Genomic DNA, 55,912 nt, shown 5'->3' with positions numbered 1-55,912 from the left:
ACTGATATTCTGGTGCAGAATGTCGATCACCTGAAAGACCTTCAGCTTATCGACTTGAATGCCATTGTTGAGTTGCTTGGCATCACCGAGTCAGATGGTTTCGTTCGCATTGGTTCGCGGGCAAGTTGGACCGACTTGCAAAAATCGGACCTAGTCGCCCGCCATGCGCCGCTGTTGGCGCAGGCGGCCAAAGAGGTGGGTGCGGGGCAGATTCAAAATCGGGGCACTCTCGCCGGAAACATCGCCAACGCTTCGCCGGCAGCCGATGGCCTCCCTCCTTTGTACGTATATGACGCGCTGGTGGTCTGTGAAAGTGCTCAGGGTGTTCGCCAGATACCGATTGCCGAGTTCGTTTTGGGCCCAGGTCAAACGGCTTTGCAGCCCGGCGAGCTAATCACTGAGATATTGGTTCCGTCTTTTCACGCACGCCAGAACGAGCTCTATTTCTTTGAAAAGCGTGGCCCTCGCAAAGCTCAGACCATTTCGAAGGCGTCAGTGGCCTTTCATCAGTGGACCGGCAGCGACGGCGTAGAAAATGTTCGCATCGCGATTGGGGCGGTGGCCAAAACGGTCTTGCGCGTTCCCGAGGCCGAAAGCCTGCTGGCCCGAGGCGATGACCCCGAAGTGGCTGCTGATGCTGTCAGAAAAGCCGCCCAGCCTATTACCGACATTCGTTCGACTGCGGACTATCGTGAGTGGTTGGTCGGTAGTTTGCTGCTAAGGGGCTTGGCTGACCACGGCGTTTATAAGGCCAAGTAAGCCGGCTTGTGACAAAGGGCATTGACGCCACTGCGTCAATGCCCTTTGTCAATCATATGATACTGCGATCAGGCCACGCCTGAGTGCTTCATACGCGCTTGGCCCTTGATCTACCTATGGCGGACGTGGGCCAAACGTTTCCTGTGGGCGTGATCTCTTGAAACTCAAGCAATTGGCGTAGTGTGGACACAAACGCGTGTTCTTGCTGGGCTGTCATTGAGCTTTTCCAAAGGGCGTCTTGTTCCTCGCCGATGGCCAGGGTCACTTTCAATAGCTTCAGACCCTTGGCGGTAAGAGCCAAGTGGATCGAGCGGCGATCTTCAGGGTGGGGCGTTTTTTTGACGAGTCCTTTGGCCAGCAACCGCGTCGCGCCACGGCTGACCGCAGCCGCGTCAATGCCGATATATGCGGCCAAGTCTTTTGGGGTAGTGGCATCTTCATGATAGATGCTGATCATGATTTGCCATTGCGCAACGGTGACCCCCAGCTTCAGTAGGGAATTTTCGAACTTGCTCAGCACGGAAGCAGACAGGCGGTGCAGCCAGAATGCCAGATGATCGTGCAGACCGCTCTCGGGCGCTGTGGCGGCATCGGCGTTGAATGGCTGGTTGCCAGAGTCTGAAGCCGCTTTCTTCTTGAGTGTCATAGTCGTTGTGTAGTCTGTCTTTTTACCTGCATTGTAGGTGATTGGGCCTGTTGCATTGCTTGTAAGGCGGCAAGGCATCAAGCTCAAATGGCTGAAATGCATTTTCTTATCGCGGGCGGGAAAACCCTAATAGAAGCCAGGATTCTACCCGCGTAAAATTGCATGCCTAGACATTGATGTCTAGCCATGCATGTTAGAGCATCTATTTTATATGGCGTCATAGCGCTGCGAGAGAGGCAAAGAAATGATCCACCACGTACTACGTAAGATGAAGGCGCCAGCGCTGGCGTTAAGCGGTCTGGCTTTGGTCGGAACGGCTGCAGGCACCGCTTTGGCCAACGATAAAGAGGTTGTTGTTGGCTTTGCGGTAGCGCAATCTGGAATGTTCCAGCCTTACGATGCCGAGGGTATAGAGATGGCCAATCTTTATCTCGATGAACTGAACAAGCGTGGTGGGGTTCTGGGCCATAGGGTACGGTCGGTTATTGCGGACACCCGTTCCGATCGCGTCGAGGGTGCTAAGGCGGGCGCATCGGTAGTGTCTCAGGGGGCCAAGCTTGTTGTGGTTACCTGCGACTACGATTTTGGCGCACCGGCCGCCTTGCAGGCGAACCGAAACGAAATAATCGCTGTGTCGCTGTGTGCAGGCGACCCCAAAATGGGGCCTGCTGGCCTGGGGCCGTATGTGTTTAGTGCGGGCATGGCTGGCCAGTCCGAAGGCGTTAAAGCGGCCGACTGGGCGTTTACGCAGCGCGGCTTTAAAACCGCCTATATGCTTACCGACACGCATGTCCAATACAACAGCTCCGTGTGCGCCGGCTTTGAGTGGCAGTGGGAAAAGCTGGGCGGAAAAATGGCCGGCAAAGACACCTTCCGTAACGGCGATCCGTCTGTGGCTTCGCAGGTAACGCGTATGCGTAATGCCATTCGCGACGACAACGTCGATGTTGTCATGCTGTGTACATTATTGCCAGGCGGTGCAACGGCGCTGCGACAAATTCGTGCGGCCGATATCGAGACGCCCATTATCAGCGGCCAAGCCATGTCAGGTACGTTCTGGATGGACTCGGTCCCCAATCTAAGCGATTTCTACACTATCCAGCAGGCTGCGGTTAACGGTGACCCGCGCGAGTCGGTGCAGAAGGTTTCCAAACTGTACGCTGACACTCTGGGCAAAGAGATTACGCAGCCGTCAGTTTTCGGCATCTATGCTTGGCTCGACTTGTGGGTGAAAGCCGTCGAAACTGCCGGCACTTTTGATTCTGATGCTGTACTTAAAGTTATGAATGGCTACACGAACGAACCCACCTTTTTGGGCCCTTACAGCTTTACCCCCGAGCTGCACATTCAGGACGCACCTGAGCAGGTCATTGTCGAAATTCAAGACGGAAAACAGGCCCAGGTAATTTTGACGGAGCAGGGTGAATCTTTGCCCACTAACTTGCTCTATCGCATCTCTAATTAAACATGAACGTGCAGCAATTAGAGCCGGCTGTTTCGGTTAGTGCAAAACCCTCTACCCCTGCTTTGCTCCGGGTAGAGGGGGTAAGCGTACAGTTTGGGGCGCTTGCGGCAATTTCGGATATTAATCTGGGGATGTCCACTGGCGAGGTGTTGGGGTTGATCGGCCCTAACGGCGCCGGCAAAACAACTCTGGTCAACTGCATAAGTGGCTTCCTTAACCCGACCAAAGGCTCTATCAGTCTTAACGATAAACCGGTCGGAAAATGGTCTCCCGAGCAAGCGCGAAAGCTTGGTGTCGCCCGAACCTTTCAAGGTGGACGTTTGTTTGGCGCCCTAACCGTCCTCGAGAATGTCGAAGTCGCGGGGCTGGGGCTGGGAATGAGCCGAAGCCAGGCGCGCACCCAGGCTCAAGAGCTTCTCGGTTGGGTGGGGTTTCGCGGCGATTTGAATGGCAAGGCGGTCGACATTCCCTACGTCGATGAACGCAGGGTCGGAATGGCACGGGCCCTTATCGGCAAGCCTGATTTTCTGTTGCTCGATGAGCCTGCGGCGGGAATGTCGGACGACGAATGCGCCCATCTGGGCAGGCTAATCCAGGAAATCGCCAGTTCGATGTCCTGTGGGGTGCTGTTAATCGAGCACAACATGGGTTTGATCAAAGAGGTGTGCGACTGGACACTGGTCATGAGCAGTGGCTGCGAGCTGGCGGTGGGGCCACCTGAGCAAACACTTAGCGATAAAAAAGTAATCTCGGCTTATCTCGGAGAGGAAGAGTGACTGATTACCTGCTTCGAATTAGCAGCCTAAGCGTTAACTACGGCGCAACTCCGGCTCTACAAGACATTGATCTTGTCGTGCGGCAGGGAGAGGTCGCCTGTGTGGTGGGGCAAAACGGCGCGGGCAAGTCTTCTTTGCTTTCAGCCGTTGCGGGTGCCTTGCCCAACCAGGCTTGCCAGGGGCAGGTTGAGTATCAGGGCAAAAGCATTCTGGGCAGAAAGGCTGAAGACATTGCCCGCATGGGCATCAGTCTGGTGCCCGAAGGCCGTCACGTCTTTTCAGACATGACCGTTAAAGAGAACCTTTTGATCGGCACCTACATGCGGCGTGACCGCAGGAACGTCAAACAAGAGATCGAAACGGTGCTTGAGCTGTTCCCCCGCTTACGTGAGCGTCTTGCCTTCCCCGCAGGTTTGCTGTCGGGGGGCGAGCAACAAATGCTGGTCATAGGCCGAAGCGTGCTTACTAACACCAAGTTCATGCTGATCGACGAGCCTTCCTTGGGGCTGGCGCCGCTGGTTATTGATAACGTGTATCAAGCCTTGCTTGCGCTAAGAAACGAGCGAGGACTGACGCTGCTTATTAATGAGCAAAGCTCAAACCGGGTAATGAAGTACGCCGACACCATCCACGTATTGCGAGGAGGGCGAAAGCGCCTGACCACTACTGTGCAAGAAGTCGGCAATGGCGAAACACTGAAAGCAGCGTATTTTGGTTTGACAAAGACCGACGAAACTGCGGCCGAGGTGATGTGATGCAAACAGTATTGGATGCAGCGAGCTTGGGTAGTTTGTATGCGCTTGTGGCGTTGGGCCTCGGCTTGTTGATGGGCGTACTGCGGCTTATTAACTTTGCGCATGGCGACTTCATCACCATCGGGGCGTACTCGCTGGTATTGCCCACAACAGATGCGGTTACGCGCATGGTGTTCGTGGGCTGGAACTGGGCCGCGATTGCCCTGGTAGTTTGCGCAGTGGTGGTGATTGTGGCCATGGTTTCGGATGCGGTTCTTTTCAAGCCGCTTAGAACCGCCAGCGTTGGCACGCTGCTTATCGCTTCGTTTGCGCTTAGTTATTTCATTCAAAGCGGCATTATGATGATTTACGGTGCCCGGCCAAAGGGTGTTGATCTATGGCCGGCATTGAACCAAAGCATCGTCCTGGGCGATGTACGCATTTCGCTGGTGCAACTGACAACTATCGGCGTGACGGTGCTGTTGCTGGTGGCACTTAGCGTTTTGCTCAAGGGTACGCCTATCGGCTTGCAAATGCGGGCAGCAGCCACCGATTTCAAAATGGCACGCCTGCTTGGGGTCCGAGGTAACCGCGTTATTGGTGCTGCGTTTGCAATCAGCGGCGTGTTGGCGGGAGTGGTGTCGTTGCTGTTCATTGTCCAGACCGGTGCGCTTTCGCCAACGTTGGGCTTGCCCCTGGCCATCTTCGGCTTCATTGCCACGGTGGTCGGAGGAATGGGCAGCTTGGTTGGTGCGGTGGTGGGCGGATTTCTTATCGGTGTAACGATGACGTTATTTCAGACTTTCCTGCCCCCCGAGCTGCGCGATTTCAGAGACGCATTCACCTTTGGCCTGATCGTGCTGATTCTGGTATTTAGGCCTAATGGCCTGTTTCCCTCAAACGCACTGGCAGAACGGGTCTGACATGAACATGCTCAAGAAACTCAATGTCCCATCGATGGCGACGCCGATCAGCCTGATACTGGTCCTGGTGCTGATCGTGGCGCTTACCTATGCCTTGGGGGGCGAGCACCAGCACATTACCGTTACCGAAATGTTGGTACGCATGATCGCCGTCGTAGGTATTTATATCTTTGTCGGCAATTCGGGCTTGCTGTCGTTCGGGCACGTAGGCTTCATGTGTGTGGGCGCGTATACCGCAGCATGGGTAACTGTGGCGCCGCTATGGAAGCAAATGATGTTGTTCGCCTTGCCAGAAGTGCTGCGTACACAGGCTTATGGCTATGAGGTCAGTCTGATCCTGGCGGTACTTATATGCATGGTGCTGGCCTTGGTGTTGGGAGCCGTCATCATGCGCTTGTCGGGTATTGCATCGACCATCACCACGTTTGGTTTTTTGGTGGTGCTGAACAGTGTGTTCTCGAACTGGTCGTCTCTTACGGCGGGTACCAGTTCCATTATCGGCATACCTGTATTCGTCAACCCTTTCTGGGCTGTGCTTGTTGTCGCTGTATGCATTCTTATCGCCTGGCTCTATCAAAGCTCTAGGCACGGTTTAATGTTACGGGCCACCCGCGAAAGCGAGCCGGCGGCCAAGGCTTGTGGCATTTCCATCGTGAAAATGCGGTTGGTTTCATTTGTGCTTAGCGCCGGTATCTGTGGGTTGGCCGGAGCCATGTATGCCCATTTTGTGGGTTTTCTGTCGCCTGACGCTTTGTATCTGGACGCCACTTTTATTTTGCTGGCCATGCTCATTGTCGGGGGTATGCAAAGCCTGACGGGTGCGGTGTTGGGTGCGGTGGTCGTTTCCTTGCTTATCGAGTTGCTGCGATTAGCCGAAGACGGTGTCAGTATCAGTGGCCATCTTCTGGCTTTGCCCAGTGGTTCGCAGCAGTTGGGTCTGGCTGCTCTTTTAGGGCTGGTGCTGTTGTTCAGGCCCGATGGCTTGAGCAAAGGCAAAGAACTGACGGCTTGGCGCGGTCGGGTTGGGCGGTTTTCAAATCGGCGCTCCAAGGTTTTTGTGAATTGAAGATTTAGGTACTGATGCGTATTTCTACGCATCGCAGCCAATTAAATGACTAGGCATTTAAATAGTCGAGTCTGGAGAAAAATGATGATCAATTGGAATGATTTTCAGCAGCTCTGCAAGAGGGAACTGGCGCTGTGCAAGGTTAAGCCTGGAGAAACGGTGATCGTGTTGTCTCAAGGGAGCGACCGCATGGATTATGCCGATGCCTTCGTAACGGCAGCAATTGAGCTGGGAGCCCAAAGCTATAACTTGCGCCTAGGTAATACCGCGTCCGTCTTGAACGGCCCGGGCTTGTCCGAAGTGGGCATCAACCCATTGGCCAACAACCCTGGCGCGATGGAGGCCTTGAAACAGGCCGACTTGGTCGTAGATCTGGTCTTCATGCTTTGGTCCGAAGAGCAGCACGAGATTCAGCGTGCCGGTGCACGCGTGCTGACCTGCATCGAGCCCAAGGGGCTGTTGGCACAAATGTTCCCGACCGAAGACCAACGCCGCCGTGTCGAGTTCAGCTCCGGGTTGATTTCTCAGGCAAAAACCATGCGAATTACCAGCAAGGCCGGCACAGATGTGACCTACCAGTTGGGCGCATTTCCGGTTGTCGAACAATACGGTTATACCGACCAGAAAGGTCGCTGGGATGCCTGGCCGGGCGGCTTTGTATTTACGGCTGGCGCCGTTGATGGCGTGGATGGAACGGTGGTGATTGACGCAGGCGACATCATTGCTGGTCCCTTCCGTAGTTATGTTGACAGCAAGATCGAATTGACGATCGCGGGCGGTCAAATTACTCGGATTGACGGTGGTGTGGATGCTGAGCAAATGAAAGCCTACCTTGACGGTTTCAACGACCCGCGTGCGTATGCCATTTCGCATATTGGCTGGGGCATCAACGAGAACGTGTCCTGGACAAGCATGAAGTCGAATACGCACAGCTATGGCCAAGAGGCTCGAGCCTATTACGGAAATGTGCTGTTTGCCACTGGCCCCAACACCGAGTTGGGCGGCGTTAACGATACGCCTGCCCACATGGACATACCGCTACGTAACTGCACCCTGTATCTCGACGATCAGGCCATCTTGGTCGATGGCGAGTTTGTGCTGCCCGAACTGAAAGTTTCTCGCTGAAATAGCGAAAGGAGAAAGAAATGACTGTGTTAGAAAATATCGATACTTCGTCCTTCCCGCGTCTGGAAGACTTTGATCCTCTGTCTCCTGAGTTTATGAAGAACCCGGCTCCCTTGATTCGCAAGGCGCAGGCAGAAAAGCCGGTGTTCTATCACGAGCCCTTGAAGATGTGGGTTATTACCAAGCACGAAGACATTTGCAATGCAGCTCGCGATTACGAAACCTTTTCGTCGCGTGCGCTGGGTCTGGTACCCCCACCCGATGACTTGGCAGAGCGAGTGCCCGCCAACTTTGATAAAGAGTTTTTTATTGCGATTGACCCCCCGGAGCATACGGGGTCGCGCATGTCGGTGGCGCCGTTCTTTACGCAACGGGCGTCCGAAAAAATGGGCGATCCGACCAGGGAAATAGCCAATCGCCTGATCGATTCGTTCATCGACAAGGGCAAGTGCGATTTCATGAAGGACTATGCCTACCCCCTTTCGCTGGAAGTGATCACACGGATGGTCGGCTTGCCCCCCGAGCGAGCTGCGGATTATCGCCGCTGGACGGCGGATCTATTTAACGTGTTCACGCCCAAGTCGATGGTCAAGCCCATGAGCGATGAAGTTCGTCGCGCGTGCTGGGAGAGCGTGCTCGAGTGTTTCGATTTTTTTAACGCGCTGGTCAGTGATCGCGAGAAGAATCCGCGCGACGACGTTCTGTCCAAGATGTTGCAGGCCAAAGATAAAGAAGGTAACCCGCTGGTGAACCGCTCGCGCATTGTTCGCCACGTTCACGAGCTGATGGCAGCGGGTAATGACACCACGCCCAATCTCATGGCTCGCATGCTGCAATTCTTGGAAGAGTACCCCGATCAACGAGAGCTTTTGCGTAAGCAGCCCGAACTCATGGCTAATGCCGTAGAAGAAACGCTGCGCCTCCGCGGTACCTCTCCTGGGCTGTTCCGAATCACGACCCGTGATGTTGAAATCGGTGGCGCAACCATACCTGCCGGATCCAGTATCTGGCTGTTGTTTGCGGCAGGTGGCCTTGATGACGCCAAGTTCGAGAACCCAGAGGTGTTCGACATAACTCGTAGCAACGCCAAAGAACACTTGTCGTTCGGCCACGGTCGCCACATGTGCCTGGGCAATCCGCTGGCACGTCTCGAAGTTCATATTGGCATGGAAGAGATTCTGCGGCGTATTCCTGGCATCCGCATTGTCAAGGACCAGGAGCTTACGTACTTGCCCACCTTGACCGTTACCGCACTGGAGAGCTTGATGGTGGAGTGGGATCCGGCTGACACCCAGGCGTAAGGCATGCCTGCCATTCGCATAATTATTTATAGAAGTACATGCCATGACAACAGCAATACAGAACCTGATCGTGCATGAGGTTAGCAAGGCTGCCGAAGATGTGCTGGTTTACCAGCTAGCCGCTTCGGGCGGCGCTGACTTGGCTCCTTGGGAGCCAGGTGCACATATCGATATTCATACTCCGTCGGGGCTGATCCGTCAGTACTCGTTGTGCGGGCAGCCTAGCGACCGAAAGCAATATCAGATTGCAGTGCTCATTGAGCGCAACGGTCGCGGTGGATCGATTGAAATCCATGAAAAGCTCACCGTCGGCACAAGCGTCAAAGTGAGTATTCCTAGAAACCATTTTCCTTTGCGGCCGGCGCAAAAGTACATCTTTGTGGGCGGAGGCATTGGCATTACGCCGCTCTTGCCCATGATCGACGCAGCGCAGCAATCGGGCGCAGCATGGAGCCTGGTTTACGGCGGTCGAAATACGGCGTCCATGGCCTTTGCCGACGCACTGGGAAGATTGCACGGCGAAACCGTCACGCTGGTGCCTCAAGACGTCAAGGGCATGATCGATATCAAGCAGATTGTCGAGCAAGCGGAGTCAGACGTTGCAGTCTACGCCTGCGGGCCCGGTGCCATGTTAACTGAGCTCGAAACGCAATTCGAGCAGGCCGGTAAGCGGACACAACTTTTTATTGAACGATTTGGCGTGGACGAGCAGAAGAAGCTGATCGAATCGGCCGGAGAGTCGCAAGGCTTCCAGATAGAGCTGGCCCAAAGAGGGCTCACACTGGATGTTCCAGCGGACAAGACCCTCAAAGAGGTATTGCTGGGCGCCGGCATCGACGTGCCTTTTTCTTGCGAAGAGGGCTACTGCGGCAGCTGTGAAACCAAGGTGCTGGAAGGAGTGCCCGAGCATCATTGCAGTGTCCTGACCGACGAAGAAAAGGAGCAGGGCGAATACATGATGGTGTGTGTAGGGCGCAGCAAGTCTGCAAAACTGGTTTTGGATCTTTAACAATTATTAGGTGAAACATGCATCTGGAAAATCAAGTGGCGATAGTCACGGGTGGGGCACGTGGTATCGGCCTAGAAACCGCCAAGAAGTTCGCATCGCTGGGCGCGCATGCCGTAATCTGGGATCTTGATGAAGCGGGTGCCCGGAACAGCGTCGCCGCTATTGAACAGGCCGGTGGCAAGGCTAGTTCGTACGTGGTCGACCTGACTGACGATAAGGCTGTAAACCAAGCCACCGCCCAGGTGATGAACAACCTGGGCCGCATTGATATCTTGGTAAACAATGCGGGCTACTACCCCCATGCCACGCTGGAGGCCACTAGCGTCGATATGTGGCGCAAGATCATGGCCGTCAATCTGGACAGTGCGTTTTTTTGCTCCCAGGCCGTTTTCCCCCATATGAAAAAAGCTGGGTACGGGCGCGTAGTCAATTTCTCGTCTGCTGTTGTTTACGAGGGAATACCGGGCGTCAGTGCGTATGCCTCGACCAAGGCAGCCCTATTGGGTTTTACGAGGGTTCTGGCCACAGAAGGCGGCGAGTTTGGTATTACGGCCAACTGTGTCGCCCCCGGTCTGATTGAAACAGAAGGCGTGCTCGAAGCCATCGAAGACCTATTCGAGACGGTTATTCAGGTTCAGGCAATCAAGCGTCGTGGTAAGCCCGCTGACATTGCCGAAGCCATCGCCTTCCTGGCTGGCCCCGCAGCCGGCTTCATTACTGGGCAAAATCTAGGTATCAACGGCGGTAGTTCTTACCTATAAGGAGTGAGGTCATGCCTATTCTTAAGTTAAGTAGTGTCATGAGCCCCGATGCGCAAACCATCGAGCGTCTTATTTCGCGCCTCACCGAGGTGGTGGTCGAAGAAATGAAGGTGCCGTTGCAATCGGTCAATGTCATGTTCGAGCATGTCGAGGCCGAGCGCTGGGGGGTGGGTGGTGAAACCCTGAAGCAGATATTCGCGCGAAATTCGGAATCAAACAAATGACTACTGCAGAAAACCTGGCAAAAGAAGAAGCTTTTTTTCTCGAGCGTGGCTTTGGGCAGCCGCTAGGATTCGGCGATAAGCCGGCGCTGATTGTTGTTGACCTGACCAAGGGGTTTACTGACCCCGGCCGACCGCTCGGCTCCGACCTGTCTATCCCGATCGAGGCTACTAATCAGTTGCTGGATGTAGCTCACGAAAAAGGAGTACTGGTGTTGTTGGCCTATGTGCGTTACGACGACCCGAATATGCGCGATGCCGGGCTTTGGGCGATTAAGCAAAAAGGTTCGGCCAGCCTGATGGCTCAGGGCGACGGTCACGTGTACGACGAACGGTTGCGCATCAAAGACACCGATGGGCGTCTGCCCAAAAAATACGCGTCGTGCTTTTTTGGTACTGATATTGTTTCGCGTTTGGTTTCCTCCAACATAGACACCTTGATTATTACCGGTACCTCGACCAGCGGTTGCGTGCGCGCCACGGCAGTTGACGCCGTGCAATCTGGCTTTCGCCCTATGGTGGTGCGTGAAGCGGTTGGCGATCGATCGGTTGCGGCGCACGAGCAAAGTCTATTTGACCTGAACGCAAAGTATGGCGATGTCGTGTCGCTGCAAGACACGCTTAAGTATCTGCGCACTTTGCCCAACGCATAAACTAAGGAATCTATTCGTGAGTAAATTATGCTTATCTGTCGCCATGGGCGACTACGATCGCGTAAGGCCTTTGATGTCAGGCGCCGTGCAAATTGACGGGGTCGACCCCGTCTGTATGACGCTTTCCCCCGAGGAAACGTTCTTTCGTACCTTCCGCCATCAAGAGTTTGACATTGCGGAAATCTCGTTTTCAAGCTATCTAGTAAAACTTGCTCGTGGCGAAAGCGACTACGTTGGAGTGCCGGTATTCTTGTCTCGAACCTTCCGGCATACCTCTATTTACGTGCGCAAAGATCGCATTAAAAAGCCCGAAGACCTGAAAGGTTGCCGTATTGGCATTCCTGAGTATCAGCTTACCGCTTTGGTGTGGGCACGCGCGTTGTTGTGGGATCAGTACGGTGTGTGCCCCGAAGACGTTACCTGGGTATTGGGCGGCATTGAGAAGGCCGATCGCGAAGAAAAAATCACCCTTGATCTGGGCCCGAAAATTCGTCTTGAACAAGCCCCCAAAGGCGAAACTATTTCGTCATTGCTGGACAAAGGACTGATCGACGGCTACATTGCCCCGCGAGCCCCCGTTGGCGCAGCCTTAAGCAACCCCAACGTGGGTTGGCTGTTTGACGACCCGATCGCAGCGGCAAAGGCCTACTACGCTGAAACCAAGATCTTCCCCATTATGCATTTGGTGGGTATTCGTCGCTCGTTGGTTGAACAGCATGCCTGGTTGCCGGCTGCTGTGTTCAAGGCTTTCAACGCTTCGAAAGACGTAGCGCTTGCGGCGCTAACCGATATATCGGCACCAAAAATTACGCTGCCGTTTGTCGAAGAGCAAATACTGGCCGCCCGAAAACTGATGGGCGAAGACTTTTGGTCATATGGTGTCGAGCCTAACCGTCATGTGCTCGAGACCTTGACCCGCCATCATCATCGTCAGGGCTTGTCGCCGCGTCAGATTGAGGTCAGCGAGCTGTTCCATCCATCTACGTACGATAGTTTTAAGATCTAGTTAGCTTCTTGACCTGAGTAACACTGCCGTCAAACGGCCCCGCTACCCGCGCCCCTTTGACGGCTTCTGTCAAAGGGGCGTTCTACGTCAAGCCTTTCTACAGGCAGCGAGTTCGGTGAAAGTCTCGACGCCCCGAGACGCGCTAACATCATGGAATGAGCACCATACCTACCTATACCCCCGAACGCCCCAGCAAGACCGAGCAAATCCAGATCAGAAGCGGTGTGTCGTATCGACTGCGATACTGGCCGGCGCCAGAAGGCACCGAGCCGGGCGTTCCTCCGCTGCTCCTTGCCCACGGCTGGATGGACGTAGGGGCGTCTTTTCAGCGTTTCGTGGATAGTCTGGTCGCATCGCGTGAAGTCATTGCCCTTGACTGGCGGGGTTTCGGTGGCAGCAGCGCTTCGCGCCCCAGCGATAGCTACTGGTTCTACGATTATTACGCTGACCTCGATGCGGTCATCGACCATATTTCGCCGAACGCGCCGATTGACCTTTTGGGTCACAGCATGGGCGGCAATGTGGCGATGATCTATGCAGGAACATGCCCTCAGCGTATCCGGCGGCTGGTCAATGTCGAGGGCTTCGGCCTGGCGCGAACCTTGCCCGCCGACGCGCCGGCCCGGCTGGCTCGCTGGCTATCAGAGCTTAAGAAACCGGTTTCGATCCGAACGTTTGAAAGCGCTCAAGAGGTGGCCCGCCACCTGATGAAGCGCAGCCCCCACATGGAAGAACAGTTCGCGATGTGGCTTGCGGCGGAATGGGCCGAATGCAAAGGGGACGGTCAGGGGCTCAGGTGAATGAGCTTGTCTTGCGGAAAACTACGTTAAAATCCCTTGCCCCAAATGAAGGCACCGTCGGAGCTCCGCGCAGGTACCCACTCGTATTCACTTCGTGATCAGATGCTGTACAGATGGCGTAGGAGCCTGCATATCCGAATAGTGCTGATACCGATGTGAGACCTCGCCCAGATGGTTACGCATCGCTTCAAAAGCGGCTGATGGATCGGCTCGGCAAATCGCATCGACAATTTCGCGGTGGTGTGTGTTTGAGATCGCACGCACATCAGGGTCGACAGAGGGTCTACGAAATTGTCGCCACGCTGCAGTCTTCCGGATTCGATTAATAAGATCGAGCAATTCAGTAAGCAGACTGTTGCGCGTCGCTTCGGCAATGCTCATGTGCAAGACGTAATCCCAGTGCTCATAGTCATCAAGCCGATGCGCTTGTTCGCGCTTACGCAAGCATTCTCGCATCTGCTTTAAGTCCGACGGGCGAGCGGCAATAGCTGCTAGCTCGGCTGTGGCAGGCTCAAGGACATAGCGGACTTCCATCAGTTCGCGCGGGCTTAAACCGGAGACGCTGTCGATTGCCAGAGCTCCGCTTGATGCCAATGCTTGCAATTGAGGCGGCGCTGTTTCCGCGCCGCTATTCAAGAACGTGCCGCGCCCTACGTGCCGCACAACCGTCTTCTCATTTTCAAGAATCGTTAACGCCTTACGTAAAGTGCTGCGACCGGTTCCCAACTGCTCTGCCAAACGCCGTTCAGGTGGCAACTGGCGCCCTCCCTTAGCGTACATCTTCTGGATAAGCGCCCGTAAGGTCACCAAGCACTCAGCTACTGCAGGCTGATCGTTCAGAGGAGGGGCGAGAGGAACTAGGGGTTTGTACTTGTATGCCATAACCAATGAGAACCATTATTGCGATTGGTTGAACCAGTCAGTACATTGCCTCAGAACATACAAACCCGTCAACTCTTGTTATCGATTGTCATGATTATTGATTGCCATGGGCACATTAGCGCCCCTGCTGAATTATGGGCCTACAAAGCCTCCCTTCTTTCCCATCGCGGCTCGCACGGCCGAGGAAAAGTCGTTCTAAGCAACGACGAACTTTTAGAAGCTATGAACCAAGTGGAAATGGCTCCGGCCGGCCACTTGGATATGTTGGAGCGAGTAGGTATAGACGTTCAATTAATATCTCCGCGTCCTTTTCAGATGATGCATTCGCAGAAACCTGCGCGTCTGGTGCATTGGTTTTGCGAAGAAGTCAACACGGTTATCCATCGACAGATATCTCTTAAGCCGAATAAATTCTTCGCTGTTGCCGGCCTACCGCAAGCCGCAGGCGAACCCATAGACAACGTGTTGCCTGAGCTTGAACGTGTACACGCGTTGGGCTTCAAGGGTGTACTACTGAACCCGGATCCTTATGAGAACTCTGGAACCGAGGGCCCCGGGTTGGGCGATAGATACTGGTATCCCCTATACGAAAAGCTTTGTGAGCTAGATATGCCCGCTCATGTTCACGCTACCGGCTCTCACTCTGAGAGGTCACCATACAGCCTGCATTTCATCAACGAAGAGTCCATCGCTGTATACAACCTTGTTAATTCAGATGTGCTTAACGACTTCCCACAGTTAAAGATCGTCGTGTCGCACGGCGGTGGAGCAATTCCCTATCAATTAGGACGGTTCCAATCTGGCGGCATGAGGGCGGGCATCGACTTTCTGGAACGGATGCGCAAGCTGTATTACGACACAGTTCTTTATACGGCCGACGCCTTAGAACTATTGATAAAGACAGTAGGAGTAGATCGGTGCCTGTTCGGTTCGGAATGCCCCGGGGTTGGCTCAACAGTTAACCCGCAGACGGGCCGAACGTTCGACGACATCGGGCGGATCGTCCAAGGGTTTGATTGGTTGAATCCCGCGGAAAAGAAAATGATCTTTGAAGATAACGCCAAGAAGGTGTTCAACCTGGATATCGACTAACCACCGAAAAGCATCTGGAGATAAAAGAATGGCGCAAGTCGTACTTGGAATGGCGACATCCCATGGGCCAATGCTGTCGACGCCTGCCAGCGACTGGGGGCAGAGGATCCCCGCCGACATGGCAAATCAGGCACACAGCTATCGAGGCAACACCTACACTTTCGATGAGCTGATAGCGCTAAGAAAGGACGACGATATTGCGGGCCAAGTAACGCCCTCCGTTTGGGAGGCAAAGCACTCGCGTTGCCAGCTCGCGCTGCAGCAGTTGGCAGACACTTGGGAAAGCGCGCGCCCCGACGTTGCCATCATTTTTGGCAACGATCAGATGGAGCTGTTTAGCGACGAGAATATCCCCGCGTTTGCTGCGTATGTCGGCGAGACTATCTACAACAAAGAGTATGACGCCGGCAAAATGGCTAATCTGCCGATAGGAATACCAATTTCCGTTCCAGGCCATATCCCACCAGGTGGGGCTGAATATTCCGGTTGTCCTGATCTGGCATCACACATTGTCCAGTCTCTGGGCAAAGACGCTTTCGACGTATCGGTTCTAAGAGGCTTCCCGCAGCACCATGCCACAATACCCCACGCTTTCGGGTTTGTTTATCGGCAACTAATGCGTGATCGAGTCATACCGTCGGTTCCTCTGTTTATCAATACCTTCTATGCGCCTAATCAGCCAACGGCTTCTCGGTGTCGTCACTTCGGACAGGCAGTTTTGCACGCGGTGAAATCATGGCCTGAAGACCTGCGCATAGCTCTTATCGCGTCGGGTGGCCTTAGTCATTTCGTCATTGACGAGGCACTCGATAAGGTCGTATTAGATGCCCTAAAAAGTGGGCAAGTCGATGCGTTTGATGCCATTGATGAATCCTTTTATCAATCTGGCTCGTCGGAGATCAAGAACTGGATACCACTAGCCGCCGCAATGGCGGAATTGCAGTGGCCGGCGCGCATTGTCGACTACGTTCCCTGCTATAGATCTGATGCCGGCACAGGTAATGCCATGGGTTTTGTATGCTGGGTGCCGGAGGGAAGCGATGGCTGAGACCCGACTTCCCGTAATCGTCCTGACAGGTTTTCTAGGTAGCGGCAAAACAACTTTACTTAATAGGCTGTTGCGCAATCCAGCTTGGGAAAGGACAGCTGTTCTCGTCAACGAGTTCGGCGAAATCGGTCTGGATCAAGATTTTCTAGAAAACGTCGAAGATAAAACAGTACTTCTGGATAGCGGATGTATTTGTTGCAGCCTTGGGGATAGCTGGGTAGAGACGTTGGTGGGCATGTTGAATCGAGCTCGACGTGGAGCCATGCCATCATTCAAACGTGTAGTAATTGAAACAACAGGACTGGCTGATCCGAGCCCTCTGCTAGCGGCTTTGCAAAACGATGCACGGCTAAACACATCGTTTGCACCGGCAACGACTCTGGTAACGGTAGATTGCTTCTACGGCATGCAACAACTGGACGAGCACTTTGAGAGCGCACGGCAGCTGGCGCAGGCCGATTGCATAGTGATGACCAAGAAGAGCCTGGTTACGCCCGCCGATTTCGCTCTGTTGAAAAAAAGAATCCGGGTGCTCAATCCACATGCCCGGATTACTGAAGCCGACAACACTATCACGCCGCAAACATTAACTGTCGACGGCAGAACCGCTGACGAATGGATCCGGGCCAGCGAAGCCGCTTTCGCGGATCATTTAACCCACGACTATAACGAGGCAACTTCAAATGGCACAAAGACCGCCGTTGCCCACCCTCCCGATCGACGTGTCCGATCACACTCTTTCATAGTCGATGAGCCCCTCGATTGGGAACTGGTCAGTCACTGGCTCGGTACCCTCGCGTACTTTCACGGCAAGAAGATCTTGCGGATCAAAGGTGTGGTTTGGCTTCCAGAAGAGGGTCAGATGCTCGCAATTCATGGAGTTCAAGGACTCTTGCATGAGCCGACACAGTTAACAACTTGGAGAAGCGGCGATCGCCGCTCTAGGTTCGTTTTTATTACAAGCGATCTCGGTCGCGACGTTATAGAGAAGGCGCTAAGCCACGCCCGTCGCGACAAAGAAACGGAAGTAGTTCGTGATGGTTATGAGGTGCCTAGCAAAGGCATACAAGGAGTACAACATGCTTTCCAATGAAGATAACGAAATCCTATGCCGTGTTGGCCAGGGAACGCCAATGGGCGAACTGTTTCGCCGCTTCTGGTTGCCGGCACTATTGAGCTCGGAGTTGCCCGCACCAGACTGCGCCCCCCGAAGACTTCGGATACTTGGCGAGAACCTGGTTGCTTTCCGAGATAGTGAGGGAAAGGTCGGCATTATTTCTGCCTATTGTCCGCACAAGCTCGCACCATTGTATTTTGGTCGCAATGAAGAGAACGGCCTGCGCTGCGTGTACCACGGATGGAAGTTCGACACGATGGGCAAATGTATTGATATTCCGAACCTGCCCTCGAAGTCGAATGTGCAAGCCTTGAAAGACAAAGCTTCCATCACCGCGTATCCGGCACGTGAGGCAGGCGGCATGGTCTGGGTATATATGGGGCCGTCTGACTTGACTCCCGATATGCCGGGTTTTGAATGGTTGGATGTGGAGCCACAACAGAACCACGTGGCTCGCTGGTTACAACGCACCAACTGGGCCCAAGGCATGGAAGGTGAAATAGACAGCTCACACATCAGCTTCCTGCATCGAGAGTTCGGGCAAGCGGGCTGGTTGGATCCCGTAGTTAAGGTCACCGCGCCAATTCCACCAGGAACCACAGATGGGGCGCCGGTTATGACGATTAAGGAAACTCCTTATGGGCTGGTTTACGGCGCACGTCGAAATAACAATTCCGGCTTGTATCTATGGAGAGTCACGCAGTGGTTCGTTCCCATGTACAGCATGATTCCAAACGGCGAGTATCCACGATCCGGGCGGGCTTGGGTGCCCGTGGACGACTACAACGTCATGGTTTTCAACTATACATATCGAGCAGACCGGCCCTTCACCTCTGAAGAGTGGGACTACCTCGAAAGCGGGCCATCCTTTCCGCCGCCAAAAGAAGAAATGGCCGTAGAGCTTGACGATGGCTATGTAATCGACACGTGGGTGCCGCTGGCGCGTAAAGAGAATGACTATGGACTGGATCGCAATCGACAAAAACAAGTGAACTATTCGGGGATCGAGGTCGTGACAGATCAGGATCGAGCCTTGCAAGAGAACATGCCTAGCGCGTTCGGGCTCGGCCCGGGCCGGATTGTAGATCGGTCTCGCGAAATGCTGGTGCCCTCGGATATTCCGGTAATCACTGCCCGTCGCATCTTATTAAAGATGGCCAAGCAGCTACAGCAAGGGATCGAACCGGCAGCGCCTAACGATGGCAGCCTGTATCGAAACTTGTCGTTGTCTGCATTGGCACCAGAGTCCGCGTTCGATGATTTCCTGGCGGCGCAATCGCAGGCAGATTCGGAAGCTACTTAGTATGTCGACTAGCGACGCAGCCATGACTTCACTAGTGGAGGAACCCGCAGCCCCACATCATCCTATTAACTTGGGCATTGCGGGTTTGGGGTTGGCTGGTGCCTTGATGGTGCGAGCAGCGCAATTGGACGGCGGCGTTTCTCTTGTCGCAGCGGCCGATCCGCGCGCTGCGCCTCTAAAGGCGTTCATGCATGATTTCGATGCCAACGGCTATACCAATGTTCAAGATCTTTGCAAAGACGAAGCGGTAGACGTTGTTTATATTGGTACGCCTCATCAATTTCATGCTGAGCATGCCATAGCAGCAGCCGCTGCCGGGAAGCACATCATACTCGAGAAGCCGATGGCGTTAACTCTGGCGGAGTGTGATGCGATCTTGGAGGCGGTTCAACGGTATGGCGTGTGCTTGGTCGTTGGACATACTCACGCCTACGATCCCGGTATCCGAGCTATGCGTCGCGTTATAGCTGCAGGGCACATCGGGCGCGTACGCATGATTACAACGCTCAACTATACAGATTTCATGTATCGCCCACGTCGTCCCGAGGAGTTGGACACGGATGCGGGAGGCGGCATCGTTTTCAATCAAATACCGCATCAGATCGAAATTATTCGCACACTAGGCGGCGGAAAGCTGCGCTCCGTTCGCGCGTCGTGTGGAGTGCTGGATCCAACACGGCCAACAGAAACTATAGCGTCTGCATTTTGGGATTTTAAAGACGGGACGACAGCTACATCGGTGTATAGCGGGGCAGACTTTTTCAATAGCGATGAATTTCACGATTGGGTGGACGAGTCTGGTGCTCCACGCGACCCACAACATGCGTCATCGCGACGAAAACTAAAACACTACGCAGGCCTAAGTGAAAGTGAACAACGTGCGCAGCAGTTTTCTTATGGCGCACTGAAGTTGCCGCTACACGCGCCAATGTACCAGCCGCATTTCGGTATCACCATCCTGACTTGCGAACGGGGCGAAATGAGGTCTTCTCCTTCGGGCTTCACCTTATACGACGAGCACGGTGCCCATAACTTTGCCTTATCACCATCAACCGGGTACGAGGGGATTTTCAACGATCTACGGCTCGCTTTATCCACGGGGAACTCGCCTCGTCACGATGTGCACTGGGGCAAGGCGAGCGCTGAAGCCATGCTTGCGCTACTGCAGTCTGCCCGTGAACGCAAAGAGGTGGCGCTAACCCATCAAACTGCAATGCCACACGATTACTGATTGACGTCAGAACTTTTATAAGGAAGAGACAATGAAGCGAATTTTTAATTCCGCGTTAGTAATTTTCGCCACCGTTTTCGGCGGCCAAGCTCTGGCCTCTGAGCCGCCGCTGAAGATCGGCGTTATCGGTCCTTTCTCGGGCCCCAACTACGAAAGCGGAGGCGCAGCTTTCGATGAAGGAATCAAGGCGTTCCTACATATTCATGGCGATGAGGTTGCCGGACGCAAGGTGCAAATAATACGTCGAGACGTGCCAAGCCCCTCACCCGAAATAGCCAAGCGAGCCGCTACTGAACTAGTAATAAGAGACAAAGTAGACTTTCTTACGGGCGTTATCTTCACGCCCAACGCGGTGGCAATTGGCCAAGTAAGCGCGGGGACCGGAACACCGCTCGTAATCATGAATGCGGCCACGTCCGGAATAATGGAGCGAATCCCGAGTTCAGTTCGAGTCTCTTTTACGCTCGCTCAAGTAACCGGACCCCTGGGGGCGTGGGCCGCGCGCAACGGCAGCAAGCGAGCCTTCACAATTGTGGCTGACTACTCGCCCGGGATCGACGCCGAGAATGCTTTCAGCCGCACTTACGCAGAGGGGGGCGGCGAAGTCCTGGAAAAGCTGCGCGTACCGTTAACCGGGGTTGAATTTAGCCCCTATATACGCCGTATCCAAGATTCGCAGGCAGATGCCGTGTACCTCTTCCTGCCCAGCAGCGATACTGCAAGGTCTTTCCTTAAAACCTTCAAAGATGCAGGCCTGCACGAGAAAGTTCGGGTTCTGGCCGACGGAGGAGTTACGGCTCCCATGAACTTGCCTGCGCTCGGAGACGACGCCGTCGGCCTCATAAGCAGCCATCATTACACCGAGACCCATGCATCGCCCGAGAACGACAAGTTTGTGGAAGCCTACGCAGATGTGAATAACGGCCGCCTGCCAACGTATATCGCAGTAGGTGCCTATGACGCATTAAGCGCTATCTACAAGGTGGTCGAAGCGCAAAAAGGCAAGCTCGCGGTAGATACAACGATGGATCTTCTGCGCAATCTCCAAATGGAGAGCCCGCGCGGGCCCATCCAGATCGACCCGGAGACTCGAGATATTACGCAGAACGTTTATATCCGTCGCGTTGAAAAACGAGACGGGAAGCTAGTGAACGTAGAGTTCGAAACATTGGCGGCGCAAGCGCCTTAAGGATGCAGCATGAATGACTATGTAAAGCGACTACGCAGGCTGGATGCCTGCGCGGTATCAGACGCCTTAGACAAACTCGGTTTAGAAGGTGCCGTAAGCGGATTGGCCCAGTATTCAGGCAATGCCAGCATTGCCGGAAAGGTAATGACTTTCCGTATGGTAGCGCAGGCCGAAGCAGCGCCGCCAAGTGGCGCCCCGAGACACCTCGGGACGACTGCTATCGAGCTTGCCGAATCTGGGGATGTACTTGTTGCAGAGCAGCGAACCGGACTTGAGGCGGCTTGCTGGGGCGGGATACTGACTTTAGGTGCGAAGCTTAAAGGATTGGCCGGCGTAATCGCAGAAGGGCTGGTGCGCGATATCGATGAAGCCATTACCTATGAGTTTCCGATATTCGCACGTGGCGTAACGGCTCGCACAGCGCGAGGACGCATCGCAGAAGCAGAGACAGGCGGAACTATCCACGTGGGGCAGATCCGGGTGCGTGCCGGCGACTACGTGGTCGCTGATCGTAGCGGAGTGGTTTTCGTCTCAGCCGCGAAGGTTGCCGAGGTGCTCGAGGTGGCGGAGACGATCTTTTTGCGCGAAGCAGCTATGGCGAAGGCACTTTTAAACGGCGACCACATCATTGATGTGATGGGGGCTAGTTATGAACATATGCTGCATTCGAGTAGCGGAAAGAATGCGAAGGTGAAAGAATGAAAGACGCAAATGTAGTGCGGGCAAGCCAATTGGACACCGCTACGATCAGCGACGCCCTGGATAAGCACGGGCTGGTGGGCCAATGCTATCGCATTATGCCTAGGTCTAACACATTCCGCATGGCCGGGCGTGCTTGGACTTTGATGTATGGACCAGCCGGGTCGCCGCCCGGTACGGTAGGTGACTATATCGATGACATTGATGAAGACACGGTTATCGTTCTAGACAATAACGGGCGCACCGATGCTACGGTGTGGGGCGACATTCTGACGGAAGCCGCGAGCCGTAAAGGCGTCGCTGGAACTGTGATTAATGGCGTTAACCGTGATGTAGCCCTTTGTATTGAGCTGAATTATCCCATCTATAGCCTCGGAAACTGGATGCGTACGGGAAAGGATCGTGTGCAGGTTGAAGCTACGCAAGTACCCGTAAACATCGGCGATGTCCGTGTGTGTCCGGGCGACCTAGTCCGCGGCGATGCAGACGGCGTAGTCGTCGTGCCACGTGCCTTTGAAGAGCAAGTGTTAGCCAGTGCAGAAGCCATCCAAACCGCAGAAGACGAGATAAGGCACTCGGTACGTGGTGGCCTGTCTCTTCGAGACGCTCGAGCTATGCATGGGTATCACAATTTACAGACTCGGGGGCATGATGAGTGATCCATCTGCGCTTATCGGCAACACAATCAAGCACGACATAATGCGTGTTGAGCGCACTACCATTGAATCTGCGAACGCTATATCTTCCGCCACTTTGCATGAAGCGGCCGACCGCACAGGCGCGTTACCAGCGGCAATTCGAGCGGTAACGACCGGCTTGTCGATATGTGGTCCGGCTCTTACCGTGCATATGCCGGGCGGCGACAATTTGTGGTTGCACAAAGCGATCTATATCGCACAGCCTGGGGACGTTCTTGTTGTTTACACCAGCCGTGTATACGACCACGGATATTGGGGTGAGGTCATGTCAACCGCAGCTAGGATGAGAGGCATCGGCGGGCTCGTAATTGATGGATACGTAAGAGACGCAGACAAGCTTACCGGTATCGGACTGCCCGTTTTTTCGAGAGGCTTCTGCATTCAAGGAACAGGTAAAGATACCGACGGGTTGGGCTGGATAAACGCCCCCATACTAATGGGCCAGACGATTGTCCGCCCTGGGGATTTGGTTGTCGGTGACGCTGATGGGGTTGTCGCGATTCCTCGGGATCATGCGGCCGACGTGGTGTTAAGAGCGCAAGAGCGAGACAGGGATGAAGTTGACACTATCGCTCGACTGCATGAGGGCCACAGCACGCTAGAGCACTACCAGTTTTAGGGGATCAGTTCAAGTCGGGGGGCCGAAAAATACACCTTGAGTGCGGCGCATAAGACCGTACACAGCCCCGTTTACGCCACACTTATAATGTGTAGTAGTCGCGACTTGGTCTGATAGTGGCGGGCAGCATTCGACAGACTTTAATTCAATTCGAAAGCGCTATTCAGTTGGGGGAGGTAGGTCGACAGACTTTGCTTCAGTTTTTCTAAGGATCTGCCTCGAGAGCAAAAATCGACAGACTTTATTTTCACACTTCAATAGAAAACCCATCTGACTAAATTATGCCTAATTTGGATAATTGCTACTATCTAGCTCTCACATGCAGAGCAGAAACCAGTCCGTCATAAGGGCTAGTCGCCGTATCCCAAACATAAATGGCTATGAACAACACATCATCATTATCACTTTTTGTGTTGTGCAGCACTGCAGGTGACATTGGCAATCAGAATAAGCAGGCATCCTAAGGAAAATAGGGGCGCGCTCCAGACGCTATGTGGGGCAAAAGCCGGCAAGAGCAGGCCGGCCGCCAGGCACCATCCGATCAGTGCAATCGCCAGAGTTCCGTCATCAACGAACAAGCGCCCTAATTTTCGCGAAAATTCGATCAGTCCGTTCATGATGCATCATCCATAGATTGAAGTCGATTGCGAGCAAGCTTGACAGAAGCCAGCGCCGCAATAAGCAACGCGGCCGCCAGCGCCAGAATCGCCAGGTCTTCGCCTGGCCAAATCAGCCCGAGTCCTTCCCCAACCCAGAAAATGCCGAATGCCGAAATCAATACGCCAACCGAGAATTTGAGTGCGTTTTCTGGAATGCGAGCCAGTGGCTTTTGCAGCGCTACGCCCAGCGCAATAACGAGGACGCCTGCTAGAGCGGCGCCCACGCTGGCGGGCACAAGCATATTAGCGGTGGCGCCTACAGCAATAACGATGAACACGACTTCGATGCCTTCAAGCAATACCGCTTTGAAGGCGGTGGCCACGGCTAAAGGATCGAGCGAGGATGCCGCCTTTACACTGGTCGCGCGCAACTGGGCCGTTTCTGCATCGAAGGCGGCTTGTTCGTCATGCAGCTTGATGACCCCTGCGGCACGCAGTATGGCTTTACGCAGCCAGCGCATGCCAAACAGCAACAAAAGCACCCCGACAAATAATTGCAGTAGCTTGATAGGTATTTGTCCCAGAAGTGGGCCAAAAACAATAATCATGACAGCGAGCAGAACCACGCCACCGGCCACCCCTGTTAGTGCGGAACGCCAGCCCCTGACTGTACCTACGGCAAGCACGATGGTTAGTGCCTCGACAAATTCCACCAGCGAAGCCAGAAAAGCGGCTAGGACTGAAGGTCCGGCATGGGTCCAAAGCATCATGCTAATCCCCTACGAGCAAATAAAGACAATTGGCCGAGTATTCGTGTTTATTACAACGGCTGCGCCAATTCAGTGACTCAGACAACATGATGCTCATAACGCAGCATATTGCGTCGCCAAAACGATATATTAGAGATATGCATGCAGCGGTAATCAAAGTGATGGCAGTCCCCGATAGCACTTCGAATCGAAAAAATGCAGCCCCGCGATGCCGCAGGCTGTCATCACCCAAGCGATGATATATCCAGAATCGACTTCACCAAGCACCACGGCGCCTTTCATGCCGATGGCGCCAAGTGCTCCTTCCTAGCGGCGCTCCACACTGCTTTGGCCGCGTCCACATTCATCGCCGCAATGGCAAGACCAACAATCAGATCCGGCCACCCCGAAGACCATTGAAGCGTGATCACGCCCGCTAAGATAATGCCGATGTTGGCCAGTACATCGTTGCGCGCCGAAAGGAATGCGGCTCGAGTAAGCGTGCCGCCGTGGTGTCGGAATCGTGCCAACAAGAGCGCACACCCAAAATTCACAACCATTGCGCCCAAACCGGTCAATGACAGCAGCCACGGCTCAGGAGGAGTGGGAACATTAAACTTCTGCCATGCGGTCCACAATAGCGCCAGGACTGGGGCCAGAAGGATGGCGGCCAACAACATGCCAACGCGGGCACGGCTGCGAGGCGACCAGCCAATCGCTAGTGCAATTAATAAATTGACCGACGCGTCTTCCAGGAAATCGATGCTGTCGGCGAACAGCGAGACGGAGCCGATACGCCGTGCCATCGCAAACTCAACGAAAAAGTACGCGAGATTTGCCAAAGCGATGATGATCACCACACGGCGTAAGCCCATATCTGAATACATTGATATTGAAGGTTGCGCGGTACTCGTTTGTTGAGGCTCTGATGATTTCATGAGGGCAGTTGTCTTAGCGGTTCTCGGATTGCGCATCGAAAACTTGATGCGCATAGACATCCAACAGCGTTTCGCAGTCACCCAACCGCTTCTGCGCCTCAGAGGCGAGCGTTGCACCATAAAAATCTAGCTTGCGGATTTTTTCTAGCCAATGCTGCAGTTTTTTAAGATCCGCATCGTTTTCTTCCACCTCGGCGTAAGTAAAATGATTTGCCGCGACCTCCTTGGCAATTTCGTCTTCGAAATCCTTGCATTTGTCCAGAAACTCCTCGTACTGCTCATCCCGGTCGGCTTTGAAGCGCGCGACGACTTTTTCTTCTTGGGAAGGATCTAAGGCGACGGTTTCGAGAATCACGGAATCGCCTTTCATTTCACAGATCTCGTTTTCCAATATCTTGAGTTGGCGAACATGATCATCGTTCTTGGGAAGCAGACATACGCCGTTTTGCAGGTAAATACCGCCCATCCCTTTCAGCTTGCGCCATAATGCCACACGCCTTTTTGGTGGATCAGGGGGGACCTTGTAGGTTAGTAATAGCCAGCTCGTAGTATCCATGGTACGAATATAAAGTAACGATAGTTACTTCTCAAGTGTTTTCATATTTTAGCAACTCTCGCCGTCATGATAATCAGCTTGGATGTACGAAGCATATTTCCGCAGCGTCTGCATGCGGGGAACGGCCATTTAAGCGACAGAAATGAGCGTTGCTGAGCTGCGAGCGCTGTTGGTTGTCTTTGAGAATCCTTAACTATCACCTGATCGTGATTTCAGCGGGTTATCAAAGTTACACCTCAGCCATCCGCGAACATCATTCTGGTTAAGCACCAACAAACATGTATTGGCGCCTCTTTTGAACGCTCCGCGATCAATGAAGAGGTGCGACTCATGCAGCACCATCTGGGTTAATGGCGTATGGCCAACATAGGTTAATGACAATCCCGCGTGCCAAGAATGCTGGCTCATCAACACCTTTCCCGCCGATGTCTCGATTTCCATGGCTTCTTCCGCGTTGATTTTAAGAATAATTCGTCGGCCCCATATGAGCGAAGCCGTCATTTCAGACAGTACCTTGTCGGTCACGTTCGCGTCGGTCAATACTTGCTTAGGCGATTGGTCGACGGGCAACCCAGCAATTGCTGACCAATAGTCCTCTTCAGGGGCGCCCGTCATGAGCTCGGCGTGCGCTACATGGAACATATCGGGGTCCTGGCCTACGGTGATCACATACGGGAGTGCCAGCAACCGGGGCAGAAGGTCGTCTTCCAACTCCGATTTTTCATGCTCGTCTAGGCGGTGCACCCAGCCACCACCGTTGCGGATGAAATCCGGCGCGTTGTGATAGGTCGAACTGCGCTTCTTGTAATAGATGAGCAGCATATCTTCATGATTGCCTACCACGGCGTAAAACCACGGTTCGCGAAGCAATCTCAGGCACCCCATGGAATCGGGACCGCGATCAACTAAATCTCCGACAGAGAATAATCGATCCTTGCTGCGATCAAACTCGATGCGCGTTAACTCGGCTTGTAATAGATCCAGACAGCCGTGCAAATCGCCGACGATGAAGTCACGGCCGATGTCATTAGACGGAAGCAGTTGGTGATACGTGGTCATGATTATTTCCTTCAGCTTGAAGCGTAGCCTATCCAATTGACAGCGCTCAGGCTATTTCAGTTAATGCAAGGTGTAGATGGCGGAATTTGATTCGTCACCAAACAGTCCCAACAGCGCCCGGCGCATTTCACGTGGATTCAGACCACGCAACCGTTCGATATCGCGCGCTGACACGGTCAACGTCCCGACCGGTACGTTCCACTCGCGCTCAAGATCCGTGACGATGCCTTTAACAATGACCTCTGCATGCTCGGAGCCCGGCGTTGGAAAGAGCACCGGCTGCAAGCGTGAGAGCAAGGGTTCTGGCAACGCCAATAACGAATTCGCCGTAGCGATGTACAGGCAATGGGACAGATCGCATTCCGTTAACAAGTAAATATCGTTGTAACGCCGAGCATTGCCCGGCTCCAAGAGATCGAGCAACGCATCATGCGGGCGGCCGCCATTGCCGTGATCATAGGTCTGGGCTTTATCTATTTCATCGAGGACAAAAAGCGGATTGGCCACTTTGACCTGTCCAATGAACTCAATCAAACGCGAAGGCCGATTGCTCGCCCAGCCGCGGGTTACGCCTTTGAGCACTTTGACATCAGACATTCCCGCTAAATTGATCACCGTGTTGGGGGTGCCGAGTAAATCGGAGAGGCGTTGGGCAAACCGTGTTTTTCCGCTTCCCGGGTTGCCGGCCAACAATATGGGCTGCATGCCCAGACGCCTGACGCCGTGGCGTCGCCGAGCCACTAGACCGCTCATGACGACCCTCAGCGCCTCATACGCCCAGGGAAACTCCACCGCGAGCGCATCGCGGATAGCATTCAGGCGCTCGAGGTTGGGCATGGGCGTGAGCGCCACGGGCTTGCGCAATACCTCATATTGCGCGAGATATACCGACTCGCTCTTTTCCGCACTGGGCGTTATGACGCCTGGGATGACGACCATGCTTTCCCCTGTGATGGGTACGGTCGGCGACTGTGACGAGGCTCGCTGACGGTGCTCGAAGGGGTTATTCGATGTGCCCGCTTCCGCCTCGGTCAAAAACAAGCGTACCGCGTCGATTTGCGCGACCAGATACTGGTGGCGCGCATCGTCGTTGTGATCGAGATGGTTGGCAGCCTCAATAAGGCGCTTCCATAGTGGCCAGATCCATTTCATCGCTTCCAGGCGCTCATCGACAGCTCTGGGTTGCAGGCGTACTCGCTGTCCGAGCATGGGCTTGGGCATTAAGGTGAGCCAATTTACGATGCAGGCCAAGGCCGCCTCCAATGTCTCGAGCTGCCAGTATTTGAATCCATTTTGAACATGAGGTAGTGATAAATGGATGCCCCGCAACCAGGCTAGGGTTGTCTCGGCGTCCGATCCGAATCGAGCGGACAATTTGGTCTGTGTCGTGTGTGCAAGTTGAGGAAGCAGATAGGTCGGATAGCCGCACCGCACGATAAGTCTCCTATCGACTAGATGCTCATTGGCGAGTTCCCAGGCACCCAGCACACTATTGAGTTCCACAGCCAGCGAGAACCAGCGCTTCGGTGATGGGCCGTGCTCGTAGTCATACGAAGGATCGTTGGAGCGTTCGCGCACATAACGTCCCAAGGTGACCGCAGCCGCAGCGCGTAAATGGCGTTGCCGCTTTGTATCACTGACCGTCTTCAGATGAGACCGAAGTAATGCCAGCCGGTCAGGCAGAATGTCAGTGTTGCGGCTCAACAAGGTCAAAAGGTCGTCACCGAAGAAGTTATTAAATGGTGCGTGCAATTCGGTTCGGACCGGCTCATTGCCGAAATGCCGTTTAAGACTTTCTTCATCGAGGAATTGGCTCAAGTAGGATTTAAAGTCAGTGACGTCCATGTCATGTCCCCTTTTTTGATATCAATGGATCAGTCGTCATCGCAGGCCCTGCAACGCACTCGCATCCAACCATCTTTAGTAGCCAGTCGGCCCGATGCCCCGCACCGTTCGCAGCAAAATCTACTAGCCTCCTCGGTGGCATTGACCGCCTGGCGAATCGCCGCCGCGGCGGCATCGGGTGCATGGCCGACTCGGTAATAAAAGCGAAGTGTGCCGAACTTTTCCTTGACCTGCAGGATCTCAAACGAGACATCCGGTATGTCGTGGAGGATCGTCTCGATGCGTGACAAAAGAGTGTCGAGTAAATCAGCCCAGCCGGCATGGACCTCGAGTCCAAAGGGCAATGGCCGCCTCGAGAAAAGTCGCAGATGTTTTACAAACAGCTCGTCGAGACGAGCGCTGTCCTCGGCCATGATGAGTCTCCGATAAAATCCAACTGGAATATGAAAAGAAGTGTGGCGGCGCTTAGTCGCTACACGGTGAGCGTCTTTCTAGGAATCGAGAAACTATCCAGAAGGCACCGGGTCTCGCATCGGATGCATTCTTGGCAACATAGAAAACTCGGAATCGTTCAGTATTAGCGAAGCCATAATGCAACAAGCCCCGCTGTGTGGCGGGGCTTGTAAGTGGCATACCTTAAAGTAGCTTCGTCACAGCCCCGCGCACGCGGATCCAATGGCCATCATCACGGTGGTCATACAAGAGGTGGTGGACGTATGCCAGTAGTGGTTCATAATGCGCCTCAAAGTTATTGTGAAAAGCACCTTAAAAGGTGAGGGGCGTTGTCTGCAGTTCCAGACTATCAAAGGTCGATGAGCGCAGCAAGAGAAATGAATAAAAAAGACGAATAAAAAATGCCTGCGTCGTTAAAATGAGACGTGTTAGTTATTGATTTTATTGACGTTTCTCCCTGTAAACTCTCACCTTATTGCCTGTAAAAACTCACCTATATCCTCACGTGGTCCGCGCACTTAACCATTGGTCGTAAGGGCGTGTGTTCAGCGACAATTAACTTGGCCGGTCGGCCAAAGTAGTTGACGCGCGACAGGCGTGTGAACCTCCCCGGGGCGGTTCAGCTTCTTTGAAGACCATGCTGGTAAACAGGCTACCTTCTGATATGGACGACACATGATCGATCTGCCCGAGGAGATTTTGCTCCGCTAGGTTCATAAGCAGAGCGATAACAGCAGCCCGGTCCAAGTGGATTTCGGTGCCATGGAGTTGTACTACCAGCCGCCTACTATCTCGGCGACCATCATCGTAGCCGTCAACCATATGTGTTTATCTGCGAATACTGATCGCGTGCCGTACAACGTCTGGATACCGAAGGCGGTGATGGAGCGCCGAACTAAGCTACAGCTAAGTTTCGCGGCATAACATTTGAATCTGAAGCATTAAACCTACATATTGGTTTAGACAATGGAATGGAGATATAAATGTTACTCAAGAAAGCGGTAAAGGTTACGGTCGCGGGCTTTTTATCGGCTCTGGGCTTGACTGCCTGGGCCAATGCACCAGATGGGGTTACCAGGATGGGCTGGGGTAGCGCGTTCGTTCCAGTTACCCGCGCAATAGCGGTTGCAGAAGGTTATGCTGATGGCAAGGCGACCATGGTAAATCGGCGACTCGAGCGAGGGAAATTGGCCTATATTGTCCGTGTGCAAAATCCTTATGCACACATCGATGCTGTTGTCGATGCCGCCACCGGCACGTTACTGGATTCCAAAACCGTGGCTCGGGAGCTCACCTCCGAAGGTTTATCTATCTGACTCCGCGATAAGGACCTAAAACGTTGAATAACACACCGCGGTGAGCTCTTTTGCCCGGTGCGCGATTGGACTGGTGTTCGGAGAAAACCAATTGATTACAAGCGGAATATTTGGCTGGCTAACCAACAGTCATGAACTCATGGCCTTATTGCAGCAAAATTGGTTATATGGCATCACCTTGGTGGCCACCGTTATTTTTTTGGAAACGGGTCTGGTTATCTTGCCGTTTCTTCCCGGCGACTCACTGCTCTTTGCCGTTGGAGCTTTCTTGGGCATTTCCGGGATTTTTCCGGTTCCGGCGCTGGCTATCTTGATTGCAGCCGCATTCTTCGGAGACCTGATAAATTTCAAGATCGGCAGTTCACGTGTTGGCTCAACCATTATTAAGAAACAGTGGATCCGGCCTGCTCATCTGTCGAAGGCGCGAGGTTTCTTTGAACGGTTCGGAGGAGTGGTCATTATCATGGCCCGCTTCATTCCCGTCGTGAGATCGGTGGCCCCTTTCTTGGCAGGAATGGCTGGCATGAATCCAGCACGGTTCTTGAGCTACAACATAATTGGCGGCATGCTCTGGTGCATCCTTCTTGTGATGGCGGGCTATGGCCTCGGCCAGTTCGTGTGGGTTCAGGCAAATCTCACGCTACTTGCTGGACTAATCATTGCGATCTCTTTGCTTCCCTTGGGCGTACAAGCCTATAGGAAGAGACGATAGCTTACGTGCCTTCCTCAGGAGCGACGACGCAGTCGTGATGAAGTAATGCGGCCTTGCAGTTCAAATATCGCCATGCCGGCAAGCATGGCAAGGACAAAGATCAATGGCTTGCTGCCTTGGGTCAGCGATACCAAGGCAGGGCCTGGGCAGTATCCAGCCAAGCCCCAGCCTACACCGAATGTCAATCCACCCAGCACCAGCCGCTTGTCGATTTGGGTAGCCATTGGCAGGCGTATCTTATCGCCGAGCCATGTTTTGCTGCGGTTCTTGGCAAGCCTAAAGCTAATGCTGGCGACCAAGATGGCGCCGCCCATGACGAACGCCAGCGATGGATCCCAATTGCCGGCCAAGTCCAGAAAGCCGATTACTTTGGAGGGGTTTGCCATGCCGGAGACAATAAGCCCTAAGCCAAACACCAGCCCTGTGATGAACGAAATAATTATTTGCATGGTGCTTTCCTTAGGTGAGCAGGTGACGAACCGCATAGACCGTCATAAACCCGGCAAACATGAAACAGGCCGTGGCCACGATTGAGCGTGGTGAACGGCGGGATAGGCCGCACACTCCATGCCCGCTGGTACAGCCCGCCCCATAGCGCGTACCTAAGCCGACCAATAAACCGGCTGCAATCAAAGTCATTGTGTCAGCGTCAATCTGAACAGAGGGTAGCGGCGCAGCCAGTCTAAAAGCGAACGGCGCAAGCACTATTCCGGCAATAAAAGCGATACGCCAGGCAATATCGCCGTCTGCGGGGCGAAGCAAGCCTCCTACAACCCCGCTAATACCCGCAATTCGCCCATTAAATAGAAGGAAAATTGCTGTCGCCAAGCCTATCAGCAGGCCGCCAGCAAGTGAAGACCATGGGGTAAAGTTGACCCAGTCAATTGTCATTTTCATACCCCTTGCTTCCCTTGCCGTCCTTGCAATAGAGTTCGTACAGAACTTTCATAATGGCTAACGCCTCCATACTCACGATCCTATAAAAGATCTGCTTGCCTTCGCGCCGGGTGCTTACCATCTCCATATTTCGCAAAACCGTCAATTGCTGCGAGAGTGTCGGTTGCTTAATGCCAGTCAGCTCCTCGAGACCACGTACGGAATATTCGTTCTGGCTCATCTGACATAACAGCAAGAGGCGATCTGTATTGGCCAGTACCTTTAATACGCTGCATGCCTCTGAGGCGGACTTATGTAGCGCAGCCAGATCAATGTTTTCGGTCAAAACTGCCATTGCGTTTGTTTCCATTCATTTTTTCTTAATAATATTATAATTGAATATATAAAAATGTATAATATAAACGCATCTTTTATTGCAGAAGAAGTGAACTCTAAACGAAGCAGGAGCACCGACCATGATCTTTCGACAGCTGTTTGAGCCGTTATCCAGCACCTATACGTACTTGCTGGGATGTGAAGAAACCGGCTTAGCGGTCTTGATTGATCCAGTGATTGCATCTTTGGACCGTGATTTAAGAGAAGTGCAACGACTTGGCTTGCAACTTGCCTATAGCATAGAGACGCATATCCATGCTGATCACATTACCGCAGCACTAGAACTGAAAAGAAAAGCTGGCAGCAAGATAGCCGCACCGGCTGCAGAAGGGGTGCTTTGCGCGGACGTAAATCTTGAAGAAGGCAAGCCCTTACAGGTCGGTGGAATTGTGCTCAATCCTTTGCATACCCCCGGTCATACTGCAGGTCATTGTGCTTATGCTCTTAATGACCGGGTGTTCACCGGGGATGCTCTGCTGATCGAAGGCTGCGGGCGGACCGACTTTCAGCAAGGTGATGCCCAGGCGCTCTATTGGAGTGTCCATAAAAAGCTATTTTCGTTGTCGGACGATATCTTGGTTTATCCGGCGCACGATTATAAAGACCGCCATGTATCGACGATTGCCCAGGAAAAAAAGCGTAATCCCCGTCTCGGCAAGAACAAGACGCTGGACGAGTTCAGGGCCATCATGGCAGATCTGAACCTACCCTATCCCAAGTTTATCGATTACGCCGTTCCAGGAAACAAGCAATGCGGTGTGTGCCCAGCCGACTTGCCGGAAAACTTAGGGAAATACTGCAAGCAGATGACAGAAAGTCCACAAGGCTGATAATAAGGTAAAGCATCCTGGGTCGTTTCGAGAAACCTGAACGGTCGTATCGTACTGTCTTGGTGTGAACGATTAGAACGGGATAGGCTTGGCGATGACAACGCCCACAAAAAACACCTTGCAGCAAATACCGGCTGGCGTATGGGTACTCGGCTTTGTCAGCATGCTCATGGACATTTCTTCCGAAATGATCCATAGCCTGCTGCCGTTGTTCATGATCACGACCTTGGGAGCTAGTGCGTTGGCGGTCGGCTTGGTGGAAGGCTTAGCTGAATCCACAGCGCTGATTGTCAAAGTATTTTCGGGTGCCTTGAGCGATTACCTCGGCAAGCGCAAAGGGTTGGCCGTATTTGGCTACGCAATGGGCGCACTGACCAAGCCCCTCTTTGCTATGGCACCTACGGTCGGCATTGTGTTTACTGCACGCTTGCTGGATCGGGTGGGCAAAGGCATACGCGGTGCACCACGCGACGCCTTGGTCGCAGATATTGCACCACCGCATCTGCGTGGCGCAACGTTTGGCCTGCGTCAGTCCCTCGACACCATCGGGGTCTTCCTGGGGCCCTTACTGGCGGTCGGTTTGATGCTGCTATGGGCCGATGACTTCCGATCCGTATTCTGGGTGGCCGTGATTCGGGGCCTGATGTCCTTGCGCCAGCGCTAGGCGGATTCCTCGTTCAAGATTATGGTTTTTCGATGATTTTTAGCGTCTCGGCGGTTGTTGGTATCGTCGCTTTGTTGCTCAGCCTTTTTTTACCCAAAGACAGGGTTAAGGCGGATGCCTTGGAGGATGATGACGATGACATTTTGGCACGTTCGACCCGCTTTCAAAACAACAATGACACCGCCGTCGTAGTGGCTATGCCAATGATGCACGGCTGATCTACTCGACAATATTCCGATTCGATTCAGCCAATGCGTCGACTTCAAAACGGCCATAATGCAGCGCAAGTATGGGTAATACGATCAGGTTCAGTAGCGTAGAGGTGGCAAGCCCACCTAGAATCACAATGGCCATAGGTCCTTCGATTTCATTGCCGGCCGCGCCGCTCGTAAGCGCCAGCGGCAGAAGTGCGAATGCAGTCACGAGCGCTGTCATTAAAATGGGTATCAGGCGTTCGGCCGCGCCACGCACAGCCGTCTGCATACACCAGGGCATCCGGTCGACGTGCACGAGGTGTTCATAGTGGCTTATCAGCATGATCGAGTTTCGCAGGGAAATGCCGAACAGCGTCACGAAGCCCACCATGCCTCCCAGCGAAAGGTCGCCACCGGTGAGCGCTACGCTCAACACTCCACCCACCAGCGCAAACGGCAGGTTCGCCATGACCAGCGCGATACTGCGCTGGTTTTTCAACGCGAGAAAGAGCAACAGCGCGATGCCGACGCCGGCCATGGCGCCATAGACCAGCAAATCGTGCAGCGATTGGCTGCGCGCTTCGCTTTCTCCCGCAAATACCGCATACGTTCCCTTGGGCATAGTGATTTCGCGGTTCACACGCGCCTGCGCTTCGCGAACGAAATCGCTCACGGCACGCCCGCCAACGCTGACCGATACCGTCTGCATACGCCGGCCTCCATCGTGCGAGATCTGGTAGCGGCTCGATACTTGGCGCAGGCTCGCGAGATCCCGCAATGGCACGGCAAGGCCGTCGGGATTGCGCAGCATGAGCGAGCCAATCTGGCCGATGTCCGTGCGGGCCGCTGGTGACAGGACTACAGCGATATCGTAGCTGCGATTGCCCTCATAGGCCTGTGCCACGGTCGTCCCCTGATAAGCGCTTTGGATCGTATTGAGAACATCGATGGATCTGAAGCCCCAGCGGCTCAATTGATCCGGTTTGAGCCTGACGGCCAGCTCCGGAATACCTGGGGGGGACTCGACGCGAACGCTCGTCGCTCCATCGATCTTGCCCATCAACTGTGCAATTTCCAGTGCCTTGCGATCGATGACATCGAGGTTGTCGCCAAATACATTGACCACAACGGGTGCGGTCGAGCCGGAAATCGTCTCGTCGATGCGTTCAACGAGGAATGTATTGACCGAGGTGGAGATGCCCGGGAAGCTCGCAAGTTCGTTACGGATGCGCTGTAGGGTGGCGTCTTGCTTACTGGCGTTCATCGGTTTTAGATCGACCTCGAATTCACTGAGTTGTACGCCTACCGGATCGACCACTTCGTCGGCGCGGCCTGCACGCTGCGCTACCAGGCGCACGCCCCGGATCTGCATCAGTGTTCGGGAGACCTGGGCGCCGATGCGCATTGACTCGGCCAGGGACGAGCCTGGCGCAAGACCCATATGAACAATGTAGTGTCCTTCCCGCAGCTCCGGGATGAAGTTGCCGCGCAAAAATGGCAATACCGACAACGACACGAGACATAGGATAGCGACAAGAATCATGATGGTCCGAGCGCGCCGCTCCACTTTTATCAATAGAGTGCTGTAGTGTGTTTTCAGCCACGCCAACAACCGCGGCTCGTGAGGCGGGGGCGGCTTCTTGGTCAGTAGTGCGAGCGCCATCGCAGGGGTGAGAGTCAGTGCTACCGAAAGGGATGCCAGTACCGCAAGAATGTAGGCGATACCCAGCGGTGCGAAGAGTTTTCCGGCGACACCCGAGAGCGACAAGATCGGCAAGAAGATCAGGATGACAATGAATGTCGCAAACACGACCGCGCTGCGCACTTCGAGCGAGGCGTGCAACACGACTCGGAATGCGGGAAGCGGTTCGGGTAATTTGCGATTTTCCCGCAGTCGCCGATAAATGTTTTCGACGTCGATAATGGCGTCGTCAACCACTTCACCCAAGGCGATCGCCAGTCCGCCAAGAGTCATCGTGTTGAGCGTGACGCCCAAGGCATTGAGAACGATCACCGCAACCAGCAGCGAGAGTGGAATGGCAACGGCGGAAATGACCGCGGTCCTGACATTGAGCAGGAAAAGAAACAGGATTGCTATAACGAGTAGGCCGCCGATCAGCAGGGCCGTGCGTAAATGGTTGGTTGCTTCCACGATGAAGTTCGCCGGGCGAAAGACGTCCGGCTCCAGATCGACGTCTTGCCTGGCGAGCACAGGCTTGAGCGTGGCGAGCGTGCGTTCCAGCCGGTTCGTGACGGTCAGCGTATTGGTTCCATACTGGCTTTCCAGCACGATCATGACACCGGGTTTGCCCATGATGGATGCGGCGCCTACCGCGGGCGCAGGCGCGTACGCCACCGTAGCGACGTCACCCAGTCGAATACCCGCGCCGTGGCTCCAACGCAGCACGATCCCGGCCAACGCCTTGGGCGTCGTGATCTGGCCATCGGTACTGATCGTGATGCGCTGGTTCGCATTCTCGATAAAACCCGCGCCGCGTACACCGGTCGATGTTCTCGCCGCAGCGATGACCTCTTGGATTGAGAGGCCATAGTGCGCCAATTTATCTGGATCGACCTGAATCTGCAGTTGCCGTGTATGGCCGCCGAATACGATCGCATCGGCGACGCCCGGCACGCTCAACAATTGCGGTTTCACCATCCATTGGGCAATATCATGCAGCTCCATCAAGGACTGTGTCTTCGATGTCAGGCCGACGGTCAGGACGACGCTCGTCGCGGTCGTGAGTGGCAGCATCTTGGGTGGCAGCACACCGACCGGCAAAGTTGCGGCGACGGCGTTCATGCGCTCGGACACCAGTTGCCGGGCCTGCAAGACATTCGAATGGTCACCAAACACCATGGTGATGGCGGATAAGCCCTGCAAGGAATTGGATCTCATGGACTGTACGCCGACCGTCCCGCTCAATGCGGCTTCAATCGGGCGGGTCACCAGCGTTTCGACTTGTTCGCTGGATAACCCTGGTGCCTCCGTCTGGATAACGGTCATGGGAGGCGCGAATTCGGGGAAGACGCCCAACTTCACATGCGTCAGGGTATACAGGCCATAGGCACTCACCAGGATGGCGAGTGCGTAAATGACTCCGCGAAACCGCAGCGAAAAGCGGATGATCGTGTTTAGCATGAGAAGTTATCGTGCTCGTGGATGGATACCCTGGTCAGCCATCGCATTCCGGCGGGTCTTTGCACTGGGTTGCAATGTCCTGCGGGCGCAGCTCTTCAGACAGCAGCAGTTGGGCGCCACGGATGACGACTTCTTCGCCCGCACGAAACCCGCTCGTCACGACGAATCCGCCATCCACAGCCGGCGCCGATGGCAGATAGCGGCGGGTAAATTGATCGGCAGCCGTCTTCACATAGGCCCATTGCTGTCCGCCGTACCATATGACAGCGCTTTCGGGGATCAGCAGGCCTTGTCTGCTCTTGCCCTTTAGCGGTATGTGGGCCGTTGTGCGGGTGCCGACCGGTAGGATGCTATCGGCTGCGTAGAAATAGGGACTGCCCTGGATCGATGGGTCGCTTTGCGGCGAAGCCGATAGTTTGTGGGCGGCAATGAGCCGGCCATCTGGGCTATCGACGGAGATCTGCGTAGGTGCTGATACGCCGTCTTTCGCGGGTAGTGTGACCAGCAACACCTCGCTGCGGCCTCCCATCAATCGTTGAAGCAGATCGGATCCAGGCGCCGCTGACGCGTTGGCCAGTGCAGTGCCGAATTGCTGCCTCAAGGTTGCATCAAGAACGTTTTGCGCGGCCTCGGCCGCCTGCTGCTTGGCCTGATCCGTGAGCATGACCGCCCTGGCGTCCTGCAGGCTTTTTTGCGAAATGTTGCGATTGTCGTGGAACAGCACGTAGTCGCGCTGGTACTGGGCGCGCGACGCATCGGCTTGCGCCCGCGCGCTTTGGCGACTGGAGCGAGCCGCCACTATGCGGTTGTGCAAATCGAAGAGCGGCTGCAAGTCGATCACTGTCGTGTAGGCGGTAGTCTCCGGCTGGAGCGTCGAGGTTGTGAGGGGCACCACGGCCATATGGCTTGCGCGCTGCACGTCAATGGAGACCAAAACGACGGTTTCGCCGTTCAAGGTGTGTACGCGCGGCGCCTGGGCTAAAGGAGCCGATGTGGCGGTCGGCGTGGCGCTCATCGTGTAATAGATGTACCCGCCGCCGGCGGTCGCCAGCACAGCCGAGGCGATAAGCAAGAGCGCTATTTTGTATTTCATCGTGGTGTCTCTTTCTGCGGTAAGGTCCAGTTCGGCGTGCTCGGCGACAGAGGCCGCTGCATGGCGTCTTCGAGTGCGCCTGCCGCCTGCTGCGCCGCCACCACATCGTTCAGGTGGGCGATAGCGATGGTTTGGTAGTCTGCTTTCGCCTGGGCGAGCGCCGGGCGATCGATCATGCCGGAATCGAAACTCGCGGCTTGGCTCATCAACTGCTTCTGAGCGGTGGACAGGCGCACAGCGGATAGACGTAATGTATTAAGACTTGTCCGGTAATGAGCGAGTGCGTGATCAAGATCATTAATAATCTTGTCCTGCAATGCGGCCGTATTGGCGGCTGCCTCAGTTCTTTTCGCTTCGGCTTGGGCGATTCCGCCTTTGTTCCGATCAAAGACCGGCAGTGTGATCCCGGCCAACCCGAATCCGATCTTATTGGTTCCTGTATCGTAGGTATAGCCTAAGCCGATATGAATATTCGGGTATTGCTTGGCGATTTCCAGTTGCAGTGCACCTTCGGCCGCCTCGTACTTGGCCAGCGAGCCCAGCAGGTCTGCACGATTGAAGATTGCCGCGCGGCGCGCCTGTGCGGGCGGCGGGGCCGCGCCTGTGCGTTCGAACTCATCAAGATTGAGTTGAACTGATTCGAGCGGGCCGATTGGAAGGCCCATGACGCTTGCAAGCCTAGCTCGCGCATCTTGCGATGCGCTTTTTGCGGTGGTGAGATCGGCTTGCGTCTGTGTCAGGACTAACACGATCAGGTTTATGTCGGGCTCTGCAGTTTGTCCGACTGCCTCCCGTTTTTTCATCATGTCGAGAATTTGCTGCTGCATCGCCACTTTTTGCGTCAGAAGCACAATTTGTTTCCGTGCCGCAAACAGGTTGAGCAACGCATCCCGAACCTGGCTGTGTATCTTCCACGCTTCGTGACGGATATTTACGCGTGCCGCTTCGGACAGATGCGATGCCTGATCGATGCGGTAACCGCGTTTGTGCGCAGTCTCGATCGGGATGTCAAGGCCCAGGCCCGTGGTGTAGGGGCGGCCCGGTCCTGGATTGACCGTGGAGTACTGGAACGGCAGTTGCAGCACTGGATTCGGGATGGCGCCCGCGACCTCGATGCCCGCCTTGGACGTGCCCCACTGCGCCCGCGCAATATCGAGCGCCGGGCTGTAATAGTAGGCGGCGAGGGTGAGCATTTCCCGGTTCCAGCGCGGTAGTGGCCAGGGTTTTATAGGGTGGCCGACCTGTCGCGCAAGATAGGCTCGCAAAGCGTCGTCCGCAAGCGTGCGTTGTTCGAAGTTTTTGGCAAGCTGCGTTGGCGTGATGGGCTGGGGCTGATAACTTGCGCATCCTGTCAGTACGACACAGGCAAGCATCAACGGTCGGAACAGATGGGCATTCATTCGTGTCTGGGCGCCTTGCTCGGGCGTATTTTGGGCATCGCGCCAAACTGACGCGATGGCATACAAGGATACTAATCGGGTGCCCGTGAAGCGCATGTCAAGACAATGTCAATTTTTTGTGAAGACTGAGTGATCGAGTCTTTTGCGCGACTTGTTGCTGCACGAATGCCTCTCTTTTACTTTTATCGGGATCGCGTGCTTGAATTCAAGCAGAAAATTTATAAATAGTTGCAAATCTCACGCGGCCGTTTCACAGTTTTCTCAGGTTAATCGGTAGACTTTACTGATGGCCCACGTAGTTGGCCGAGTGCGTATGGATTTGGAGCCGGGGAAAAAGTGAAGCGACTTGGTGTTTTGGTAATGGCTGGAATTGCAGCCACGTGCGTGCCCGGCGCGGCTTCTGCCCATGTGCATGTGGGCGTATTTCTTGGTATTCCCCTTCCTGTGATTCGGCCTCCGGTAATCGTCTACCACGGACCACCTCCGGTAGGGTATCGAGCGCCGCCCGTAGTTTATGGGCCACCGGTTGTTTACGGCTACCCGCGCTATGACGAGCGGGAATATCCTCACTGGCGCGATAGAGACTGGGAGAGAGAATCGAGGCGCCATCACCAGGACGATGACGATGACGACGATTAACGAGGTGCCTGCGGCACCCTCAGAGACACACATGTGCCTTTGCCGGGCGTGCTATCGATTTCAATGGACCACTGATAGCGGTCGCTAATCTTCTTCACAATCGCCAAGCCAATGCCAAACGTACGACCGGCTTCCGGTGTCAGCCTTGCCTGGTAGAAACGCTCGAATACATGCGCTAGATCGTGCTGCGATATGCCGCAGCCCGTGTCTACGATCCTCAAGCAGCTGTCTACATAGCTGAAGCTGATGCGCCCGCACACGGTGTGCCTGACCGCATTGTCGATGAGATTGGACAATACGATGGCCAGCGCTGAGCGGTTGACCTCGACTCGCAGGCCACTCTCGATGTCAATTGAAAGCGTGATGCCTCTGGTAGTCAGACGGTCAGCAAATGGGTCTAGTGCGTCCTTGATCGCGCCAATCAGGCTTATCGGTCCCACATTAGCCGACGACTCTTCCCGTGCAAGCAAAAGCAAGATATTGATTAGTTCGATCATGTGGTCGACCGCGCGATCAATCTGCCGCAGACGCGCTGCAGACTTTGTGTCCATGGCCGCATTCTGGGCGAGGAGCTCGCAACTAGTCTTGATTGAAGTAAGCGGTGTGCGAAATTCGTGGCTCACGTTGCTTGTGAATTCCTTCTCTCGTTGAATCATTTGACCCATTCGATGGTGATAGTCGTTGAATGCGTCGACCAGGTCGGCCACCTCTGCTTCGTCGTATTTGCCAGGATTCAGTGGCGTCGATGCGCCTAGCCTGGCCGCCTTCACCTGGCGTGCGAGTCCGGCGACTTGGCGCACCAGGATGCCTGACAATCCAAACGCCAGCCAGATCGTCAACAGTGCGAATAAGCCTGTTCCCGCCATTAGTGCATTAATCGTTTTTTTGAAATGCTTCTCATAAGTGCTGAAGTCGTAGACCCTATATACTCGCGCCTGGTCGAAAGAGGCGATGGCCACATGAATTTCCTGCCCGCTCAGCCTTATTTCATGTATGCCATTTTGCAGGTCTTTAACGGAAGCAGGTAGAGTAATGTGCGTTCGGCCTTCTTGCGATACACGCCCGCCGAGTTGTCGGTCAAACGGAGGTACGAGCGTCGGATCCATACGGTAGCTTTGGATCAGGCTTGCCATATCATCGGCAATCAACGCGGTGATGAACTTCTCTTCCTGTATTTCGACAAGCGTCTTCACACCTAGTGCTTGAGAGACAAGTAATAGAATCGTCAATGCGGAAAAGACGAGCGCTACCTTGAAGCGCAGACTATGGTAGGGACGCACTGTTCATCACAAATCGATAGCCTAGGCCGTGTAAAGTTTCGATAAGATTATCTTCACCGTTTATGGTCAGGGCGTGGCGCAACGTATAAATATGCGAGCGCAGGGTATCGCTGTCTCGCAGATGCTCGCCCCATACCTCGGTTTCAAGCTCCGCGCGGCCAAACACCCGGTTGGGCGACTGCATCAAAACGCGTAGAAGGTGCAAGCATTTCGGCGGCAGCTTGATGGGGCGGCCGGCTCGCTCAACACTTAGTGTGGCTAAGTCGAAGCGCACATCGGCGCAACACAGGGCGGCTTGTGCTACCTTGCCTTTGTAGCGTTTGATGAGAGCGCCAAGCCGTGCTCCCACCTCCTTAAGTGAAAACGGTTTGATCAGGTAATCATCGGCTCCTTGCAGAAAGCCCTCAAGTTTGTCGTCTAAAGTATCTTTCGCGGTCAGAATCAATATTGGCGTATCCTGACGCGCCTCCTGTCTTAGTTTGCGGCAAATGGTCAAGCCGTCAATGCCCGGCAGCGACAGATCGAGCAGAATTGCGTCCCAGCGTTGGGTGGTGGCAAGGTGCAAGCCCATTACGCCATTGGATGCCGTGTCGACCTCATAGCCTGCGCTTTCCAGGTAGTCGTAGAGGTTGGTTGCGATGTCCGAGTCATCCTCAATAATCAATACCTTTATTGAACGATATTCGAACTGAATGGGTGCGGATGACGTAGCGGGCATGCTAACAGGCAAGGTAGTGAATTATGGAGAAATTGCGGGGCCATCGATTGCAGTATAACGGCTTTGAACACCATGCAGGAACATGAGCTGCGGGCGCATGGCGTGCTGCGCAAGTCTGTGGCGGTTGCCTGCGGGCAGGCCCGTTGGTGAGTCATCGGTCGGCTCCAGGCTTATGGCGAGAGTGAATTCAGGCGTCAAACGGATTTGGTTCAGACTGGTCAACGTGCCGGCGCCGCTAAATTAAATGGCGTCACGATAAGGTCCCGATTATCAGAACCAAAGCGGGCAGGTGAAATTGCCTCACATAGACCTATACGAAAGAAACAAGTATGTGGATGTACCGACTCTTGGTCAATTAAAGATATTTTTGTTGTTTCTGCTGCCAATAGGTATGCGTTGCCGTTAGACAGAGCGCGAGCCACGCAAGGCCTTCCGCAAGGGCAGCCAGGACATCGCTCAGATAATGAGCGCCCAGATACAGTCGGCTAAAGGCGACAAGAGTGATAAGGGCAAATGCCAAAAGAGCCGTCCATACACGTAAGCTCCATGAATCTGTTTTGGTAATAATCAATGCGGCGAGCATCCCATAAAACAAGGTACTAGCCGCTGTATGGCCGCTCGGAAAACTGTAGCTAGTAAGGCTTACTAAAGGATGATCAAAGACGGGACGCGTACGCTGAAATGCTTGCTTCATCAAGACATTGACCAGCATGCCGCCTGGTACCGCCAAGACCAAATTCAGCAACCAGTACCAATACCGTTTCGCTATGAGGATTGCGGCAAACACCATGGTCATTATGGTGATTGCCATGGTGTCGTGCAGCATGGACATCATTTGCATACTGTGCGTCAACCATGGCGCCGCATGCGCATGCAACCAGTGCGCGATATGCATGTCCATGACGGTGATCGGGTCGCCAGTCACCACATCTTCTGCGATACCACCGAATAGCCAACTTGCTGCAATAAGAATGCCGGCTCCCACAGACAGCCGTAACCCCAAATAGCCGTTGGGAGAAAGCCTCGCCCTAATAAACGCCAGTTGCGGCTCAAAGCGACGACATAACGCCGCAATGCGCGGTCGCAGCAAAAATCGAGACCATGCCGACCGCAGCGCATCTTCATGGCGCATTGCCCAGCGCCACAACCATATCAAGCCTAATACAAATGCCAGGATACCGCCCAGGATAGCGCTTGCCTTTCCTATCCACCCAGCCGCGAGCTGCCAACTTGCGCCTAGAAAGTATCCAAGCAGTGTTACGGCGACCGACCACAGCAGCCCACCCATCACGTTATAGGGCAGAAAGCGTCGATATGGCATCTTGGACGAGCCGGCCAAGAAAGGCACCAACGCTCGGGCAAATCCGACAAATCGTCCGAGAAAAACCGCCTTGCCCCCATGCCGCGTGAAGAAAACGTCTGCTCTTGCGATGCGTGTTTCAGTGAGCCCGAAACGTGCCCCATAATGCAGCAGCGCTGGCCGGCCCAGGTATCTGCCCATTTCATAACCCAGGCTATCGCCCAGAGCCGCGCCAACCGCGATCACCATAATCAATACATCGAGGTCAAAAACTCCTTGTGCCGCTAAGAAGCCTGCAACCAGAACCAGGCTTTCCCCAGGTACTATCACGCCCAGAAAAGCAGCGGATTCCAATGTGGCTCCCACAAAAATGACCAAATAACCCCAATGCCCCGCCCGGGTGACAAGCTCGATAAGGTAATTCAGCATGGTGGACCCTGATATTTGTTGTTAATGCTCAGTTTCAGCTAAGTCAGACTCCGTATTCTCCATCCTAACGCAACTTTCTGCGTACTTTTATTTGGAGAATGACCATGTCCCGTTATACGAAAAGCGTCCTTGCCGCTGCCATTTTAGCTTCGGCCTCCGCTGTAGGCTATGCCGCCACAAGCGCCACCAGCCTTGAAAACGATGCCCTAGCGATTAGCAAGGCGAAAATTTCGCTCACGCAGGCCATTACGGCGGCCGAGCAACATGTCAACGGCAAGGCGGTTCACGCCGAGTACGAAGATACCAAAAGTGGCTGGGCCTACGATGTGGAAGTAGCAAGCGGTACTAAGGTCTACGACGTAAAAGTCGATGCCGACAAAGGTACCGTGATCTCGTCTACCCAAGACAAGGTCGACCAGGATGACAGCCACGACAAGAAAGACTAAATCGGGGCTGGATCACCGCCGCATATAACCGCATGCCGGCGGTGATCCAATCTGGAGGCCTTCGTGGAAAATATCAATCAAGCACTCTTTTTGCTTCTGAACGCTCCCCAACACCCAAGCATGGCGTTGGTAATGCTCGCTCAAGGGTTGGCGGACTACGCCATATGGATCGTCCCCGCGGTCCTGATATTGGGTTGGTTACGAGGAAACGAAAGCATACGCCGTCTGATGCTGGAGGCGACGGCATCGGGATTGGCCGCGCTACTGATTAATCAGATGATTGGCTTGGTGTGGCAGCACCCCAGGCCCTTTATGATGGGATTAGGCCATACCCTATTGTCACATGTGGCTGACTCATCGTTTCCAAGTGACCATCTGACCTTACTGTGGGCTGTCTCGTTCAGCTTTCTGATGCATCGCCGCACACGTGCTGCCGGTGCGACCCTAGCTTTGCTGGGATTGCCCATTGCCTGGGCCCGTATCTATCTTGGGGTTCATTTTCCTCTTGATATGGCTGGAGCCGCAATGGTCGCGGGATTTAGCGCCTGGTTGTGTGCACGAGAGGGGTATCGATTGGTAGAGCCTGCGTTGCGTTTGATTACGGCCGTCTACCGAGTGCTCTTTGCGCCGTTCATCCGCCGCGGTTGGATGAAGCAATAGTGCTGTCTGAACCTCAGTCTGGCGGCGCGTGGGGTAGTGACTTCCGGGCCAGCCATACTCCTACTTTATGCGAGTCGTCATGAATTTATCTATAAGCCCAACCACCCGGTCAATGCTTAATAAAGTTCCCGAAATCACCATCTACTTCTGGATCATCAAGATCTTGGCGACCACGGTAGGAGAAACAGCCGCCGATTTTTTGAATGTTAATTTGCATTTGGGTTTAACGGGCACTTCCATCGTTATGGGAATGTTGTTGCTAGCTTTTCTCGTTGTTCAGATTCGTGCTAACAAATACGTTCCCTGGATTTACTGGCTCACGGTCGTCTTGCTCAGTATTTTTGGAACACTGCTGACCGATAACCTTGTCGATAATTTTGGCGTAACGCTGCAAACCACTACAACGCTATTTAGCGTGGCTCTAATCGCGACGTTCGTTTGTTGGTATGTCAGCGAAAAAACGCTTTCGATCCATTCAATATTTACGACCAAGCGTGAGCTCTTTTACTGGGCGGCCATCCTCTTTACGTTTGCCTTGGGCACGGCAGCCGGCGACCTTGCTGCCGAAGGACTACAACTGGGTTACGCCCCATCGGCCTTGATTTTTGGTGGACTAATCGCCGTGGTGACCATTGCGTACTACGTCTTTAAAGCCAATGCTGTCGCCGCGTTCTGGATCGCTTATATCCTGACGCGTCCGTTTGGTGCTTCTTGCGGCGATTTTCTATCTCAACCCACGGCCAATGGAGGCTTGGGTCTGGGAACAATCGGAACAAGTGCGCTTTTTCTTTTGACCATTCTCGCCCTTGTGGGGTATTTGACCGTTACCCGCAGAAATGAAGCTTGCGCTCGTGGCGACATAGCTTAAGTATTTTTTGCCTAAGTGTGGCGGGCACCAAGGTTGTTTCTTGCAGGCTATCGGCCGCCACTTTCCTCTTACAGATGGATAATGAACAATGAACAAGCTCGCACCCATTACGCTGCTATTTTGGATCATGAAGATAGCGGCCACCACGCTAGGAGAAACCTCCGGCGACTTGCTCTCCATAACGTTGAATTTAGGTTACGCAGTCAGTTCCCTTGTCCTGTTCGGCTTTTTTCTGCTTACGGTCATTCCTCAACTACTTGCCAAAAAATACCACCCTGTCCTGTACTGGAGCGTGATTCTCTCAACCACTATGGTGGGCACGACCATTTCAGACTATATGGATCGCACGCTGCAACTGGGCTATCTTCAAGGGTCCGCTATTCTGCTTGGGATATTACTCGCGATTTTCGCGTTCTGGCGTATGAGCGGCCAGCCGCTGGCGGTGGATAAAATCAAATCATCCAAGACCGAACTGCTGTATTGGATCGCTATCCTGTGCTCCAATACCTTGGGTACGGCATTGGGCGACTTCTTCGCCGACACGTCGGGTCTGGGATTTGCGGGAGGCGCTTTGCTCATCGGTGGACTGCTCGTTCTTTTGGCGCTGGCTGCTTTCTACACCCGGTTTTCCAAAGTAGCTATATTCTGGTTTGCCTTTGTGCTTACACGGCCCTTTGGTGCTACCTTCGGCGATTTGTTTACCAAGCCGTTGGAAAGTGGTGGCTTGGGCGTCGGCACCATCAACTCGTCGCTTATTCTGGTGGCTCTTCTGGGATCGTGTATCGTTTATGCAACCTGGCAACATTATCGTGGGTCGGCGCAACGTGCGCATATCCGGTAAATGGCTTGAACCTACCTTTCAGACACTGAAGGCGAAGCAATGCGCGTGCTCCTAGTCGAAGACGACCGGATGATCGGCGAAGCAGTGGAGCAGGCGCTTAAAGACGCCACCTATGCAGTGGACTGGGTTCGCAGTGGGACCGACGCCCTGACTACGCTGCGGGCACAAAGCTATGGCCTTGTGTTGCTTGACCTCGGGCTGCCTGGCAAAGATGGTCTGGAGGTGCTGCGCTTGATACGCGCCCAAGAGAACCCCGTTCCCGTATTGATCGTTACGGCGCGCGACAGCCTGGACGATCGCCTGCGAGGCCTGGACGGTGGCGCGGACGATTACATATTAAAGCCGTTCGAGATGGCCGAGTTGTTGGCAAGAATGCGCACTGTCTCTCGCCGCAAGGGTGGCGTGTCCGGCCCCACACTGTCCAATGGAGTACTTACCCTGGATCCCGTCACCCGAGAGGTGGGGCTAAACGGCACGACCAGTCATTTGTCCGCACGAGAATATTCCCTATTGCATGCCTTGATGATTCGTCCTGGGGCCATTTTGTCACGGGTGGAATTGGAAGATCGCCTATACGGCTGGAACGAAGAAGTCGAAAGTAACGCGGTGGAATTCCTGATCCACTCCCTTCGCAAGAAGCTGGGCAAGGATGTCATTAAGAACGTTAGGGGCATGGGATGGATGGTCTCCAAGGCAAAGTAAAGCAATCGTTGCAGCTTCGGCTTTCGGTCTGGCTCTCGACGGTCATTCTGGGTATCGCGATTGCCGCTGGCGTATTCTCTTTCGCTTCCGCTTTTCATGAAGCGAACGAATTGCAAGATGATCAGCTGCGGCAAATGGCAGCGCTAATCCACCGCTATCCACTGCCTATCAGCCAGGCTCCGCTGCCTCAAGAGGTACCCGATACCGATCCTGAATCGCGGATTGTTGTGCAAGCGCTGCCTGAGCGCAATGCGCCCTTGGCCGTATCACGAGATTCCGCACTCGCCTTGCCTGCAAATCTGCCCGATGGCATCCAGACGTTGCGCGTACACGATGAAGCATGGCGATTGTTTGTAGCCACATCTACCGCCGGCTCTCGGGTGGCGATAGGCCAACGCACGACCGCACGAGACGAAATCGCCCGTGACAGCGCATTAAGAACGCTTTTGCCGTTTGTGATTCTTGTTCCCATCCTGTTGTTGTTAGTGGGCGTATTGATTCGTCAAATGTTCAAACCCGTAAAGCAACTGGCATCAGAACTCAGTCAGCGCTCAGAGCAGGATTTGACCGCACTCAGCGAAGCCCACATTCCCTCGGAAATTCGTCCCTTTGTCAGCGAAATTAATCAGCTATTGTTTCGCGTTGAGCAATCGGTCGCGCTGCAGCGCCGTTTTGTGGCCGACGCGGCCCACGAGCTTCGTTCACCACTGACGGCGCTTTCTCTTCAGGCCGAGCTGCTGGGCGCCGCCGATATGTCGGCTCAGGCAAAGCAAAGGCTCGGGGTATTACAGAATGGCTTGCGGCGAGCACGGGCGTTGCTGGAACAACTACTGGCATTGGCCCGCGCCCAAGAGTTGGATGACCGACAAGTCGGCGAGGTGTCTCTTGACCACGTTTTTCGCCAAGTGCTCGAAGATTTAATCCCCTTGGCTCAGGCCAAGCATATCGACCTGGGCGTGATTGGCGATGCCAGCGCCGTGGTATGGGCATCCGAAATTGACTTGAAAATTTTGGTCAAGAATATCGTCGAAAACGCCATCAGGTACACCCCTGAAGGTGGACGAGTCGATTTGTCCGTCCATAGCGCTGACAGTCACGTAGTCCTGCAGGTAGATGACACAGGTCCGGGCATTCCCAAGGAAGAGCGTACGCGGGTGTTCGATCCATTTTATCGCGTGCTGGGCAATGACGAGGTGGGCTCCGGTCTGGGACTGTCCATTGTTGCGGCGATTGCGGCACGCATGGGCGCAGAGGTAACGCTGGACCGCTCAGGAGGCGAAGAGCCGACCGCAGGCTTACGCGTCAGAGTGGTGTTTCGCCGTATTGCGGCAAATCCGTCAATCTAAGCCTGTCCTAAGTGTGCAGCCATATCGTGGTGTACATCAGCCTCGAACGGCTAGAAAATTCACTGCGAGAATAAATAATGCCTTTTTCAAAAACACTATCGCGCACTCCCTTTCCTTTATGGGCAAAAGCCGTAAGTTTGGGTCTTTATCAACTAGCTCACAACAATGCTGTGTCAGACGGTTTGCTGTTTTTGAAGGGCTGGCGGGAACATCCGGCCAAGGTGGGCGCGATTTTGCCCTCTGGGCCTGCGTTATGTGCTGCCATTACGCGTGAAATCAGTTCGGCGCACGCCCCTATTCTTGAGCTGGGGTGTAGTACGGGCGTTTTTACGCAAAAAATCATTGAACGTGGCGTCTTGCCTCAGGACTTGGTATTAGTCGAAGTTGATCCGTTTTTTGCGAGTAATTTGCACGCTAAATTTCCCCGGGCCCAAGTGTTATGTATCGATGCATGCCGGCTCTACCTTATGCCCATAGGTTTGAATAACACAACAGGGGCGGCAGTCTGTGGCCTGCCGCTGCGGAACATGTCAGTAAAACAGCAATTTCGCATACTGCAAGGAGCATTCGGTGCGCTACGGGAAAATGGCGCCCTATATCTTTTTTCTTATGGCTGGCGCAGTCCGATTCCGCTGCGCTTGCTGGACAGACTCGGACTGCGAGCACACAAACTGGATACGGTACTCTTGAATGTTCCGCCAGCCAGAATCTGGAAAATCGTCAGACACCAGGAAATTTACCCAGGATTCGGGAACGCCGACAGTGATTAAGTCATTGAAAAATAGATAGGAAAAGAAGGCGATCACACCATAGTTATTTTTCCGAAATCGCAGATGAGTGCTTTTATACCCACGGAATTCAAATGAAAATGACATCCTCGATATCCCAAGGAGATCGCGTAATCGTCCGCTATAACAAGCCCGCGATTTTTATGCACTGGGCGATTTTCTTGTTGGTAGTGATCGCCTATGTGGCGATCAACGTGCGCGGTCCCAAAGGCAGCGACACACGTGAATTCTGGACCGGGATACATGTGTGGGCTGGGCTTTTCGTGCTGAGTCTGTCGCTCGCACGGGTGGGCTGGCGACTAACCCACACCCCACCGCCAGATGAACCCGGTTCAGCCTTGATGAGTTTTCTCGCCAAAGCGGCGCATATCGCTCTTTATGCATTCATCATCGTGCAGCCCTTGCTTGGGATCTTGATCTTCAATTTGGAAGGGCACCCGGTAATCCTGATGGGCTCGGGCTGGTCCTTTTCGGTGGTCGGCGCCAACGCGGCGCTTGCTCCACTAGCTAAGGATACTCATGAGCTACTGGGGAATATCTTCTATTACGTAATTGGCCTGCATGCTCTGGCTGCCTTGTGGCATCACTATATATTGCATGACAATACTCTGCGGAAAATGCTCTGAGCATGAAGCAAAGTTGGGAATCACATACAGATCAGTGCAATGGCGCTGATATGTATGCCGCCGCGTCTGACGAGAAAAATCCATGACCAGACATGTCTCATACCGATGTGGCTATCAACATAAGCGTGATTCACGTTGCAATAAAAGCTCCTTCGCAATCGTATCGGGTATTATTGATAACTAATATTTTATTAAACCGTGGCTTTAGGAAGTGCGATCTCAAAAACCATTTGTCCATCCTCATCTTTTGCAGTAATGGTGCCGCCATGTGTATCAATAATCGATTTGACAATGGCTAGACCTAACCCAGCTCCGTCGCCTTTACGTTGGCGTGAAGGATCCGCACGGTAAAACCGGTCAAACAATCTTGGAAGATGTTCGGGATCGATCGTCAATCCCGGGTTCTCAACACGAATAACAATCGTGTCGTTGCTGTTAACCACCAGGCAAACTGTGACCGCCTGCCCCGAAGGGGTATAGCGTATGGCATTGGATAAAAGATTACTCAGCGCGCGGCGAATCATCAATCTATCGCCTTGAACACATAAGGCTGGACCTTTGCGTATCAATGAAACGGACCGTTCTTCGGCCCACGCTTCGAAGTAGTCAAAGAGCGCCTGCACTTCAGTGACCAGGTTCACGCTGACCAGTTCCGGTTTGAGCTGATTATTATCGGCCTGCGCCAAAAACAGCATATCGCCGACCATTTTGGCCATGCGCTCGTACTCTTCCAGGTTCGAGTACAGGATTTCGCGATACTGTTCAAGGCTACGCGCTTGCGAGAGAGCCACTTCCGTCTGCGTTTTCAGATTCGTTATGGGCGTGCGCAGCTCGTGGGCGATATCAGCCGAAAAATTCGAGAGGCGTTGAAAACCCTCTTCGATGCGATCTAGCATGTCGTTAAATGACACGGCCAGCTCAGTTAATTCCACCGGAACCGTACTAGGAACAAGCCTAATAAATAGCTGGTCGGATTTGATTCGACGGATTTCGCGGCTGATACGCCGTATCGGCGCATGCCCTTGATACACAGCAAGCCATGTCGCCAGAATCGCAATCAGGCAGGCTGCCATGGTAATAATTCTTAAGTAACTGCGAAAGCTTTCAAGGTAGTGCAAATGAAAATTGATGCCAGTGGCGACAGCTAAGGTTAAAGGCTCGCCATCCTGAAGGCCTTTCTGCATTTGCTGCACGACAGCGCCTCTGTATGTCTGCCCCTTATCGCGCCAGATCGTCACCGAATTGATATCAATCCGGTCCACAGAGGAAGCCAAACGCGCAAAACTATCGAGGTTGGAATTCGGGGTCGCATAAATCACATTTCCATGAATGTCCGATACACGAAATTGCGCATTATGGTGACCTGATACCGCAGCGGCCAGCCGATGCTTCAGCGCATCTGGTTCTTGACTGGCTGGCGGTCCGGAGAGAGACTGCGTCAGTGATTGAACGACGGCATTAAGCTCATCGACATCCTGCTGAACAAAGTGGCTATTAATGGATCGTTCGACCATCCATCCAAACGTAAGAAGCACCACTGTTATGACCGCTCCAATGGATACGGTCAGGCGAAGGGCTAGGGACGCGGGGCGGCGTGCCACTCTACTCAGCTCGCGCTGCTGACATCAAGCATATATCCCATGCCGCGAACGGTATGAATAAGCTTTGGTTCAAAGGCGTCGTCGATTTTGGCGCGCAGGCGCCGAATCGCGACGTCAATGACGTTGGTGTCGCTGTCAAAATTCATGTCCCACACCTGGGAGGCAATCAGGGAACGCGGTAACACCTCGCCTTGGCGGCGCACCAACAGCTCCAGAAGTGCGAACTCTTTGTTTGTCAGGTTAATGCGTACCTCTTGTCGCCTCGCCCGCCGACGCGGAATGTCCAGCACGAGGTCGGCCACCTGTAATTGATCATTAAAGACCGGCGTGGTTCCTCGGCGCAATAACGTACGCACCCGTGCGAGCAGTTCAGAGAAAGCAAAAGGTTTAATCAAGTAATCGTCAGCGCCCAGCTCCAAACCTTTAACCCGGTCCTCCACGCTATCGCGTGCCGTCAAAAACAATACCGGTGTAGCTGATTTCGCTTCGCGCAACGCTTGAACAATACGCCAGCCATCAACATCGGGCAGCATGACATCCAGGATGATCAGATCATAAGGTTCTGTTAGCGCAAGATGGTGCCCATCCAATCCCGTTCGGGCCAGATCAACCATAAAACCGGATTCCATCAGACCTTGACGCACATACTCGCCGGTTTTTATCTCATCTTCAACGACGAGCAGTTTCATGGGATCGCTCCTGCGAATTTCTTCTGTTTTGTGTCCATAACAGGGCACGTGCCGAGCCAGCACGATCAGCACTCACCGCCAACTCTACCTACCTCATGCTGACACGAGCATGACGGTTTGATTACAAAATTGTAATTGAACTAAGCCTAATCCAATTTCCTTTAGTGCGTTGAGCGATAGCATGGCCAGTGTTGAATTGAAAGATCGGGTAGGCGGCATAGCGGTTGCTGCGTACAGGAGCTGGTTTATTTTTTAAATAACCGTCTTCTATTAGCTTGTATTAATCCTTGGAGAGAACTATGCCTCATGAACAGTATCAATCTTGCATCGACGCCTGCTATGCATGTGCCACGGCGTGTGACCACTGTGCGACCTCATGCCTGGACGAGTCAGATGTAAAAACCATGGCGCGTTGCATTCAGCTTGATATGGATTGCGCACAAATCTGTCGTTTAGCGGCCAGCTATATGGCGCGCGGCAGTGAATTTGCCCAGACGATTTGTCAAGTATGTGCAGACATCTGCGAGGCTTGCGCCCAAGAATGTGCCAAGCATCAGATGGATCATTGTCAGCGCTGTGCTGAAGCTTGCCAAAAGTGCGCACAAGCGTGCAGGCAAATGGCCTGAAGAATGGGCTATTGATAACGATCTGCCCTCTTGAAATAAAAGAGAACGCAGAAATGAAAAAGCCAGGGCCAGCCGCTTAGCAGCCTTTGGCTCTTTAAGATTTGAGCACAGGTGTATAGCCAACTTCTCGAATGGCGCGCTCGAGAGCACCTGAACCGGATACTCCATCAACGCGTACTAAATGTTGGGGAAGATCAATGTGAACAGAGGCTGTTGGGGCGGTTTCTTTAACCACACGAGTAATCGTATCCACGCAGTGGCCACACGTCATGTCTTTCACTTCGAATTCAATCATTACGCTCTCCTAAAACAAGGCATCATAACGACACTGTAGACCTTGCTGCTACGGCAATGTCAAGCTTGCGCGAAGCAGTATTTACCAGCTCTGGCTGAAATGCGGTTCCAGTTTTTAGAGCCGAGCAAGAGGCGCGCCGTTTCTGGTTTTGTTCTGGTAACAAGAAATTGCATCGTCACCATCGAAGTTTTGACCCAACATGACAAACATGTAATGAGCGGGTAATCGAATTGACAGCAACGGGCCACTACAGTGGATTACCCGCTGTTCATTCTACCTGCTCGATAGGTCTGAAGTCACCTGGCTTTTTGAAGGAACGATGATGAAATGTGATATGAAAACAATGATCAAGACAGGCCTTGGCCTAGGCGTAGTCGTTGCCGTCGCGTACGCGACCTTACCCGTTGCCCGTGAGTGGATCGCGGCCAGCGCGCCGTTCCTGTTCTTCCTAATATGTCCTCTCATGATGGTGTTCATGATGAAAGGCATGCAGTCGTGCGACAAAGAGCAAAGCGTCGAAAAGGATCAAGCCGATAAAGCGCCCTCCAAACCACTGACCGGACAAATACAGCTCAAAGACTAGTTGACTGGTTGCGCTCAATCTTGCTCGAGCGCAGGTTATGGCTGGCTACACTTGAATTATCGGATATCACATGTTTCGTTCTAAAACGATTTTCACCGCAATGGCGACAACAGTATTTGCCTCGTTATTGGCGTTTGGTGGATTTACCGCAGCTACAGCCGGCACTAAACCATCTGCGACAACACAAGCGACGAAGGAAATAACCGGGTCAGCGCCGATTCAACTCATGCACGTGCACGGGCTTGCCTATAGCGTAGACGGTAAACAGCTGCTTATCCCGAGCCATCATGGCATCGCAGTCTATTCCGATGGCCAATGGTCCAAGATGGCGGGACCTGAACATGACTACATGGGTTTCTCGGCCACACGCGGGGCTTTTTACAGCAGCGGACATCCGGCAGCGGGCTCGACCCTGGTCAATCCCTTCGGTCTTATCAAAAGTATTGATGCAGGAAAAACGTGGCGGCAGTTGGGGCTGGAAGGCGAGTCCGATTTCCATACGTTGGCTACCAGCTACGAGACCCATGCGATCTACGTTCTGAATTATCGTCCCAATACGCGGATGCCCCAGCCCGGCTTGTATGCGACCCAAACGGACGGCATGACATGGACTCAGGCAGCAGTCAATGGCCTAAAGACGAAAGTTAACGCCTTGGCCGTGCATCCCAGCAATGCCAGCATCGTCGCCGCGGGTGCCGCCGACGGGTTGTACCTGTCGCATGATGCAGGCAATCATTTTGCGCTTCGGGTTGCGGACACGCGGGTGTTAGCCCAGTGGTTCGACTTGGATGGCGAGCACCTTTGGGTTAGCAGTTACGCGAACTCTCCCTTGCTAAGCCGCATGAGCCTGAAGGATGGCGGGGCTAGTGAAAAAATCACGCTTCCCGCGCTAAACGAAGACGCGGTCGCCTTCATTGCTCAAAACCCAGCCCACCACGAAGAGCTTGCTATCGCCACCTTCAAACGCAGTGCTTATGTCACTCGAGATAGCGGTGCAACATGGATGCAAATCGCTGACGGTGGCGCGACGCGCGATAAATAAGGTCCGATATTCTGTCTTTTGACATCCATATATCGTCAAGCAGGCTAGACACCTCATGAGTAACAAGCTGATAAAAATCATCGTGATCGCGCTGGCAGTGATTGGCCTCATTGCCGTTTTTGCTTTCCTCGGCATGGGAGCCATGATGTTTTGGATGATGGGAACCTGATGTGAATCTGAGTCGATTCATTGCCACCGCGCTCTTGCTGGTATCTTCGCTGGCGTATGGCGCAAGCCACGAGCCGGTCAAGGCAACAGCCCTTGGCACCAGTAGCACGCAACCGAACGCCTCCCCTTCATCAAAAGGCCTTTTCAGATCCATAACGGATGTTTTTGGGGACTCGTCCTCGATGCCGGATTTGTTGCCACCCGAGAAAGCGTTTCAGATTTCGATCACAGCGCGAGATTTCGACACGCTTGTCGCCACACTGACTCCCGCCAAGGACTACTACCTATACCGAAGCCGCATCGCGTTCAGCCTACCCGAC

60 protein-coding genes and 1 pseudogene (1 of these 61 cut by a window edge) are annotated in these 55,912 nt (G+C 53.9%); 40 read left to right on the top strand and 21 right to left on the bottom strand.

Going from position 1 to position 55,912, the window contains the following annotated elements:
• Nucleotides 1–759: the 3' portion of an FAD binding domain-containing protein gene (locus DFR37_RS20540; RefSeq protein ID WP_113935039.1), read on the top strand. The gene continues 597 nt to the left of window position 1, outside the view; only the last 759 of its 1,356 coding nucleotides appear in the window; its start codon lies beyond the left edge, outside the window; the stop codon is at nt 757–759.
• 88 nt (nt 760–847) lie between these two features.
• On the opposite strand, the gene DFR37_RS20535 is transcribed toward DFR37_RS20540, so the two are convergent.
• Entirely contained in the window at nt 848–1,405 is a 558-nt protein-coding gene (locus DFR37_RS20535; protein WP_170139970.1) for a MarR family winged helix-turn-helix transcriptional regulator, read from the bottom strand.
• A 331-nt stretch (nt 1,406–1,736) separates the two neighbouring features.
• Between DFR37_RS20535 and DFR37_RS20530 the strand changes: the two genes are divergently transcribed.
• The 13 genes from DFR37_RS20530 to DFR37_RS20470 all read left to right on the top strand — a co-directional run bounded on the left by DFR37_RS20530 (nt 1,737) and on the right by DFR37_RS20470 (nt 13,245).
• The gene (locus tag DFR37_RS20530; RefSeq protein WP_170139969.1) at nt 1,737–2,870 is read left to right on the top strand and encodes an ABC transporter substrate-binding protein; all 1,134 of its coding nucleotides are present in this window, start codon (nt 1,737–1,739) and stop codon (nt 2,868–2,870) included.
• A gap of 2 nt (nt 2,871–2,872) precedes the next feature.
• A complete protein-coding gene (locus tag DFR37_RS20525) occupies nt 2,873–3,646 on the top strand; it encodes an ABC transporter ATP-binding protein (RefSeq protein ID WP_113935036.1) in 774 nt (257 codons plus the stop codon).
• Nucleotides 3,643–4,401 (top strand): ABC transporter ATP-binding protein, encoded by a 759-nt coding sequence (locus tag DFR37_RS20520; RefSeq protein ID WP_211317316.1) that lies wholly within the window; start codon nt 3,643–3,645, stop codon nt 4,399–4,401. Before DFR37_RS20525 ends, DFR37_RS20520 begins: the two co-directional genes overlap by 4 nt.
• Nucleotides 4,401–5,303: a branched-chain amino acid ABC transporter permease gene (locus tag DFR37_RS20515; protein WP_113935035.1), complete on the top strand. Its 903-nt coding sequence runs from the start codon at nt 4,401–4,403 to the stop codon at nt 5,301–5,303. The genes DFR37_RS20520 and DFR37_RS20515 overlap by 1 nt, the downstream gene beginning before the upstream one ends.
• A gap of 1 nt (nt 5,304) precedes the next feature.
• Entirely contained in the window at nt 5,305–6,369 is a 1,065-nt protein-coding gene (locus DFR37_RS20510; RefSeq protein ID WP_170139968.1) for a branched-chain amino acid ABC transporter permease, read from the top strand.
• A gap of 81 nt (nt 6,370–6,450) precedes the next feature.
• Nucleotides 6,451–7,494, top strand: coding sequence for a 2,5-dihydroxypyridine 5,6-dioxygenase NicX family protein (locus tag DFR37_RS20505; protein ID WP_211317315.1), 1,044 nt, complete (start codon nt 6,451–6,453; stop codon nt 7,492–7,494).
• 20 nt (nt 7,495–7,514) lie between these two features.
• Nucleotides 7,515–8,795, top strand: coding sequence for a cytochrome P450 (locus DFR37_RS20500; RefSeq protein ID WP_113935033.1), 1,281 nt, complete (start codon nt 7,515–7,517; stop codon nt 8,793–8,795).
• A gap of 43 nt (nt 8,796–8,838) precedes the next feature.
• A complete protein-coding gene (locus DFR37_RS20495; RefSeq protein WP_113935032.1) occupies nt 8,839–9,804 on the top strand; it encodes a PDR/VanB family oxidoreductase in 966 nt (321 codons plus the stop codon).
• Between the two features lie 17 nt (nt 9,805–9,821).
• Nucleotides 9,822–10,565 carry an SDR family NAD(P)-dependent oxidoreductase gene (locus DFR37_RS20490; RefSeq protein ID WP_113935031.1) on the top strand — a complete coding sequence of 248 codons (744 nt, stop codon included), beginning with the start codon at nt 9,822–9,824 and terminating at the stop codon, nt 10,563–10,565.
• 11 nt (nt 10,566–10,576) lie between these two features.
• On the top strand, nt 10,577–10,789 hold the full coding sequence (locus DFR37_RS20485; RefSeq protein WP_113935030.1) for a tautomerase family protein: 213 nt from the start codon (nt 10,577–10,579) through the stop codon (nt 10,787–10,789).
• Nucleotides 10,786–11,439 (top strand): isochorismatase family protein, encoded by a 654-nt coding sequence (locus DFR37_RS20480; protein ID WP_113935029.1) that lies wholly within the window; start codon nt 10,786–10,788, stop codon nt 11,437–11,439. Before DFR37_RS20485 ends, DFR37_RS20480 begins: the two co-directional genes overlap by 4 nt.
• Nucleotides 11,440–11,455: 16 nt before the next feature.
• Nucleotides 11,456–12,445, top strand: a complete 990-nt coding sequence (locus DFR37_RS20475; RefSeq protein ID WP_113935028.1) for an ABC transporter substrate-binding protein — start codon at nt 11,456–11,458, stop codon at nt 12,443–12,445.
• Nucleotides 12,446–12,600: 155 nt separating this feature from the next.
• Nucleotides 12,601–13,245 carry an alpha/beta fold hydrolase gene (locus DFR37_RS20470; RefSeq protein WP_242341931.1) on the top strand — a complete coding sequence of 215 codons (645 nt, stop codon included), beginning with the start codon at nt 12,601–12,603 and terminating at the stop codon, nt 13,243–13,245.
• 87 nt (nt 13,246–13,332) lie between these two features.
• Here DFR37_RS20470 and DFR37_RS20465 read toward each other — a convergent pair whose 3' ends face one another.
• Nucleotides 13,333–14,127 carry a FadR/GntR family transcriptional regulator gene (locus DFR37_RS20465; RefSeq protein WP_113935027.1) on the bottom strand — a complete coding sequence of 265 codons (795 nt, stop codon included), beginning with the start codon at nt 14,125–14,127 and terminating at the stop codon, nt 13,333–13,335.
• A gap of 18 nt (nt 14,128–14,145) precedes the next feature.
• On the opposite strand from DFR37_RS20465, the gene DFR37_RS20460 reads away from it, so the two are divergent.
• Genes DFR37_RS20460 through DFR37_RS20420 form a run of 9 tightly spaced genes read left to right on the top strand, consistent with a single transcriptional unit; the run spans nt 14,146 to nt 23,123 of the window.
• Entirely contained in the window at nt 14,146–15,219 is a 1,074-nt protein-coding gene (locus DFR37_RS20460; protein WP_242341930.1) for an amidohydrolase family protein, read from the top strand.
• A gap of 28 nt (nt 15,220–15,247) precedes the next feature.
• Nucleotides 15,248–16,267, top strand: a complete 1,020-nt coding sequence (locus DFR37_RS20455) for a DODA-type extradiol aromatic ring-opening family dioxygenase (protein WP_113935026.1) — start codon at nt 15,248–15,250, stop codon at nt 16,265–16,267.
• Complete coding sequence (locus DFR37_RS20450) at nt 16,260–17,360, top strand: CobW family GTP-binding protein (protein WP_170139966.1); 1,101 nt, start codon at nt 16,260–16,262, stop codon at nt 17,358–17,360. Before DFR37_RS20455 ends, DFR37_RS20450 begins: the two co-directional genes overlap by 8 nt.
• Nucleotides 17,347–18,687, top strand: coding sequence for a Rieske 2Fe-2S domain-containing protein (locus DFR37_RS20445; protein ID WP_170139965.1), 1,341 nt, complete (start codon nt 17,347–17,349; stop codon nt 18,685–18,687). The genes DFR37_RS20450 and DFR37_RS20445 overlap by 14 nt, the downstream gene beginning before the upstream one ends.
• Before the next feature lie 22 nt (nt 18,688–18,709).
• Nucleotides 18,710–19,918 carry a Gfo/Idh/MocA family protein gene (locus DFR37_RS20440; protein WP_170139964.1) on the top strand — a complete coding sequence of 403 codons (1,209 nt, stop codon included), beginning with the start codon at nt 18,710–18,712 and terminating at the stop codon, nt 19,916–19,918.
• A gap of 31 nt (nt 19,919–19,949) precedes the next feature.
• Entirely contained in the window at nt 19,950–21,107 is a 1,158-nt protein-coding gene (locus tag DFR37_RS20435) for an ABC transporter substrate-binding protein (RefSeq protein WP_113935022.1), read from the top strand.
• Nucleotides 21,108–21,116: 9 nt separating this feature from the next.
• A complete protein-coding gene (locus DFR37_RS20430; RefSeq protein WP_113935021.1) occupies nt 21,117–21,809 on the top strand; it encodes an RraA family protein in 693 nt (230 codons plus the stop codon).
• Nucleotides 21,806–22,465, top strand: coding sequence for an RraA family protein (locus DFR37_RS20425; RefSeq protein ID WP_113935020.1), 660 nt, complete (start codon nt 21,806–21,808; stop codon nt 22,463–22,465). Before DFR37_RS20430 ends, DFR37_RS20425 begins: the two co-directional genes overlap by 4 nt.
• The gene (locus tag DFR37_RS20420; protein WP_245954054.1) at nt 22,425–23,123 is read left to right on the top strand and encodes a 4-carboxy-4-hydroxy-2-oxoadipate aldolase/oxaloacetate decarboxylase; all 699 of its coding nucleotides are present in this window, start codon (nt 22,425–22,427) and stop codon (nt 23,121–23,123) included. Before DFR37_RS20425 ends, DFR37_RS20420 begins: the two co-directional genes overlap by 41 nt.
• 401 nt (nt 23,124–23,524) lie before the next feature.
• On the opposite strand, the gene DFR37_RS20415 is transcribed toward DFR37_RS20420, so the two are convergent.
• From DFR37_RS20415 to DFR37_RS20385, 7 genes are all read right to left on the bottom strand, one after another.
• A complete protein-coding gene (locus DFR37_RS20415; RefSeq protein WP_113935019.1) occupies nt 23,525–23,740 on the bottom strand; it encodes a hypothetical protein in 216 nt (71 codons plus the stop codon).
• The gene (locus DFR37_RS20410; RefSeq protein ID WP_113935018.1) at nt 23,737–24,492 is read right to left on the bottom strand and encodes a COG4280 domain-containing protein; all 756 of its coding nucleotides are present in this window, start codon (nt 24,490–24,492) and stop codon (nt 23,737–23,739) included. Before DFR37_RS20410 ends, DFR37_RS20415 begins: the two co-directional genes overlap by 4 nt.
• A gap of 278 nt (nt 24,493–24,770) precedes the next feature.
• Nucleotides 24,771–25,463 (bottom strand): cation efflux transmembrane domain-containing protein, encoded by a 693-nt coding sequence (locus DFR37_RS20405; protein WP_245954053.1) that lies wholly within the window; start codon nt 25,461–25,463, stop codon nt 24,771–24,773.
• Nucleotides 25,423–25,965: a Chromate resistance protein ChrB gene (locus DFR37_RS20400; RefSeq protein WP_113935016.1), complete on the bottom strand. Its 543-nt coding sequence runs from the start codon at nt 25,963–25,965 to the stop codon at nt 25,423–25,425. Before DFR37_RS20400 ends, DFR37_RS20405 begins: the two co-directional genes overlap by 41 nt.
• Before the next feature lie 189 nt (nt 25,966–26,154).
• A complete protein-coding gene (locus DFR37_RS20395; RefSeq protein WP_113935015.1) occupies nt 26,155–27,024 on the bottom strand; it encodes a metallophosphoesterase in 870 nt (289 codons plus the stop codon).
• 60 nt (nt 27,025–27,084) lie between these two features.
• Nucleotides 27,085–28,869, bottom strand: a complete 1,785-nt coding sequence (locus DFR37_RS20390) for an AAA family ATPase (protein ID WP_113935014.1) — start codon at nt 28,867–28,869, stop codon at nt 27,085–27,087.
• Between the two features lie 29 nt (nt 28,870–28,898).
• Nucleotides 28,899–29,282, bottom strand: a complete 384-nt coding sequence (locus DFR37_RS20385; protein WP_113935013.1) for a hypothetical protein — start codon at nt 29,280–29,282, stop codon at nt 28,899–28,901.
• 1,023 nt (nt 29,283–30,305) lie between these two features.
• Here DFR37_RS20385 and DFR37_RS20380 point away from each other — a divergent pair.
• A complete protein-coding gene (locus DFR37_RS20380) occupies nt 30,306–30,638 on the top strand; it encodes a PepSY domain-containing protein (RefSeq protein WP_113935012.1) in 333 nt (110 codons plus the stop codon).
• A 40-nt stretch (nt 30,639–30,678) separates the two neighbouring features.
• Nucleotides 30,679–31,350 (top strand): VTT domain-containing protein, encoded by a 672-nt coding sequence (locus DFR37_RS20375; protein WP_245954052.1) that lies wholly within the window; start codon nt 30,679–30,681, stop codon nt 31,348–31,350.
• Nucleotides 31,351–31,364: 14 nt separating this feature from the next.
• Here the strand turns inward: DFR37_RS20375 and DFR37_RS20370 are convergent, their stop codons facing one another.
• From DFR37_RS20370 to DFR37_RS20360, 3 genes are read right to left on the bottom strand one after another with little or no spacing between them, the layout of a single operon-like run.
• Nucleotides 31,365–31,799, bottom strand: coding sequence for a YeeE/YedE family protein (locus tag DFR37_RS20370; RefSeq protein WP_113935010.1), 435 nt, complete (start codon nt 31,797–31,799; stop codon nt 31,365–31,367).
• Nucleotides 31,800–31,809: 10 nt separating this feature from the next.
• A complete protein-coding gene (locus DFR37_RS20365; protein ID WP_113935057.1) occupies nt 31,810–32,241 on the bottom strand; it encodes a YeeE/YedE family protein in 432 nt (143 codons plus the stop codon).
• A complete protein-coding gene (locus tag DFR37_RS20360; RefSeq protein WP_113935009.1) occupies nt 32,231–32,596 on the bottom strand; it encodes an ArsR/SmtB family transcription factor in 366 nt (121 codons plus the stop codon). The genes DFR37_RS20365 and DFR37_RS20360 overlap by 11 nt, the downstream gene beginning before the upstream one ends.
• A gap of 106 nt (nt 32,597–32,702) precedes the next feature.
• Between DFR37_RS20360 and DFR37_RS20355 the strand changes: the two genes are divergently transcribed.
• The 3 genes and pseudogenes from DFR37_RS20355 to DFR37_RS20345 all read left to right on the top strand — a co-directional run bounded on the left by DFR37_RS20355 (nt 32,703) and on the right by DFR37_RS20345 (nt 34,334).
• On the top strand, nt 32,703–33,452 hold the full coding sequence (locus DFR37_RS20355; RefSeq protein ID WP_113935008.1) for an MBL fold metallo-hydrolase: 750 nt from the start codon (nt 32,703–32,705) through the stop codon (nt 33,450–33,452).
• Nucleotides 33,453–33,546: 94 nt separating this feature from the next.
• Nucleotides 33,547–34,104 (top strand): annotated as a pseudogene (locus DFR37_RS20350) (MFS transporter); the annotation flags it as partial.
• Between the two features lie 44 nt (nt 34,105–34,148).
• Nucleotides 34,149–34,334, top strand: a complete 186-nt coding sequence (locus tag DFR37_RS20345) for a hypothetical protein (RefSeq protein ID WP_113935007.1) — start codon at nt 34,149–34,151, stop codon at nt 34,332–34,334.
• 1 nt (nt 34,335) lies between these two features.
• Here DFR37_RS20345 and DFR37_RS20340 read toward each other — a convergent pair whose 3' ends face one another.
• From DFR37_RS20340 to DFR37_RS20310, 6 genes are all read right to left on the bottom strand, one after another.
• The gene (locus tag DFR37_RS20340) at nt 34,336–37,452 is read right to left on the bottom strand and encodes an efflux RND transporter permease subunit (protein ID WP_113935006.1); all 3,117 of its coding nucleotides are present in this window, start codon (nt 37,450–37,452) and stop codon (nt 34,336–34,338) included.
• A 34-nt stretch (nt 37,453–37,486) separates the two neighbouring features.
• Nucleotides 37,487–38,545 carry an efflux RND transporter periplasmic adaptor subunit gene (locus DFR37_RS20335; protein WP_113935005.1) on the bottom strand — a complete coding sequence of 353 codons (1,059 nt, stop codon included), beginning with the start codon at nt 38,543–38,545 and terminating at the stop codon, nt 37,487–37,489.
• Complete coding sequence (locus DFR37_RS20330; protein ID WP_113935056.1) at nt 38,542–39,933, bottom strand: TolC family protein; 1,392 nt, start codon at nt 39,931–39,933, stop codon at nt 38,542–38,544. Before DFR37_RS20330 ends, DFR37_RS20335 begins: the two co-directional genes overlap by 4 nt.
• Nucleotides 39,934–40,580: 647 nt before the next feature.
• Complete coding sequence (locus tag DFR37_RS20320; RefSeq protein WP_113935003.1) at nt 40,581–41,864, bottom strand: sensor histidine kinase; 1,284 nt, start codon at nt 41,862–41,864, stop codon at nt 40,581–40,583.
• On the bottom strand, nt 41,848–42,537 hold the full coding sequence (locus DFR37_RS20315; RefSeq protein ID WP_113935055.1) for a response regulator transcription factor: 690 nt from the start codon (nt 42,535–42,537) through the stop codon (nt 41,848–41,850). The genes DFR37_RS20320 and DFR37_RS20315 overlap by 17 nt, the downstream gene beginning before the upstream one ends.
• Nucleotides 42,538–42,937: 400 nt before the next feature.
• On the bottom strand, nt 42,938–44,311 hold the full coding sequence (locus tag DFR37_RS20310; RefSeq protein WP_113935002.1) for a bifunctional DedA family/phosphatase PAP2 family protein: 1,374 nt from the start codon (nt 44,309–44,311) through the stop codon (nt 42,938–42,940).
• A gap of 104 nt (nt 44,312–44,415) precedes the next feature.
• Here DFR37_RS20310 and DFR37_RS20305 point away from each other — a divergent pair, with 104 nt between their 5' ends.
• From DFR37_RS20305 to DFR37_RS20270, 8 genes are all read left to right on the top strand, one after another.
• The gene (locus DFR37_RS20305) at nt 44,416–44,757 is read left to right on the top strand and encodes a PepSY domain-containing protein (protein ID WP_113935001.1); all 342 of its coding nucleotides are present in this window, start codon (nt 44,416–44,418) and stop codon (nt 44,755–44,757) included.
• A gap of 63 nt (nt 44,758–44,820) precedes the next feature.
• Entirely contained in the window at nt 44,821–45,417 is a 597-nt protein-coding gene (locus DFR37_RS20300) for an undecaprenyl-diphosphatase (protein ID WP_113935000.1), read from the top strand.
• A 112-nt stretch (nt 45,418–45,529) separates the two neighbouring features.
• Nucleotides 45,530–46,285, top strand: a complete 756-nt coding sequence (locus DFR37_RS20295) for a COG4705 family protein (RefSeq protein WP_379881505.1) — start codon at nt 45,530–45,532, stop codon at nt 46,283–46,285.
• 88 nt (nt 46,286–46,373) lie between these two features.
• On the top strand, nt 46,374–47,126 hold the full coding sequence (locus tag DFR37_RS20290) for a COG4705 family protein (RefSeq protein WP_113934998.1): 753 nt from the start codon (nt 46,374–46,376) through the stop codon (nt 47,124–47,126).
• A gap of 39 nt (nt 47,127–47,165) precedes the next feature.
• A complete protein-coding gene (locus DFR37_RS20285) occupies nt 47,166–47,828 on the top strand; it encodes a response regulator transcription factor (RefSeq protein ID WP_113934997.1) in 663 nt (220 codons plus the stop codon).
• Nucleotides 47,804–49,174, top strand: coding sequence for an ATP-binding protein (locus DFR37_RS20280; RefSeq protein WP_113934996.1), 1,371 nt, complete (start codon nt 47,804–47,806; stop codon nt 49,172–49,174). The genes DFR37_RS20285 and DFR37_RS20280 overlap by 25 nt, the downstream gene beginning before the upstream one ends.
• Before the next feature lie 77 nt (nt 49,175–49,251).
• A complete protein-coding gene (locus DFR37_RS20275) occupies nt 49,252–49,944 on the top strand; it encodes a class I SAM-dependent methyltransferase (RefSeq protein ID WP_211317311.1) in 693 nt (230 codons plus the stop codon).
• Nucleotides 49,945–50,036: 92 nt separating this feature from the next.
• Nucleotides 50,037–50,588, top strand: a complete 552-nt coding sequence (locus DFR37_RS20270) for a cytochrome b (RefSeq protein WP_242341926.1) — start codon at nt 50,037–50,039, stop codon at nt 50,586–50,588.
• Nucleotides 50,589–50,779: 191 nt separating this feature from the next.
• Here the strand turns inward: DFR37_RS20270 and DFR37_RS20265 are convergent, their stop codons facing one another.
• Nucleotides 50,780–52,189 carry a Cu(+)/Ag(+) sensor histidine kinase gene (locus DFR37_RS20265; RefSeq protein ID WP_113934994.1) on the bottom strand — a complete coding sequence of 470 codons (1,410 nt, stop codon included), beginning with the start codon at nt 52,187–52,189 and terminating at the stop codon, nt 50,780–50,782.
• A gap of 5 nt (nt 52,190–52,194) precedes the next feature.
• On the bottom strand, nt 52,195–52,878 hold the full coding sequence (locus tag DFR37_RS20260) for a heavy metal response regulator transcription factor (protein ID WP_113934993.1): 684 nt from the start codon (nt 52,876–52,878) through the stop codon (nt 52,195–52,197).
• A gap of 299 nt (nt 52,879–53,177) precedes the next feature.
• Between DFR37_RS20260 and DFR37_RS20255 the strand changes: the two genes are divergently transcribed.
• Nucleotides 53,178–53,504 (top strand): four-helix bundle copper-binding protein, encoded by a 327-nt coding sequence (locus tag DFR37_RS20255; protein WP_113934992.1) that lies wholly within the window; start codon nt 53,178–53,180, stop codon nt 53,502–53,504.
• A 94-nt stretch (nt 53,505–53,598) separates the two neighbouring features.
• Here the strand turns inward: DFR37_RS20255 and DFR37_RS20250 are convergent, their stop codons facing one another.
• Nucleotides 53,599–53,799 carry a heavy-metal-associated domain-containing protein gene (locus DFR37_RS20250; protein ID WP_073110236.1) on the bottom strand — a complete coding sequence of 67 codons (201 nt, stop codon included), beginning with the start codon at nt 53,797–53,799 and terminating at the stop codon, nt 53,599–53,601.
• Nucleotides 53,800–54,133: 334 nt separating this feature from the next.
• Here DFR37_RS20250 and DFR37_RS20245 point away from each other — a divergent pair, with 334 nt between their 5' ends.
• From DFR37_RS20245 to DFR37_RS23180, 3 genes are all read left to right on the top strand, one after another.
• A complete protein-coding gene (locus tag DFR37_RS20245) occupies nt 54,134–54,382 on the top strand; it encodes a DUF2933 domain-containing protein (RefSeq protein WP_180148093.1) in 249 nt (82 codons plus the stop codon).
• A 70-nt stretch (nt 54,383–54,452) separates the two neighbouring features.
• Nucleotides 54,453–55,424, top strand: a complete 972-nt coding sequence (locus DFR37_RS20240) for a F510_1955 family glycosylhydrolase (protein WP_211317309.1) — start codon at nt 54,453–54,455, stop codon at nt 55,422–55,424.
• A 170-nt stretch (nt 55,425–55,594) separates the two neighbouring features.
• A partial coding sequence (locus DFR37_RS23180) for a protein-disulfide reductase DsbD domain-containing protein (protein WP_245954050.1) occupies nt 55,595–55,912 on the top strand: 318 nt, incomplete at its 3' end.

It is taken from the genome of Eoetvoesiella caeni, assembly GCF_003315175.1.
Taxonomy (GTDB): domain Bacteria; phylum Pseudomonadota; class Gammaproteobacteria; order Burkholderiales; family Burkholderiaceae_B; genus Eoetvoesia; species Eoetvoesia caeni.
The sequence above is the reverse complement of the archived record's forward strand: the minus strand, read 5'-3'. Positions and strand labels throughout refer to the sequence as shown.

What these genes read in the sequence shown, in the direction of transcription:
- DFR37_RS20535 (WP_170139970.1), bottom strand. Translation starts at nt 1,405, where the DNA reads ATGACACTCAAGAAGAAAGCGGCTTCAGACTCTGGCAACCAGCCATTC.
- DFR37_RS20525 (WP_113935036.1), top strand. Translation starts at nt 2,873, where the DNA reads ATGAACGTGCAGCAATTAGAGCCGGCTGTTTCGGTTAGTGCAAAACCC.
- DFR37_RS20515 (WP_113935035.1), top strand. Translation starts at nt 4,401, where the DNA reads ATGCAAACAGTATTGGATGCAGCGAGCTTGGGTAGTTTGTATGCGCTT.
- DFR37_RS20510 (WP_170139968.1), top strand. Translation starts at nt 5,305, where the DNA reads ATGAACATGCTCAAGAAACTCAATGTCCCATCGATGGCGACGCCGATC.
- DFR37_RS20505 (WP_211317315.1), top strand. Translation starts at nt 6,451, where the DNA reads ATGATGATCAATTGGAATGATTTTCAGCAGCTCTGCAAGAGGGAACTG.
- DFR37_RS20500 (WP_113935033.1), top strand. Translation starts at nt 7,515, where the DNA reads ATGACTGTGTTAGAAAATATCGATACTTCGTCCTTCCCGCGTCTGGAA.
- DFR37_RS20495 (WP_113935032.1), top strand. Translation starts at nt 8,839, where the DNA reads ATGACAACAGCAATACAGAACCTGATCGTGCATGAGGTTAGCAAGGCT.
- DFR37_RS20490 (WP_113935031.1), top strand. Translation starts at nt 9,822, where the DNA reads ATGCATCTGGAAAATCAAGTGGCGATAGTCACGGGTGGGGCACGTGGT.
- DFR37_RS20485 (WP_113935030.1), top strand. Translation starts at nt 10,577, where the DNA reads ATGCCTATTCTTAAGTTAAGTAGTGTCATGAGCCCCGATGCGCAAACC.
- DFR37_RS20480 (WP_113935029.1), top strand. Translation starts at nt 10,786, where the DNA reads ATGACTACTGCAGAAAACCTGGCAAAAGAAGAAGCTTTTTTTCTCGAG.
- DFR37_RS20470 (WP_242341931.1), top strand. Translation starts at nt 12,601, where the DNA reads ATGAGCACCATACCTACCTATACCCCCGAACGCCCCAGCAAGACCGAG.
- DFR37_RS20465 (WP_113935027.1), bottom strand. Translation starts at nt 14,127, where the DNA reads ATGGCATACAAGTACAAACCCCTAGTTCCTCTCGCCCCTCCTCTGAAC.
- DFR37_RS20455 (WP_113935026.1), top strand. Translation starts at nt 15,248, where the DNA reads ATGGCGCAAGTCGTACTTGGAATGGCGACATCCCATGGGCCAATGCTG.
- DFR37_RS20450 (WP_170139966.1), top strand. Translation starts at nt 16,260, where the DNA reads ATGGCTGAGACCCGACTTCCCGTAATCGTCCTGACAGGTTTTCTAGGT.
- DFR37_RS20445 (WP_170139965.1), top strand. Translation starts at nt 17,347, where the DNA reads ATGCTTTCCAATGAAGATAACGAAATCCTATGCCGTGTTGGCCAGGGA.
- DFR37_RS20440 (WP_170139964.1), top strand. Translation starts at nt 18,710, where the DNA reads ATGACTTCACTAGTGGAGGAACCCGCAGCCCCACATCATCCTATTAAC.
- DFR37_RS20435 (WP_113935022.1), top strand. Translation starts at nt 19,950, where the DNA reads ATGAAGCGAATTTTTAATTCCGCGTTAGTAATTTTCGCCACCGTTTTC.
- DFR37_RS20430 (WP_113935021.1), top strand. Translation starts at nt 21,117, where the DNA reads ATGAATGACTATGTAAAGCGACTACGCAGGCTGGATGCCTGCGCGGTA.
- DFR37_RS20425 (WP_113935020.1), top strand. Translation starts at nt 21,806, where the DNA reads ATGAAAGACGCAAATGTAGTGCGGGCAAGCCAATTGGACACCGCTACG.
- DFR37_RS20420 (WP_245954054.1), top strand. Translation starts at nt 22,425, where the DNA reads ATGGGTATCACAATTTACAGACTCGGGGGCATGATGAGTGATCCATCT.
- DFR37_RS20415 (WP_113935019.1), bottom strand. Translation starts at nt 23,740, where the DNA reads ATGAACGGACTGATCGAATTTTCGCGAAAATTAGGGCGCTTGTTCGTT.
- DFR37_RS20410 (WP_113935018.1), bottom strand. Translation starts at nt 24,492, where the DNA reads ATGATGCTTTGGACCCATGCCGGACCTTCAGTCCTAGCCGCTTTTCTG.
- DFR37_RS20405 (WP_245954053.1), bottom strand. Translation starts at nt 25,463, where the DNA reads ATGCGCATCAAGTTTTCGATGCGCAATCCGAGAACCGCTAAGACAACT.
- DFR37_RS20400 (WP_113935016.1), bottom strand. Translation starts at nt 25,965, where the DNA reads ATGGATACTACGAGCTGGCTATTACTAACCTACAAGGTCCCCCCTGAT.
- DFR37_RS20395 (WP_113935015.1), bottom strand. Translation starts at nt 27,024, where the DNA reads ATGACCACGTATCACCAACTGCTTCCGTCTAATGACATCGGCCGTGAC.
- DFR37_RS20390 (WP_113935014.1), bottom strand. Translation starts at nt 28,869, where the DNA reads ATGGACGTCACTGACTTTAAATCCTACTTGAGCCAATTCCTCGATGAA.
- DFR37_RS20385 (WP_113935013.1), bottom strand. Translation starts at nt 29,282, where the DNA reads ATGGCCGAGGACAGCGCTCGTCTCGACGAGCTGTTTGTAAAACATCTG.
- DFR37_RS20380 (WP_113935012.1), top strand. Translation starts at nt 30,306, where the DNA reads ATGTTACTCAAGAAAGCGGTAAAGGTTACGGTCGCGGGCTTTTTATCG.
- DFR37_RS20370 (WP_113935010.1), bottom strand. Translation starts at nt 31,799, where the DNA reads ATGCAAATAATTATTTCGTTCATCACAGGGCTGGTGTTTGGCTTAGGG.
- DFR37_RS20365 (WP_113935057.1), bottom strand. Translation starts at nt 32,241, where the DNA reads ATGACAATTGACTGGGTCAACTTTACCCCATGGTCTTCACTTGCTGGC.
- DFR37_RS20360 (WP_113935009.1), bottom strand. Translation starts at nt 32,596, where the DNA reads ATGGAAACAAACGCAATGGCAGTTTTGACCGAAAACATTGATCTGGCT.
- DFR37_RS20355 (WP_113935008.1), top strand. Translation starts at nt 32,703, where the DNA reads ATGATCTTTCGACAGCTGTTTGAGCCGTTATCCAGCACCTATACGTAC.
- DFR37_RS20345 (WP_113935007.1), top strand. Translation starts at nt 34,149, where the DNA reads ATGATTTTTAGCGTCTCGGCGGTTGTTGGTATCGTCGCTTTGTTGCTC.
- DFR37_RS20340 (WP_113935006.1), bottom strand. Translation starts at nt 37,452, where the DNA reads ATGCTAAACACGATCATCCGCTTTTCGCTGCGGTTTCGCGGAGTCATT.
- DFR37_RS20335 (WP_113935005.1), bottom strand. Translation starts at nt 38,545, where the DNA reads ATGAAATACAAAATAGCGCTCTTGCTTATCGCCTCGGCTGTGCTGGCG.
- DFR37_RS20310 (WP_113935002.1), bottom strand. Translation starts at nt 44,311, where the DNA reads ATGCTGAATTACCTTATCGAGCTTGTCACCCGGGCGGGGCATTGGGGT.
- DFR37_RS20305 (WP_113935001.1), top strand. Translation starts at nt 44,416, where the DNA reads ATGTCCCGTTATACGAAAAGCGTCCTTGCCGCTGCCATTTTAGCTTCG.
- DFR37_RS20295 (WP_379881505.1), top strand. Translation starts at nt 45,530, where the DNA reads ATGCTTAATAAAGTTCCCGAAATCACCATCTACTTCTGGATCATCAAG.
- DFR37_RS20290 (WP_113934998.1), top strand. Translation starts at nt 46,374, where the DNA reads ATGAACAAGCTCGCACCCATTACGCTGCTATTTTGGATCATGAAGATA.
- DFR37_RS20285 (WP_113934997.1), top strand. Translation starts at nt 47,166, where the DNA reads ATGCGCGTGCTCCTAGTCGAAGACGACCGGATGATCGGCGAAGCAGTG.
- DFR37_RS20280 (WP_113934996.1), top strand. Translation starts at nt 47,804, where the DNA reads ATGGATGGTCTCCAAGGCAAAGTAAAGCAATCGTTGCAGCTTCGGCTT.
- DFR37_RS20275 (WP_211317311.1), top strand. Translation starts at nt 49,252, where the DNA reads ATGCCTTTTTCAAAAACACTATCGCGCACTCCCTTTCCTTTATGGGCA.
- DFR37_RS20270 (WP_242341926.1), top strand. Translation starts at nt 50,037, where the DNA reads ATGAAAATGACATCCTCGATATCCCAAGGAGATCGCGTAATCGTCCGC.
- DFR37_RS20260 (WP_113934993.1), bottom strand. Translation starts at nt 52,878, where the DNA reads ATGAAACTGCTCGTCGTTGAAGATGAGATAAAAACCGGCGAGTATGTG.
- DFR37_RS20255 (WP_113934992.1), top strand. Translation starts at nt 53,178, where the DNA reads ATGCCTCATGAACAGTATCAATCTTGCATCGACGCCTGCTATGCATGT.
- DFR37_RS20250 (WP_073110236.1), bottom strand. Translation starts at nt 53,799, where the DNA reads ATGATTGAATTCGAAGTGAAAGACATGACGTGTGGCCACTGCGTGGAT.
- DFR37_RS20245 (WP_180148093.1), top strand. Translation starts at nt 54,134, where the DNA reads ATGAAAACAATGATCAAGACAGGCCTTGGCCTAGGCGTAGTCGTTGCC.
- DFR37_RS20240 (WP_211317309.1), top strand. Translation starts at nt 54,453, where the DNA reads ATGTTTCGTTCTAAAACGATTTTCACCGCAATGGCGACAACAGTATTT.